A 57349-nucleotide genomic window follows, 5' to 3' on the forward strand; every position below is an offset into this window, starting at 1 on the left:
TGGGCCTTCCTGACAAGGATTATTATTTCAACGAAGCAGAGCGCTTTGTGAAAATCCGCGAAGCATATGTAGCTTATATTGAAAAGATGCTTACATTCGCGGGCGTTGAAGGCGCAGCAGAAAAAGCACAAGCGGTAATGGCGCTTGAAACAAAACTTGCTGAAAAGCAGTGGGAACGTGCTGATCGCCGTAACCGTGATAAAACATTTAACCCAATCAATTATGCTGATCTGGCAACAGAATATCCGGGCATTGATTGGGATGCGATGTTCAAAGCAGCAGGCTATGCTGATTTTGCTGATCTGAACGTATCACAGCCATCTGCTGTGAAGGATGCGATTGAGTTGATCAACACCCTTCCGATTGAAGACTGGAAAGCATACATGACTTTCCACCTGATCTCAGATCACTCTGCGGTTCTTCCTGAAGAGATTGATCAGGCTGCGTTTGATTTCTACGGTAAAACACTTCGCGGTCAGCCACAGCAGCGTGCGCGCTGGGAACGTGCTGTTGGCCGTGTTGGCGCCCTGAATGCGCTGGGTGAAGCGATTGCACAGGTTTATGTGAAACGTCACTTCCCTGAAAGTTCAAAAGCGCAGATGTCTGAGCTAGTGGAAAACCTCCGCACAGCACTTGGTCAGCGTATTGATGGCCTTGAGTGGATGGGCGATGACACGAAGGTAGAAGCGCGCAAGAAGCTTGCGTCTTTCAACCCGAAAATTGGCTACCCGAACAAGTGGAAAGATTTGTCTTCCATGGAAATCAAAGCGGGCGATCTGTTCGGTAACGCGAAATCTATCCGTCTTTATAACTATGAAGATACAAAATCTCGTCTTCATAAGAAGACAGACAAAGACGAATGGTTCATGACACCGCAAACAGTGAATGCTTATTATAACCCTGCGTATAATGAGATTGTATTCCCTGCGGCGATCCTTCAGGCACCATTCTTTGATCCTGCGGCTGATCCAGCTGTGAACTACGGTGGTATTGGTGCTGTAATCGGCCACGAAATGGGCCACGGTTTTGATGATCAGGGTTCCAAGTCTGACAGCGAAGGCGTTCAGCGTAACTGGTGGACTGATGAAGACCGCACAAACTTCGAAGCGCGTACAAAAGCTCTTGCAGCTCAGTATGACAAATTCGAAGCGGTTCCTGGTAACTTCGTAGACGGTAACTTCACACTTGGTGAAAACATCGGTGACCTTGGTGGCCTTGCAATGGCGTACCACGCATACAAGCTTTCTCTTGGCGGTAAAGAAGCGCCAGTGATTGATGGCCTTACTGGCGACCAGCGTTTCTTCCTCGCATGGGCACAGGTTTGGAAGCGTAAGTACCGTGAAGCAGAACTGATTAACCGCCTAAAATCTGATCCACACTCACCATCTGAGTTCCGTGTGAACGGTATCGTTCGTAACATGCCAGAATGGTATGAAGCGTTTGGTGTGAAAGAAGGCGATGCGCTTTATCTTGCACCGGCAGAGCGTGTAGCGATCTGGTAATCAGGCCGTTTTATAAAAGTTCTGGAAAGGGTCGCTTATGCGGCCCTTTTTTATTTATGGCTCCGCTTTATGTATGTGCACTTCAAACCCTTCTTCTGCGGTGGGTGGTGCATAATGCTTGGTGATACGGTGGAACTGTTCTTCTGTTGCAGCAAAAACATGCTCGCCTGCTGCATTTCGCGCTTTTAGCCGTTTCAGACACAGATCATCCGGTGCTTCAAGAACATGAAGGGTATGGGCTGCACCAGAATTTTTGGTGATTGAACGCATCCAGTTGCGGTTCCCAACTGTATTAGCAGGGAAATCCAGTACCACTGAAACACCAGCTTTAAGAAGCGCAGTGATGTGTGGCCCCATTATTTTCCTGAGGTTGCCAGAGCGGTGTACATAATCCGCGACTGTAGCCATTTCGGCGCCGTACAGGGTGCTGAGCCAGTCATCCTCTGAAATAAGAACAGTTTTCTCAGCCGCAGCAAGTTTTGCAGCAAGGGTGGATTTCCCAGAAGCGATTTTACCGCACAGCATGTGCAGCGTTGGGTGTGTAGGTGTCATGATAAAAACCTTGGTTTCCGCGTGTGCGGCATATTTCACATAAATTATAAAGGCTTAACCCGGCCCGATCGATCAGACCGGGATGGTAATTCGCTTTTGCTGCCAAAGGGCATTTATGTGTTTAAAGGTATTTTTCATCATGAGATATGATGTGGCACTATCTAGGCTTGATTTCAAGACTTTGATTTATCCTGTGGAAGGCTTTTCCTGAACGCTTAAAATAACAGCTACTATCAGCATGCCTGACGCAATGATATCTATCCAATACACCTTCGTGAGTGATGAATTTAAAGGTTCCAATAGATGATACAGCAGGATGAAACTCAGCATGCTGAGCAACCCCACAACGCTTGCTGTAGGGCGATGCTTTGTTTGAAAGGCTGATAGCATTATAAACCCACCAATTATGCCAAATAAAACGGCCCGGTGCTGTAATAAGAGAAGCATGTCTTTGGATTGCTCCGGAATCTGGTAAAGCGCAGATAGCTGTTCTTGCCCCAGAACGCCCATAAGCGGTGCGAAGTTAATCAGCCCAACGATTAGGTATAATCCGGTGATAAGATGCTGTTTCATGCCTGTTTCTCCTGCGATGATTTATTTTGCGGGCCGGAGGTAATGAGAGCAATGGCATGGAAGGTAATAAAACTGGCTATAACCCCAGCAACCAGTCCTTGAAGATATGAACCTTGCTGCTGTGTGCCATGGCACTTGGGTAGGCTAGGTGGTAGCCCTCGCGGCTCATCACAGCTTCACCGAATGGGGTGATCAGGCGTCCTGCCTTTAGGTCCGCCTCCACATACAGCATGGGCATGATAGCAACGCCGAGCCCGCTCATCACTGCTTCGATCATCATGGTAAAATTCTCAAATTTTGGGCCGGTTTTTTGTTGGGCGGAATTCATACCTTGGGCCGCAAACCATTCTCCCCAGGCGGCGGGCCGCGTTGTCATCTGCAAATGACTGTAGTTGAAGATATCGTCTGTGCCGTAATGGGCTGGTGCGATCACGGGCACTAAATGCTCATCCAGTATCTTGTGGCTGATATAATCAGGCCAATCACCGCTGCCGTAAATAATTGCGGTATCCACCTGCGCACTATCAAAATCCTCGAACGTGAGACCAGAGATTATATTGAGCTGTACACTGGTGTGTTTCTCCGTGAAACCACCAAGCCGGGGGATAAGCCAGCGGCTGCCGAAGGTGGGCAGAAGGCCGAGTTTTAAAATATTTGCATCCGCCCCGTAGCTGATAAGCCGGCTTACAGAGCGCTCCAGCGTTTCAAGGGTTGGGGAAAGTGTGCGCAAGAATTCTTCCGCCGCGGGGGTAGGGATTAACCGTTTTCGTTCCCGTGCGAACAGGGGCTTGCCGGTGAAATCTTCCAGATTGCCAATTTGCCTGCTTACGGCACTTTGGGTGAGGTTGAGTTCCTCTGCCGCTTTGGTCACCAACCCATGCTTCATTACACTTTCGAAACATTCTAAAGAGATAAGGGAGGGTAAGTGGCGGCGCATAACTGCTCTTTCATTACATTTTGTAATGAATTTATCAGAATTAATCACTTCAATACAGGGTTTTTATGGTGTTTTATGATCTTTCATCATTAATTCAGCCTACGGGGAAGTAGCCATGTCATCGAAGCCGCAGTTTAACTGGGAAGATCCATTCCTGCTTGAGGAACAGCTTACAGAAGAAGAGCGGCTGATCCGCGATAGCGCGCGGGATTATTGCCAAGATAAGCTGCAAACCCGCATTCTTGAAGCCAATCGCCATGAAGTGTTTGACCGCGATATCATGACAGAGCTTGGTGAAATGGGCCTGCTTGGTGCAACCATTCCTGAAGAATATGGCGGGGCAGGTGTGAACCATGTGGCTTACGGCCTGATCGCGCGTGAGGTTGAGCGTGTGGACAGTGGTTACCGCTCCGCGATGAGTGTGCAGTCGTCCCTTGTGATGTACCCAATTTATTCATACGGCACTGAAGAGCAGCGCAAGAAATATCTGCCAAAGCTGGCGTCTGGTGAATTCGTGGGTTGTTTTGGTCTTACTGAGCCTGATCACGGTTCTGATCCGGGGGGCATGAAAACGCGCGCGGAAAAAGTGGATGGCGGGTACCGCCTGACGGGCGCAAAGATGTGGATCACCAACAGCCCAATCGCTGATGTAGCAGTGGTGTGGGGCAAGCTTGACGGTAAAATCCGCGGTTTCATTCTTGAGCGTGGTATGGAAGGTTTCTCAACCCCGAAAATCGAAGGCAAAATGAGCCTCCGCGCTTCTATCACGGGTGAGATTGTGATGGATAATGTGTTTGTGCCGGAAGAAAACCTTCTGCCGAATGCGTCTGGCCTCTCTGGTCCGTTTGGTTGCTTGAACAAAGCACGCTACGGCATTGCGTGGGGTGCGCTTGGCGCGGCGGAATACTGCTGGCATGCTGGTCGCCAGTATACGCTGGACCGTTCGCAGTTCGGTCGTCCGCTCGCGCAAACCCAGCTGGTGCAGCGTAAGCTCGCGGATATGATGACAGAAATCACCCTTGGCCTTCAGGCCTGCCACCGTGTGGGCCGCCTTCTGGATGAAGGTAAAACAGCGCCTGAGAATATCTCCCTTATTAAGCGTAACAGCTGCGGCAAGGCGCTGGATATCGCCCGTATGGCGCGGGATATGCACGGTGGTAACGGTATTTCCGATGAATTCCATGTTATCCGCCATATGGTGAACCTGGAGACAGTGAATACCTATGAAGGCACCTATGATATCCACACCCTTATCCTTGGTCGTGCGCAAACTGGCCTGCAGGCCTTCATGTAATGGCAGGACCGCTTGAAGGGATTAAGGTTCTTGATCTGAGCCGGGTGCTTGCGGGGCCTTGGGCCGCGCAAACGCTGGCTGATTTAGGCGCAGATGTGGTGAAGGTGGAACGCCCCGGCGCGGGAGATGATACCCGCCAATGGGGCCCGCCATATTTCAAAGACGGTAACCGCGAAATCTCTGCCTATTTCATGACAGCGAACCGGGGCAAGCGCTCAGTCACCGCTGATATGCGCACGCCAGAAGGGCAGGAGTTTATCAAAAAGCTCGCAGCCCGCGCGGATATCGTTGTGGAAAATTTCAAGGTTGGTGGGCTTGAAAAATACGGGCTGGATTACACGAGCCTGAAGGCTATTAATCCGGGCCTTATTTACTGCTCTATCACCGGCTTTGGGCAAACCGGGCCTTATGCCAAACGTGCGGGGTATGATCTTATCATTCAAGCCATGGGCGGGTTGATGAGCATTACGGGTGAACCTGATGATGTGCCGGGCGGCGGGCCACAGCGCGCGGGCGTTGCGGTGTCTGATCTGTTCACGGGGCTTTATAGCACCATCGGTATTCTCGGCGCACTTCATCACCGTAACGTATCGGGCGAAGGCCAGCATATTGATGTTGCACTCTTGGATACACAGGTTGCGATGCTGGCGAACCAAGCTTCAAGCTATCTGGTTTCAGGCACCCCGCCAGAACGCCAAGGCAACAGCCATCCTTCTATTGTGCCGTACCAGTCGTTCGCAACGAAAGATGGCCATATGATTTTGGCAGCCGGGAACGATAGCCAGTTTAAGCATTTCTGCGAAGCTGCTGGTATGCCGGACTTAGCGAGTGATGAACGCTACAGCACGAACCCAAACCGTGTGGCACACCGGGCGGAACTGGTGCCGATTGTTGCCAGCATTATGAAAGGTAAAACCACTGAGGAATGGATCACCGTTCTTGAAGGTGTGGGCGTGCCGTGCGGTGCTATTAATAAACTGGATGCGGTGTTTGCAAACGAGCAGGTGAAAGCCCGAGGTGTGGAACTGCTGCTTGAAGATAAAATGCCTTCTGTGGCGAACCCCATTAAAATGTCTGGAACACCGCTCGAATTCACCAAAGCCCCACCCCATCTGGGCGCTGATACAGAAGATGTGATGAAAGAATTGGGCTAAGCCTGAGACTAATAAAGAAACGGTAAAAGCTGGCCCCGTGCCGGCTTTTCCTTTAAAAGGCTTTCACATTGTTTTGGGGTTCGCGGTACGCCGCAATTGGGGGATATCAGATGCGTTTTTTCATCGCTTTTTTACTGGTTTGTTTTTGTGGTCTACCGCTTCGGGCGGATGATGGCCTGAAGGCCGCGCTTGATGACCAGCTTCTTAAAAATGAAGCGCAGTACGGCATTGTGGGCCAATCTGTCATGTTGCTGAAGAACGGTGAACCGCTTTACCGCGGTAAGGCAGGCCTCGCGCATCTGGAACTGGATGTGCCGGTGGCAGAAAATCACTTGTTCCCCAGTTATTCGGTGGCAAAGCTTTTCACCAGTGTGCTGGTGATGCAGATGGTGGAAGAAGGCAAGATTGATACGGGCGCATCTATCCGCACTTATCTGCCAACCCTCACGGAGCGCTGGCAGCCTATCACGGTGGCGCATGTGCTGAACCATACATCAGGTATCCCGCGCTATATTGATGATGCCATCACCAGGAATAAATTCCTGCCTTCAAAAGCTGCGGTTTTTGAAGCCTTCGCAGATGCGCCAGAACATTTTAAAATCGGCACCCGGAACGGCTATAACAACACCAATTATCTGGTGCTGGCTGCCATCCTTGAAGCGGTGAGCGGGGAAAGTTTCGAGGCGCTTGTGAACGCGCGTATCATCACCCCGCTTGGGCTAAAGCACACAGGGCACGCCAGCGCAAAAGCGGTGGTTAAAAATATGGTTTCCAGCTATCAGGGCGCAGACGGCACTGTGCGCAAAAACATTGATGTAGACTGGCCCATTTACACCTTTTCGCACTCAGCGCTTTATTCAACACCGGAAGACCTCACCAAATTTATGACAGCCCTTACGCGCGGCAAATTGGTGCCAGTTCCGGTGCTCAAAAACTTCTGGCAGCCTATGGTGCTCGCGGATGGCAGCAACGGCCACTATGCCTTCGGTTTCGAATATGCGGAGCGGGACGGTTATATCCAGGTGGGCCATGATGGCGGTAACCGGGTGAAGCTGCGGCATTATTTCCCCATAAGCGGTGAGGGTGATAGCTACACACTCGCCTACCTCACAAACGGCTATGCACATGGTGTGTGGACCGATATTTTCGCCGATAGCGTGATGGCCCGTGTGAACAAGGGGCAGTTCGCCCGCGCCCATATTACAGAAGCTTTTATGGCCCATATGCTGGAGCATGCTGGCGAAAGCACAGCGGCCCTATATGGGGATATCCTGAAAGCAGTAGGCAGCGCTGCGGCGGCAGAAAGTTTTATCACCAACAGGGCCTACGCTGTGCGCTATGCCGCAGGCCAGAAAGCCGCTATCCCCGCCTTTAAAATGCTTACTGACCATTTCCCAAACTCCGCCAACGCGTGGAGCCACCACGCCGAACAGTGGGAGCATCTGGGCGATACAGCAAAAGCCATTAGTTATTATAAGAAAGCGATCGAGCTGAATCCGGAACATGGGTATGCGAAGAAACGGTTGGAGGTTTTACCATAATTCGTGAATGGTGGCGCTAACAGCTATATAAGTAGTGTTGGCGCAATATAGGCGCTTTTAAAATACAGTTCATGGTTTATAAGTTTGATGAGTGCACAATTTATTTCAGAGGCTCATGCTATGGGTATCAACGATTATTTGATGATTTTAGCCGTTCTTTTAGCACCGGTGGTAGCTGTTCAAGTTGATAAGTTTCTTGAGAGAAGACGTAGGGAAAAAGCGCGTAAATTGGATGTATTCAAGACGTTGATGGCCACTCGTGGCAAAGGCCTCGACCCTCGTCATGTTGAAGCTTTGAACATGATTGATATGGAGTTTCACGCTGAAAATAAAGTTTTGGAGGCTTGGAAAGCTTATTTTGATATCTTGCATCAGGCACCTGAAGTTCCTAAAGCTAACGGTGGTGATGAAAAAGAGTTGGCACAACAGCAATCTCTGTACGATTCAAGAATGTTGGTTTGGACCAATGATCGGGAGAGGCTCTTAGCAGAACTGCTATTTGAAATGAGTTCTACTCTTGGATACAAGTTTGATAAAACTTATATCAAGCGATCAATATATTCTCCTCAAGGGCACATTGATGCGGAGCAAGAGCAGCAGTTGTTGAGGAGGACGCTTACTGACCTAATACTCGGGAAACGTCATTTACCTGTTTTAAGTATCTCTTTGCCAGCGACTGCGGAGGAACAAAAGCGCTCCAACGAAGAGGCTACGGAGCAAAAGTTGATCCGGCAATTGCTGATACAGCATTATAATGGTGAGCTTTCTATTCCGGTAAAAATTGTAGGCGACGATGTTCCTCAACCAGAGCCAGTCCAGTCGACCGTATCTGATCAGTCAGTTAACTCTGAGGAAAGCGAAAACTAATACCCACTCCCATCCTTCTTTGTAAACACCCAGCCGTCTGGGGTGAAGGTGGCTTTCATATCATCTTGGGGGTAGTCGACGGTATCGTCGGCGCTGCGGTCACCAACCTCTAGGATCACAGCGTCAACGTTTGATCGGTTCACCAATTGGTGGGCCTCACCGCCCGCAGGGAAGCCCGCGCACATGCCCGTTTTCATCACTTGCTCACCGCTTTCAGTTACCAACACCACTTCGCCCGCGAGGATATAGATAAATTCATCCTGGCTTGAATGTTTGTGAAGGAGGGCGCTTTCCCCGTCCGGCGCGAGCGTAGTGTGGTTCACACCGAAATTCTTCAGATCAAACACATCCCCCAGCACCCGTTTGGTGCGACCTTCCATACGCGCGGCGAACTGCTGTGGGTACACAGATTTCACTTTGCGCGGCTCGGCATTTGCGGCATCAAAAGCGGATTTTACGGGCGTATCTGACATGAAGCTGTCCTTCCGGTTTCCTGTTGGCGTAAACTGAATTTAGGAAGCTTCTTCCGCGAAATCAATTGGCTGACAAAGATATGATTTTGGCCTTGCTGGGCTGGCTGGTGCGTGCCTATGATCATGGCCTTTCGAGCAGCCGGATAGGATGGGGGATTTTATGATCAGATGCGCGTGCCTTGTGGATATTGTGGGGGATACTGTGCTTTTGGTGCGCGCGCGGGATAATGATGTGTGGTATTTCCCCGGCGGTAAGATTGATCCGGGAGAAACGCCCGCAGAGGCCCTTTCGCGCGAGCTTGAAGAAGAACTGGGTATCGCGCTTTCTGCGAGTGAGTTTGAGCATATCGGCACTGTTTCCGGCCCCAACCATGACCGCACGGCTGAGGCAGAGCTTATCTGCTACCGCGCCCCATATGTGCCGGATGTGAAAGCGCAGGCCGAGATTACGGGCGTGGAGCGCATGCGGGTTTCAGACCGGGCCCGTATGGCCCCGCTTGTGGAACAGCTGCTTGATAGCCTTTCCTGAAGTATTTCATTTCCAAAGGTGTTGCCCGCCGTTATGGTGCAGGCATGTTTAGGAGTGAGTATGTCTGTTAAGGAACGCCTGTTTCATATGGTGCTGTTTGAAGCCATTGCGCTTCTTCTCTTTATCCCGCTGGCGATGCTGGCAACGGGTGAAGGCGCAGGTGCTATGGCGGGGCTGAGCATCGGCCTGTCGCTTATCGCGATGTTGATGAATTTTCTCTACAACTGGGGTTTTGATATTGTGTTCGGGCATGAACGCATTAAACGCACTGTGAAAATCCGTATCCTTCACACGGTGGGGTTTGAAGTGGCGATGATTATCAGTTCCTTCCCGCTTATCATGTATGTGCTTGATAAAGATTTCCTCACCGTTCTGCTGCTTGATATCGGCGGGGTGGCTTTCTTCCTTGTTTATGCGTTTATCTTCAACTGGGTGTATGATGTGGTGCGCCACCGGATGGTGACCCGGGAAGCTACATAAAGCAAACCACCCCCATCTTAATCAGCGAGAAGAAAACGGGGGTGGCAGGCGTGCCGTTCAAGGCTCGCTACCGCGAACTTTAGGGAAAATCAGGGTAAGCCAGGAACGGTTAGGTAGAGAGCGGAAAGGTTCAGGCAGCTGCAGGGGCCAGCTGTTTCTCTACATAGTTTGCATTGCCTTCAAGCAGCCCCATCAAGCCTTTGCTGAACTGCATTTTCATAAGCGGCAGAATAAGCTTGCCAAGAAGGCCCATCTTCGGCGTGAAAATCATGGTCATGGTGACCTGTGTTTGGTTTGCGCCAAGGCTCCGGAATTCAAAGTTCGCGTGCGCATCTTTGATGGGGGCGTTGGTATCATAAATTTCCACAGTCATGGTTTGGTGCTTTTTATAGGTGGTGATGCGTTCCTTCAGGAAGGTTTTACCATCTGTGAAATCACACTGGCGGAGGGCACCCATACCGGTTTCCTGCTTGTTTTCCAGAAGGTATGAGTGCTGTACACCCGGATGGAATTTATGGATGTTTGCATAATCATCCCAGCTGTTCCACACGCTCGCAATCGGGGCATTCACGGTTTTTGTAACGGTAACTGTAGCCATTTTAAAATCTCTTTTCTTCGCGGTTTAGTTCCAGCGCCTCGGGCGGTTACTCCGGACTGCTGCGCGACAATTTCTTGTTGCCCGTTATATCTAGTGCGGATAATAATAATCCGTAAGATGGAATAAGCTGAACATGGTGGTTCAAATTTGAACCGATTAAGAAAAGGCAATAGGCAATGATGCGCGGTGGTACGTTTGATTGGGATGATCTGAAATATTTCCTTGCGGTAGTGCGGGCTGGCACGCTGCGGGGCGGTGCCGAGCGTATTAATGCAAACCACAGTACTGTATCCAGAAGACTTGCCCTTCTTGAAGAAACCATTGGCAGTCGCCTGTTTGACCGCACGAAAGATGGCTTTGTACTCACCCAGCTTGGGGAGGATCTGCTGCCCCATGCAGAACGGGTAGAAGAAGAAATCACCTCAGCGTCCCGCGTGATTGTGGGGCGGGATGCACTGCCAAGCGGGCCCATTTATATCAGCATGCCGCATGCGCTTGCGCTCACGTCCCTTATGGATGATTTCAAGGATTTCTCAGAGAAGTATCCGGATATTGATCTCCATATGCAGTTTACCAATGTGGTGGTTGATCTTACCCGCCGTGAAGCGGATGTGAGCTTCCGTGTAGCCCATGAAGTGCATGAAGATGTGGTGGGCCGGAAGCTGGTGTCTATGTCATCTGCTGCATACTGTAGCCCTGAATATGCTGCAAAAATGGAAGATAACGGCGGTGAAGGGCTTGCCTTCATTGGTTGGGACGAACCGGAAGGGGATACCACTTCTAAATGGATACAGGAAAGCCAGTACCCAAAGGCTACACTAAGGCACCGGGCGGCTGAAATTGTACCTCATATGGGGCTGGCGGCAGCGGGGCTTGGGCTCGCACAAATCGCCTGTCACCTGGGGGACCGCTATTCTGGGCTTGTACGCGCGCCGTTCCAGAAACCGATAGAGCACAGAAGCATTTGGCTTCTGCTTCACCGTGACCTGAGGAAAACAACGCGCGTACGCTTGTTTGTGGATTTCATTGCCGAGCGGACGCGTGCGAAGAAACATGAATTTTGGGTGGGGATGGATTAAGGAGTTTCAGCTTCACTACAGGGTGAAGCTGAAAGGCTTTATGGCTTAATCCCGGTTCATGCGTTTGCGGAATTCCCGTTCTTCCCATTCTGGGCCAAGGAATTTGAAGAAATTGCAAGTAATTGCCCCTTGCAGTGCAATGGCAAACAGCCACGGCACCAATACAAAAATCCACCAGTGGAATACGGGTGTAAGCAAAAGATTGAGAAGGATAAGCCCCGGCATAACCAGCACGAACACCAGAAGGTGTGTGTAAAATCCTTTCAGGTTTTTTACATGCTCAATAGCTTCTGCTTCGCGTGATGCCTTAAGGCTGCTGAAGCTTGGGTGGTTTTCTGTCGTGTTCTCGGGCCGTGTTTCTGTTTTTTCAGACATCGTTCTTTCCTGTGTCATTAAATCGCTGACGTTAGTTTCAAGAACGGCCGCAAGGCATTTAAGTGTTTCTAAGCTCGCGGTTTTGCCGCTTTCAATACGCTGAATTGTGCGCACGCTAACCCCCGCATGAAATGCGAGTTCTTCTTGTGACCAGGCTTTCTCTAAGCGGTATTTCTGTACACTCATACTATGCTCCGTTGTTGATGCCTGATGCATATTGGAAACATGGGGTTATAAACCACGACACGCCCCCGCCATGACGCGACAGGGGTGTGATTTAACTGTATCCGCGCGCTAAAAAATTAGCAAATCAGTCTTTCCGGAAGCTGCCCGGGGTTTGCCCTGTCCAGCGTTTGAAGGCGCGGGAAAAGGAGCTCGGATCAGCAAAACCAACCAGATAGGCGGTTTCGTTCACAGAAGCTTTTTGTCCGTTCAGATAATGGATCGCCATTTTTTCCCGAAGCTCATCAAGAAGCTGTTCAAAATTTATTTCTTCAGCTTTCAGATTCCGGTAGAGCGTTTGGCGGCTGATGTTCATCTGCTCCGCCACCGTATCCATATTATAATTGCCTTTATGCAGAACTGGAATCAGTAAGCTTTCCACCTGAGCGCGGGTGGTTTTGCTGTGCTGTAGTTCATCCAGCAGTTTCTGTGCATGTTCAGACAGTACCCCGAGGATATAAACATTCGGGTAAAGGAGCTGAATATCAAGCCAGCTTTCGTGAATAAGAAGGGCGTTTCTGTCGCTGCCGAACACCACAGGGCCGGGCATAAATTTTTCATATTCCGCGGCGTGTTCCGGTGCGGCGTGGGTAACATGCACTTCAATCACATGAGGTTCATCAGGGAAGGTGCGTTTGGTTTCCGCCACAAAGCGTGACCATGTTTCCTCTGTCATTTCAGGGAAATCATTCGCATTAAAACGGGTGTCTACCATCCATGTTTTGCTCCCCTCTCGTACAATCTGGAAACGGTTATCTTTTTCTGGCACATCCAGTTCGGCAACCAGATAGCCGAACCTGTTCAGGAGGCTTAAGCCCTCTGCCATGGTGTGCGCTGAATAGCACATCATGCCCACCACAGAGATTTCATTGAAGTTTTCATTCGCCCCTAATTTAAGCGGCAGTGCGGGATCACCGGTTAGCTCCTTTGCGGCACGGGTAAGGGTGATATAGCCTTCAAGCGGAATTCGGTTGTCAGGGTTTTCAAGCTGGGAAGCACTGGCATCAGCGCGGGTAAGAAGGTCTTCCCGGTTCGCGCCGTGGGCGCAGGCAAATTCAAGGTGAGCAGAAAAATATCCTGCGGAGACTGTCGCTATATTCATGAGCGTTTCCTCATTGTTTTTTTCTTAGTTTAAAGGCCGCGTTACGAGATGCCAACAGTTTGATTGCTGCGGTCATGGGAATGCTGGATGGGGACCCTTACATAAAGGAAATAACGATAAAATATAATGCGAGGAAAATCCCATGACAGATATGACGGCACCCGGTTTGGCGCCGGGCAGCAAGAACACGCGCAAGCGAGCGGCGAAACGTTCCCTCGATATGGCAGCAAAATACTGGTGGCTCGTGACGGTAGTTGGCCAGTGGTTTTTTACGGCGTATATCGCGGTATTTTTTGGTAGCCGCTTTTTCGCGGGCGGTGTAGCTGCGTTTGAAAATACGCATCTTCCTTCAGGCTATGTGGAAGGTGATACCGTTGGTAATTTAGCGGTGGCAACCCATGTGCTCTTGGCGGCGATTATTATTGGCGGTGGGCCACTTCAGCTATGGCCGAAAGTCCGAGCCAAATTCCCAACCTTTCACCGGTGGAATGGTCGGTTTTATATGCTGGCTTCTATGCTCGTGAGCGCAGCAGGGCTTTATATGACCTGGTTTCGGGAAGGTGGTATTGGGGATACCATCCAGCATATTGGTACCAGTAGTGCAGGTGTGTTGATTTTCGTCTTTGCGTGGAAAGCATATTTTACGGCCCGTAATCGGGATTTTAAAGCGCACCGAAAGTGGGCCTTAAGGCTCTTCATGATGGTAAGTGCCGTATGGTTTGTGCGGCTTATGCTCTTTGGCTGGATATTCGCTACTGGTGGTATCGGGATTGATTTTAAAACCTTCTCCGGCCCGTTCCTGTATTTCACCTCATACGGTCAGTGGTTGTTGCCTCTACTACTGCTTGAGGCCTATTTTTGGGCACAGGAACGGGCGCAGGAAACAGGAAAGTTCGTAGTTTCGGGCACACTGTTTCTTGCAACAAGTGCTATGGCATTCGGTGTGTTCGCAGTAACTGCCGCGAACTGGATTCCGAAAATAATGCAATAGCCCGATGGGGTTTGAGGGGTGCTTTACCCCTCAAACTTCACTCCGTCCATCGGGCGGGTATTTACTGAAAGTTCAAAGATATCAGGGCGGCTATAATGCCCATTTGTATCAAGGGTTTGTGCTTGTTCCTTAAGAAGGCTGGTATCCACTTCTGCAATCACAATACCGCTTTCATCAAAGAGCGGGTCTGCCAGATAGCTGCCATCAGCCGCGACGATTGAACTGCCGCCGTTATGGATGAAATCACTGTTTTCACCTGGCATGGCTTCCAGCATTGCAAGCGCTTCAGCGTTTGTGTTTCCAAGTGATTTATAGCCTTCAATCACATCGCTTCGTGTCATGATTGAACCTGCAGCTGCAACCGTGCAGCGCCCTTCAAATGCATAGTGGCGACTGGCCACTTGGTGCATATCTTTTACAATCGGCCACTGAGCGATATGGAAGGTTTCGTGTTTTGCATGCATTGCAGCGCGCGCGAGCGGCATCCAGTGTTCCCAGCAAATCAGGCTGCCTAGCGTGCCCCACGGGGTTTCCACCGTTTCCATTGTGCTGCCATCACCGCGGCCCCATACCAGACGTTCTGTATAAGTTGGTACCAGCTTCTTGTGGGGTGCTGGTTCTGCCGCACCCGGTGTGAAGGTGAAGGTAGTGTTATAAAGCGTGTTACCGTCCCGTTCGTGGGTACCGATTACGATATAGCTGCCTGTTTCATTACAAACATCCTGAATAGCTTTCAGGTGTTTGTCGCCGCGCACTACAGAGTTTTCATATAGGGTGCGGAATAGGGCTTTGGCGCCAGCATGATCCCAGATCGCAGCTTCCGGCGAAAAATCCAGCCATACCGGGTAGCCTGGTAACCAGCATTCCGCAAAACTGATGATGTTTGCACCTTGACTGGCAGCTTCCCTAATATGCTTTACAGCTTTTTCAGTACTGGCTTCAAGGTTCAGGAAAACTGGCGCTTCCTGAACAACGGCTAATTTTGCTTTATGCATGTGTTTCCCTCAAACTAGGCTGCTTTTTCAACCATGCTTGCTGCACCAATGGCTTCGAGACAATAGGCCATATATTCTTGAAGAGTTTCATGGCGCTTGGTCTTGTTGCCTCCTGCGAGCAGGAAGTTATAATTTTTCAATTGAACTTCTGCATGGTCAAGGTTCCCGTTAAATGTTTCCGGATTGTGCGCAGAAAACAACATGGTTTTTTCATCAAAAATTAGTGATGTGTTTCTTACCCGTTCAAGAAGCAGCGTAGCCTCGTTTTTATCAATATCTCCCTGAGCAGCTTTTGCCATTAGGTAATTCCAATCATCGATATCATCTGGCTGAGGTATCTGGCTGTAGGTATATTCAATGCCTTTCAACATGGATGATTTGAAGGCTTTCGTGATTTTGTCATCTTGAAGGAAATTATAAACAGCTTCAGCATCAAGAGTTTTCAATAGCCGTGGCAGTACAGGCAGAAGGATACTGGCAAGTGGCCGTTTGAGCTCCTCAGCTAAGGTTGTAAGCTCAGTTATGATGTGACTGAATTTAAAGTCTGCATCAATATGGAACAAATATAATGCTCTGTGCATGCGGCTTTTAGCCGGTGAAGGCCTATTATTTAATGTAGTAGGAATCTGTGTTTGGCTCAATTCGATGAACTGTTGAACCAGAGTGGAATATTGCCTGGTGTAGCTGTAATCGCTTTGGATACGATGATGCGCATTCTCTCTTACCTGTTCAATTAACTCTGGGTTTTCGAGATAGTTAAGGATTTTGCTCTCGAAATCGGTTTCATCAAAGAACTCGATTTCTTTGCCTTCTTCGAAGAATAATTCAGGTTGCTGCGGTTCAACAGAATGTTGGGTACGAATTTGGAAAAGTACAGCGCCTGAATTAATGCTCTCAATGGCGCGGTAATTATAAGGGCCGTGTTGTACTACGGCATTCAGGCTGATCTTCGCGCGCTGCATAAGTTCCAGATATTCGCTTCGAGGGATACCGTATTTGTGTACGAAATTATACTTGTGCCCATACTTTTCTTGTAGCGCGTTAAATAGTTCACAAGTGATCCGTCTAAAGGGGCCGGTACTTGTTGTTTCGCTCTCGCTGAATGTTAACAATACATCGATATCTCGTTCTTTTTTCGGATCCTTAACGAAATTGTGAAAAGAGCCCCAATTTAAGCCAAACGGTATATCCATAAAGGTTTTTTCAGGGTGAGCATCAGACATTAGCTCCTTAAAAGCTGGTGACATTGTATTAATAACATCATAAGACTTAGTCAGGTTATCCAGAGCAAGGCATCTCATTTGGTGAGTATACGTATTCACCGTTGGAAACGGGGCCAGTTCTGTATGCCGGGGGGGGACACTTGCACCGCATATCTTAGGATCCTAAAAGAAATCAGGTTTATATCCTTCAGGTAGTCTGGAGATAATTTCAGGCATGCCTTCGCGGAGGTTATTGTAATTTATTCTATCAATACGATCACACATGTGATTTACGCTTGAAATCGACACAATATCGGCAACTAATAGTAGCTCTATGGTGTGAAAATTAGGATAAACATCGTTGTTTATCTCGCCTACTAGAATTCTAGGGCGCCTAATTGACATTTTTTGAGCATACTTAACCCTAAACTCATTTCGTTTAAGTAGAAAGTTTATATTTGAGGGTTGAGATTTGATGACATTTTCAAATGCCTGCTCGATATTTTGGAGTAGTATCAGGTACTGTTCGTCATTCTCGTTTAAAGTGTTTAGTTTGTTGTATGCATCCTGAAGATTCATAATTCACCCCCAAATTCAATGTTTACGCCACCTGAGCGAGTTCTGTTTCGATTCTGGGGGGAATAAGCAACTAGCATGCCATTAAGGGTTGAATACAACTAAGGTTAATAAAGACACGAAATCTTTACCTGACGTTAGGGGACAGCATGCAGTAAAAGCCTTATGGAGGGTGGAGTAGTTTTTAGTTATGGGTAGAGACATGAAATTTGTGAAAAATATTTTCATCGCACTTTCGCTGGTACTTAGCGGTGCGGCTGCGGCATCAGCAGAAGAAGATGCGATTTATACAGGCCTTCTAAGCAGTGAAGCGGTGAGCGGCTATGATACGGTTGCTTATTTTACTGAAGGTAAAGCCGTTAAAGGCTCTGATGAGTTTTCAACAAAGTATATGGGCGCTGAATGGTTGTTTTCTTCAAAGAAGAATCTTGAACTATTTAAGAAAGACCCTGCGAAATATGCACCGCAATATGGCGGTTACTGCGCATGGGCTGTAGGCCACGGTTACACAGCATCTGGTGATCCTGAAGCATGGAAGATCGTGGATAACAAGCTTTATTTGAACTACAACAAGCATGTTCAGGAGCGCTGGTCGGAAGATATTCCAACATACATCAAGGATGGGGATAAAAATTACCCTGGCTTGGTGGACTTGAAGTCGGCGAAATAATGCAAACAAGCCTGTCTCATTTGAGGCAGGCTTTTTTACTTAAGGACTAATGAAATGAAAGCAATCCTGGCGGCAGCATCCATCGTGGTGTCCTCCCTTATCGCAAGCCCGGTGGTGGCACAAGAAAAGACGGAAATCGTTACAAAAGGCGTTAATCACCTTGGTTTAGCTGTACGTGACTTGAAGAAGACAGTAGCCTTTTTCACAGAAACACTTGGCTGGAAAGAAGCGGGTGGGCGCCCAGATTACCCGGCAATTTTTGTGACAGACGGCAGTTTGTTCCTAACCCTTTGGCAGGTGGAAGATCCAGCAACAGCAACACCGTTTGATCGCCGCAAGAACGTGGGGCTACATCATTTGGCCATTACTGTGAATACGCTTGAAGATCTGGATGATCTTCATGCCAAATTCCAGAAAGTGGATGGTGTGGAAATTGAGTTCGCACCTGAATTTTTGGGTAACGGACCAACCACGCATATGATGATCCGCGAGCCATCAGGTGTTCGCCTTGAGTTCATCGTGCCGGGCGGAAAACGCCGCGGGCAATAATTCATTGGAAAATCTGAGCAATAAAACAATATTTTATAGCACAGGTTTCAACATATTCTTGCAATGCAGGGCTTTCCTTTTCTGGCGAATATGCCCTAATGTAGGATAGAATTATGTAAGGGCTGTGGTTTCACAGCCCTTTTAAATGATCGGGGAGTATTTGTATGCGTTTAATGTCTTTGGTTTCAGCTCTTGTTATTGGGGTTAGCGCCACCTTCGGTGTGTCTGCTCAGACAAAATCTCCAACCCCGCTTATTTCTTATGACATTCAGTATCATCCAACTATCGCCAAGAACGGCATGGTGGTTTCCCAGGAATATCACGCAAGTGAAGCTGGCCTTGAAATCTTACGGGCTGGCGGTAATGCGGTGGATGCCGCGGTGGCAACGGGTTTTGCCCTTGCGGTTACTCACCCACAAGCTGGTAACATTGGTGGCGGTGGTTTCATGATGGTTTATCTAGCGGAAGAAGATAAGACCATCGCTATTGATTACCGTGAAATGGCACCAGCGGCCGCGCACCGGGATTTGTTCCTTGATGCGAACGGTGATGTTGATAATGCGCTCGCGCGTTTTAGCCTTAAGTCATCTGGTGTGCCAGGTACTGTAATGGGCCTCACGCAAGCGCTAGAGAAATACGGAACTTTGCCGCTTAAGCAAGTTATGCAGCCTGCTATTCGCCTTGCCCGTGATGGTTTTGAAATGACATGGGCTCTGCAGGACAGTTTGACCCGCTATAAGCCGCGCCTTGAGCGTGACCCGATTAGCCTCAAGCTTTTCTATAAGGCAGACGGCAGTCCATATGTGGCGGGTGAGGTTTTCAAACAGCCTGAGCTTGCAAATGCCCTTGAAGAGATCGCGAGCAAAGGCGCTGACGGTTTTTATAAAGGCTGGGTAGCGGATGCCATTGTTGAAAAAATGAAAACAAGCGGTGGTTTGATTACCCATAAAGACCTTGAAAACTATGTTGCCAAAGAGCGTGAACCAATCGTTGGTACATACCGCGGGTTCAAGGTGGTAACAATGCCGCCGCCATCATCTGGTGGTATCCATGTTGTGCAGATGCTGAATGTGCTTGAAGGCTATGATATGGCAGCAGAAGGCCATAACAGCGCGGGCTATATTCACCGTCTTACGGAAACAATGAAATATGCGTATGCAGACCGTTCCAAGTGGCTGGGTGACCCTGATTATTTCAACGTGCCGCGTGCTGCGCTAACAGATAAAAACTATGCCGCTGAAATCCGCGGCAAAATCAAGCTGGACCGTGCCACGCCATCAACAGAAATCGCACCAGCACCAAAGCTGCCACGTGAAAGCCATGATACCACCCATTTCTCTGTGATGGATAAGGCGGGTAATATGGTGGCAAACACTTACACGCTGAACTTCACATACGGTAACAGTAAATCTGTGGATAAAGCTGGTTTCCTTCTTAACAACGAGATGGATGATTTCTCTGCAAAACCGGGTGTGCCAAATGCCTTTGGTCTTCTGGGCGGTGAAGCAAATGCTATTGAGCCGGGTAAGCGTCCGCTCTCAAGCATGACACCAACCTTCCTGTTTAAGGATGGCAAGCCACTGATGGCAACAGGTAGCCCAGGTGGTTCGCGCATTATCACTACAGTATTGCAAACAATCCTGAATGTGATGGATTTTGGTATGAATGCGCAGGCGGCAACCAGCGTGCCGCGTTTCCACCACCAGTGGTTCCCTGATAAGATTTACACCGAGGCTGGCTTTAGCCTGGATACACGCCGTATCCTTGCGAAGATGGGTCATGATGTAAGCCTTGATCCGGTTAAAGGCCGTGTTGGTGTGCTGGGGGCTGAACAATCAGTAATGATGACACCGGACGGCTATATCACAGGTGCCGCAGATCCGCGCAGACCGGGCTCTCATGCTGCTGGTTTCTAAACACAGCGAAAGCTAGACAAACACTAAGGTCGCTTGCATGATGCAGGCGGCTTTTTTGATGGGGAAAGAAATGGAAGCGCTGACAGAGTTTGAACGGGCCGTTCTTGAAGGTTTGATTGGGGCTTGCCCAGAGCAGGCGAAAGTTTTAGAGGGTCAGCTTTCTACTGTTGAGGTGGTTGATCGCTCTCGAGAGCCGTTTTCTATTGTCATTTCCTTAGTGGTTGCCGAGGATGCACCGAAGCTGGAAAAAGACGTTATAGTCTTTCCCATTCAGTTTTTTTCGGTAGAAAATATGAAAGATGATGTACGCGTTGAGGTTCATACAAGAGATGGTTATCTAAGCTATATCCGCATTTTCTCTTTTGGTGAAGAAGTGGTTTTTCCACTTATAAAAGGTAAAGAGAGTTAAGGTGAGGCCAACTTGAGCGTTGGCCTCTTGTAGGTTAGCTATTTGCCTTAACCCATTCTCTCAAAGCGTCCATTGCTTTAATATCATGCCGCACACCGTTGTGGGTTGCGCCTTCAGTGAGATAGAAGGTACCGTCTGTGTTGTTACGTACCACTGGGCCGTAAACCATTGAATTAAAGGTGGTGTCGTGGCTGCCTACTGTTACGAACAGGGGTTTATCAATTGCCTGCAAGCCGTCCCTATAGTGGGCTGGTGACATGCTGGCTGCTGCATTGAAGCTGTATGTGTGCAAAGGTGCCTCTTTAGGCAAGTTAAAGAACATCACAGGCTTATGGTTCCATACATCAAAACCAAAGGTGTTTAAGAAAGCCAGCGCAATAAGGCGCGGAATATGCACTTTCATAAAGCCGCCGCTTTGTTTTTCAACACTGTTTGGCTGTTCCATGGTGGGTGCATCTTGCCCGAGAAGGGGAGCGAACAGGATATAGCCGTCTACCTCTGGTGCATCATCTATCATGGCGTAACGGAGAAGGATGCCACCACCCATTGAATGGCCCGCGACCATTACTTTACTGTCTGGATGTAGGGTTCGTACATGCTTAACAATATCAGCCATATCATCCCGGTACTGATCTGTGTAGCTTAGGTCACCTGGTTTGCCGCCAGACATGCCGTGCCCTCTCAGGTCAATTGAATAGACCGTTGCATTCGTGGCGTTTCGGATGTTGCCAGCAAATTGGTTGCTTTGAAAACCATCTGCCAAAACGCCGTGGAGTTGAATGATAACCGTATCTGTGTTCCCACCAGTGTATTTTCGCCCGAAAATTTTAACGCCGTCTCTTGCTGTGAACGGGTGAGGTTCATAGGTGAATTTTTGTTCGAAACCCAAATCTGCAATTGTCTGTGCACTCATTGGCTTTCTTGGGCCTGCATCCGAGAAATCTGGGTTATCCATATGTACCATGGCAGCGGCTGTTCCGAATAAAATCGGCGTAACGATTGCTAAGGTGATAAAGGCGCGTTTGATAAAGTTCTTTGTATTGTCCTGCATTGTGTCGCTCGCTGTGTGTTGTTGCTTATGTTTCATTATTCGCGAGCGGCGCGGGGTTTATCACACGAGGCAAATAAAAAAGGCTGCGAAATTCGCAGCCTTTCTTGTTTCTTTAAATCAGCGCTGATTATTCAGCTGGTGCGCCTTGGCTAATGCGCTTACCGCGGCCTTTAATGCGGCTCTTCAGGTTACTGAAGAAGCTGCCAAGGTCTTCGCCAATTGCATAAAGTGCAGGCACCATAAACAATGTTACGAAGAAGGCGATAAGTACACCAGAAGCAAGGGATACAACGATTGGCTTCAGGAATGCTGCCTGAATTGATTTTTCAAGCATCATTGGAACAAGGCCAACAAACGTTGTTACCGATGTTAGAAGGATAGGGCGGAAACGCGCCACACCTGCTTCTACCACTGCTTCATAAGCATTCAAGCCACGCTCACGCAGACGGTTACAATAATCCATAAGTACAAGGTTATCGTTCACCACTACGCCAGCTGCTGCGGCGATACCGAAGTAGCTGAAGATTGCCATAGTAAGATCAGCTGTGAAGTGACCGAATACCGCACCGGCAAACGCATACGGGATTGCCACAAGGATTGCGATTGGCTGCCAGTAGCTCTTGAAGGCAACAGCAATCAGCATGTACATCGCGAAAATCGCCATCAGGTAAAGTTTGATAACCTGAGAAACGAAACGTGCTTCACCTTCAGCCTGACCAATAGAGCCACGGATAAGACCTGGGTATTTTTCTTCCCACTGTGGGAAGAAGTTCTTTTCCAGGTCTTCCATGATTTCGCCGCGCTTGTTTTCTTTCATGTCAGCAGAAACACGTGCTGCACGGTTGAAGTTCCAGCGCTGAATGCTCTTGATGCCAGGTGCAAACTCTACCTGAACAACAGATAGAAGCGGTACTTCACGGCCATCATTTGTACGGATACGCAGATGCTCAAGGCTTTCCACACTGCGGCGGTCGCTCTTAGGCAGACGAACCATTACTTTTACGTCCTGACCAGCACGCGGCAGGCGTTGTACTTCTTCACCGAAGTATGCCTGACGAACCTGACGAGAAACGTCAGCAAGGTTAAGGCCTAGTTTCTCTGCACCAGGGCGCAATGTTAGGCGAATTTCCTCAGAAGCAGCTGCAAGGTTGTTACGTACATCATAAAGAATGTCGTACGTACGCATCTTGTCTTCAAGGTCAGCTACCGCTTCACGAAGGATATCAAGGTCAGGGTGACGAACAGAAAGTTCGAAGCCCGGGTCGTTGTTTCCATCTTTATATTCAACGGTTACTGATTTGGCATCTGGGACTTCACCAAGTAGTTCGCGAAGACGAATAGCGGCATCTTTTGTAGTAAGGGTACGCACCTCTGGCGGCGCAAGCTTCACAATCGCAAGAATATTTTCTGCGCGTGAGCGAGTGTACCAGTTTTCAATAAGAGTACCTTTTTTACCTTCTTCCGCTTCTACTTCTTCTACAAGTGTGCGCTCAGCATCCTGAAGCTGCGTTAATACTTCGAGAGCACGGCTGTATGGAGAACCTTCAGGCATGTTCACATTCACTCTGATTTCATCTTCTTCGAAATCAGGGTTGAAGCTTTTCTTCACAAAACCAGCATTGAAGAGAGTCATAGCAGTCATAAAGATAGCAATGAAGATAGCAGTAGTTAGATAACGGTTGTTAACTGACCACTGGCCCATGCCGCGATAGTGGTTTTCAGCAAAGCTGATAATACCGCCAGCAATTTTCTTCTGGAACTTGCCAAAGGCACCAACCTTCTCACGTGGTTTCAGGTGTGAAAGGTGAGCAGGTAGAATAAGAAGAGATTCTACAAGCGAGAAGAATAGAGCAGTGATAACCACCCATGTAATATGGCGTGTAAATTCACTTGTTGAACCATCAATCATAATCCACGGAACGAACGCGATAATTGTGGTTAGAACCGCGAATACCACCGGCTTGGCAACAAGCTGTGTACCAAATACTGCTGCGGTAATACCGCCACCAGTTTTCTGGCTTTCTGTGTGAATACTTTCACCCACTACAATGGCATCATCCACTACAATCCCCAGCACAAGCAGGAAGGCGAATGTTGAAAGCATATTGATGGATACATCAAGTGCAGGCAGGAATACGAAGGCACCAGCATATGCTGTTGCAATACCAGCTGCTACCCAGAAAGCCACCTTCGGGCGTAGTGACAATAATAGTACAATCAATACCAGAATAAGGCCAGAACCAGCGGCATTAGTGATTGTTGTCATACGGCCATTGTAGGCTTCGGCTTCATCAGTCCAAAGCGTAAGAGAAGCACCTGCTGGTAAAGATTCTTGACGCTTTTCAATCCATTCATTTACAGACTGGGAAGCTTTTACAATATCCATAACCTCTGTGGTCATCACTTGCAGTAGTACTGCGGGCTTGCCGTTAAGAGTTGCAAGGATATCGAAATCTTCAAAACCATCTACTACAGTTGCTACATCTTTCACGCGGATTGTACCGCCATCAGGCTGTTGACGAACAATGATTTCGCCGAACTCTTTTTGCGTATCCGCGCGGTTACGAATTGCAATTGTATAAGCACCGGCATCTGTCCGAACATTACCACCAGAAAGGTTGATAGAGCTGTTGCGGATAGCAGTAGCTACATTTGCAAAAGAAAGATTATAGCGGCGCAGATTTTCCTCGGAAACTTCAATTGAAACTTCTTCACGGCGAACACCAAACAATTCTACCAGATTTACCCCTGGTAACTGAGCAGCTTCACGGCGCAGCTTTTCCGCCAAACGTTTCAAATCACGTTCAGGTAGTTGTCCGGAAAGGGCCACACGGATAAATTCATCTCTGTTTACCCACTGTTGAACCTGTGGTGGTTCAATATCACGCGGGAAACTAGAAATGGAATCTACACGGATTTTCACATCGTTCATGAACTGTGTGAAATCAACACTTTGCTCTGCAAGGATATATACCGCACCGAACCCTTCAGATGAAGAAGAGCGAACCCATTCAACATTATCAAGGTCACGCACAGATTCTTCAATCCGGGCTACGATTTGGTCTTCCACTTCAGTTGGGCCAGCGCCAGGCCATGCCACCTGAATTTGAAGGCCAGGGAAACGTACCTGTGGGAACATTTCCTTTTCCATGGACGTAAAGCCGAAAATACCAGCCAAGATGATACCAACCATCAATAGGTTAGCAGCAACGGTATTACGCGCCCACCATTCAATTAAACCATTCATGTTGGCCTCCCCTTATTCTGAGGTAGTGTTTTGGGCGTCAGCAGTCTTTGTAATGGCTTCTACTGTCATGCCCTCAACCGCAGATAATACAGGTGATGTCACCACTTGGTCACCTGGCTGCACGCCTGATGAAACATAAAGGTGATCACGTGTTGTCGCCATAATGTCTACTGTACGGATTTGTAGTTTGCTATCGCTGATTACGTAAACCTTGTCTTCGCTTCTAAGAGCCAGACGAGGCAGTACCATTGCGTTGCGCGGTGCAACACCTTGGATTTCAGCGTTTACAAACATACCCACTGCTAGCGGTACATTATGATCTGCTGCGGCACCGTACGGATCGTTCACTTCAGCGATTGCGTACACAAGGCGTGTCTGCTGATCGATGGAAGCATTGATGCGTACGATCTTACCTTCCCACTGGAAAGTTTTTGTGCCCATGGATGCTGAGAATGTTACGTTCGGCGCCGGAATTTCACCAGCGATAAAGCCGATTGGCAGGTTTAGTTCAGCAAGTTGGGCATCTGTAAGCGGTAGTCTTACTTCAACAGTATCTGTTGCGAATACCCGACCAAGCTGTGTGCCCTGCGATACAAACTGACCAAGACCAATGCTGCGCTCTGCGACACGGCCTTTAAATGGCACTGAAATTGTTGTGCGAGCTAAGTTGAGTTTAGCTGTTTCAAGGTCAGCTTCTGCCGCACGCATATTCGCCTGAGCTTCAGCAACCTGTGGTGCGTTTAGGGCTAGGGGGGTTGGTGTTCCGTCTTTAACCCAGTCTTGCCACTGCTTCTTTTTGATGCGGGCATCAGCAAGTTGGCGCTCCAGCTGCACTTTAGCTTGTGCTACACGAGCTTCCTGGCTGATTACGGCAAGTTTATAATCTGAGTCATCGATCTGGATGAGTGTTGTATTTGGCTCGAAGGCGCCGCCTTCCGCGAATACATCAGAAACTTTAACGATGCGTCCATTCACCTGCGGCACAAGGTTGATTTGTGTCTTGGGCGTTACTTCGCCTTGCGTGGTAACGGAAAGTGTTACATTTTCCGCACGAACTTGCTCAACATACAGGGAAACCGTACGTGGCGCTTCTGGCGTAGTTTCTGGAGCTTCTTTCGATGCTGCAAGCACATTTAAACCAATGGCGGCAGCCACAACGACCGAAATAGGCGCTGCAATCTTTGCAATCTTCCTCACTGCTATCCTCGCATATGTTAGTGTGGCTTTGTGCCACTTCTTATTTATCTTTTTCGTTATATAACAGTCGGCCTCAAGAGTCGACCTTTAAATTATTTAGGAAACTTAACCTAAAATTACGAGTTATATTTTATAAGCTCTTGAAAAGTATGTGGAATAGTATTTCAATGGTGAACATGTGCATGAACGTCCATGTTTGGTGAGCATGTTATGTGTAGTAAGGATCGATGAGATGTTGGGCGTATGTCTTTATGTTTACACGATTCTTTCATTTGGGGTTTAGCTAGTGTCGCAGGGTTCAGATACGCAAAATCAAGGTGAGGAAGCTGTTAAAAGAAACAGCAGGCCCGAGATGGCGATGCTCCTTGATGCTATTACAGAATGTGTTTTTGTAAGTAACAGAGAGACAATGTTATTTATGAACGGTGCAGCGAAGGCATTGTTCACTGATACAGATGCAGAAAATATCAGCGATTTATCATATTTTATGGGATGGGTTTTCCCTGAAGATCGCGTTCTTCTTCAACAAAAACTCGAAAATTGCCTTGAAGGTAAATCTGACGGCGGCACGTTTGAATTCCGTTTCCTTGTGAACTCAACTGAAATGCGCTGGTTCCGTGGAACCGTGAAGCCTGTCGTTTGGGAAGGCCATGAAGCTGTTGTTGCATCGCTTTATGACGTGACAGACCAGAAGGAAGTGGCGCATGCTCATGACCGTTCTGAGCAGTTATTCCAGAATATTTTCCGTATTACCCCTGAGGTTATGTTGCTCTCAAGCCTCACAGATGGCCGCATTTTTGATGTAAACCCGGCTTTCCTGAATGTGTTTGGTTACCGCAGAGATGATGTTATTGGACGCACATCCGAGGCGCTCGGTATTTGGGCGGACTCGACCTTCCTTAACAGGTTTGTGGAAGAACTGAAGATGACAGTTTCCATGACAAACGTGCCAGCAACGGTGCGTACGCGCGGCAATATGATCAGGCATTTTCAGTTGAATGCGCAGAAAATTGATCATGCTGGCGAACAGCTTCTTTTACTTATTGGCCGCGATGTAACGGATGAACTTATTCAGGCGCAGGAACTGCAGCGAAGTAAGGATTCGGCGGAGCTTGCGAACCGTGCAAAGTCAGAATTCCTCGCAAATATGAGCCACGAGCTTAGAACGCCACTGAATGCAATTCTTGGATTTGCTGAAATTCTTAGAGACCAGATTATTGGGCCGATAGGGAATGATCGTTACTGTGAATATGCGCAGGATATACATGAAAGTGGTACGCATCTTCTTTCCATCATTAACGATATCCTTGATCTGTCGAAGGTGGAAGCAGGGCGGCTTGAAGCGTATCTACACTGGATTGATCCAACCAATAGCCTTGATATGTGTATGACACTCGTGCAGCAGCGCGCGTTTGAAAATGATATTACGCTTGAGAAGGATATGGACGAGACAGTTGAGCTTGAGGCTGATCAACGCCTTATCAAGCAGATTGGTTTGAACCTTCTTTCAAATGCTGTGAAGTTTACCGAGCCGGGCGGACATGTGAAAATGTGCCTGTCTCGTACAGGGAATGCGGGGCTGTGCCTCAGTATCTCTGACACGGGTATTGGTATGACACCAGATGAAATTAAAATCGCGAAGCGTCCGTTCGGGCAAGTGGATACCAGCCTGAGCAAGCGTCATGAAGGCTCTGGCCTTGGCTTGCCCCTGGTGACTGCATTTACTGAAAAACTGAATGCTACGATGACAATCGATAGCCAGCCAGGTATCGGCACACGGGTAAATATCCTGTTCCCGCCTGAGAAGGTGCGAGAGAAAGTTAAAGATAGCTATGAAGATGAAAGCCTAGATCAAATCTAGGCTTTCGGTTGTTTGATTAAGCTTTTTCACGGGCAACAGCACGCCAGCCGATATCTCGGCGGCAGAAGCCATCATCCCATTTAAGTGTATCCACAGCAGTGTAAGCTTTGGCTTGAGCTTCAGTAACAGTTTCACCAAGGGCGGTTACGTTTAGAACACGTCCGCCAACGGCAAGTACATGGCCGTCTTCCTGCTTTGTGCCCGCGTGGAAGATTTTTGCGCCCGTTGCTTCTGCGGCTGTAAGGCCTCTGATTTCTGTACCTTTTTTGTAAGAACCCGGATAGCCGTTCGCGGCCATCACAACAGTAAGGGCAACTTTATCGTTCCAGCTTGCAGTGTGCTCCGCCAGCGTGCCGTTAGCTGTCGCTTCAAGAAGTGGAATGATATCACTATCAAGGCGTGACATCAGTACTTGGCATTCAGGGTCACCAAAGCGGCAGTTATATTCTATAAGTTTAGGGCCGGTATCAGTGATCATAAGCCCCGCGAAGAACACACCAGTATAAGGGTGGCCCATATCAGCCATGGCTTCTGTGGTCGGCAGGATAATTTCCTTCATCACCCGTTCGCACATATCATCTGTCATTACTGGCGCCGGGGAGTAAGCGCCCATGCCGCCTGTGTTGGGGCCCGTATCGCCTTCACCAACGGCTTTATGATCTTGTGCAGTGGCAAGCGCGAGCGTGTTCGCGCCGTCACACAGTGCGAAGAAGCTGGCTTCTTCGCCTGTCATGAATTCTTCCACTACAACTTCAGCACCCGCATCGCCGAATGCACCGTCGAAAATATAATCAACAGCATCCAGTGCTTCATCGAGCGTCTGCGCGATAATCACACCCTTACCAGCGGCCAGGCCGTCAGCCTTAATAACAATCGGTGCACCCTGTTTGCGGATATAATCTTTCGCAAACTCCGGATCTTCAAAGCGGCCGTAAGCGGCTGTTGGGATACCATATTTGGCGCACATATCTTTGGTGAAGCCTTTTGACCCCTCCAGTTGTGCGGCACCCTTGGTTGGGCCAAAGGCAAGAATGTCTGCGGCTTTCAGATCATTCACGAGGCCGGCAACCAGTGGTGCTTCCGGGCCAACAACAACCAGATCAACTTCATGATCACGGCAGAATTCAATCACTGCACTATGATCTGCTGCATCAAGTGTGACACAGTTTGCAACATCAGCGATGCCGCCGTTACCCGGTGCGCAGTAGAGAGTTTTCAGGAGTGGACTTTGTGCGATCTTCCATGCCAATGCATGTTCACGGCCCCCAGAGCCGATCAGCAAAATATTCATAATTTTTTGCCCTATCGTGTGGTGTAAGCTTGTAGGCTGGCTCCTTGTATCATAGGTTCACTGTGAAACAAGCACATTGATAGATTCTTTTTAATCGAGCGAACTTCTTTTATGGCCTCTAATGAAGCAACCACCAATGCCCATGAATTTACGGTTAGTGAGCTATCTGGCGCGTTAAAGCGCACAGTAGAAGATCGTTTCGGATATGTAAGGGTTCGAGCCGAACTATCAGGCGTGAAGCGCGCGGCATCTGGCCATATCTACTTTGCGCTAAAGGATGATAGCGCGGTGATGGACGGTGTTATGTGGCGCGGTAGTGCGACGAAACTTTCCTTCGTGCCCGAGGATGGGCTTGAGGTGGTAGCATCGGGCAAGCTAACCACTTATCCGGCACGCTCAAAATATCAGATGGTTGTGGACCGGATGGAACCAGCGGGTGCTGGTGCCTTAATGGCGCTTCTTGAAGAACGCAAAAAGAAACTGGCGGCAGAAGGACTGTTTAATCCTGACCGGAAGAAACCAATCCCGTTTTTACCGAGAGTGATTGGCGTGGTTACATCGCCAACAGGAGCTGTGATCAGAGATATTCTTCACCGTCTGAATGATAGGTTCCCCCGGCACGTAATGGTTTGGCCTGTGTTGGTGCAGGGTGAAGGGGCTGCTGATCAAGTGGCAAAAGCCATCGAAGGTTTTAATGCCATTGACGGTTCAGGCAATTTACCAAGGCCTGATCTTCTGATTGTAGCCCGTGGCGGCGGATCAATTGAAGATTTGTGGGGGTTCAATGAAGAAGCTGTAGTGCGTGCAGCAGCAGCTAGCGATATTCCGCTTATTTCAGCTGTTGGTCACGAAACGGATACCACGCTTATTGATTATGCTTCTGACTTGAGAGCTCCAACGCCCACAGGTGCAGCAGAGATGGCGGTGCCGGTTCGTGAGGAGTTGAACTACACGGTAGCTGATCTGGGGCGCAGGCTATCAGGCCTGAAAGTAAGCATGATTGCTGACCGTGCGGAGCGCGTGAAAGGCCTTGCGCGCGGTCTTCCAAGCCCTCGCGATTTGTTGGGGCTGGCGTCTCAGCGGTTTGATGAACTTTCTGATCGCCTGCCGCGCGGCCTGCAGAATGTAACTCAGAAAAAAGATATCCAGCTAAGCAGGCTAGCTGGTGGTTTGGGCGCCGGGCGTTTGGTCCAGATGAAGAACTTTAAAGGTACTCAACTGGAAGCTACTGCGAAGCGGCTCGAACCTGCTTATGAACGCAAGCTGGCTGATTTGTCACAGCGTTTAAACAGTGCAGGCCGAATGCTTGAAAGCCTTTCTTATGAACGTGTTCTGGATCGTGGTTTTGCCCTTGTTGAGGATGCTTCTGGTAAGCCGGTTGCTTCCTCAGGTGAACTCCATGCTGAACAACAGGTAAGTGTTCGCTTTAAAGACGGCACGCGCGGCATGAAAGTGTTGGATGGTGAACCTGTTGAAACAGTTGAAGCGCCAAAACCGGCTCCAAAGCCAAAAGCGAAGCCGAAAGCCAAACCACAAAATACCAATCAAGGTAGTTTGTTCTAGAGTGTCAAAATTCCGCCCATATTGTCTGGTGAAAATGCGCCCATGAAATATTTAAAACACATTCTTCTACTTCTGGCATTTTATAGCTCAGTTGCTGAGGCGACCGAGCTTAAGGGAGATATTGCCCAAGGCGGTCTTGTTTGGGGGCAGCTCAAGCACGGTGCAGAACTGCGGCTAGACGGTAAACCTGTTTATGTGGGTAAAGAAGGATATTTCGTTTTCGGCTTCAGCCGAGATGCGGCGGATACGGCAACGCTGGTTATTCTTCACAGAGATGGCAGGCGCGAAGAGCGCACGTTGAATGTAGCGCAGCGTAAGTTCAATATTGAACGGATTGAGGGCTTGCCGCCTAAAACTGTAACACCACCAGAAAGCTGGACCGAACGGCGTAAGGTGGAAACTGGTCGTGTGCGCAAAGCCCGTGCCGCTCGTGCTGTAACACGCCTTGATTGGCTGAATGGTTTTATTAAACCAGCTGAAGGCCGTTTTTCCGGTTTCTATGGCAGCCAGCGTATATTGAACGGTAAACCGCGCAGCCCGCATTATGGGCTTGATATCGCTGGCCCTGTGGGTACACCGATTGTAGCACCAGCGGGCGGTATCGTTACACTTGCAGCACCTGATTTTCTCCTCGAAGGGGGAATAGTGATTATTGACCACGGCTACGGTGTTTCTTCCACACTTTTCCATATGAACAGTGTTGATGTGCAGGAAGGGCAGCGTATCGAACAGGGAGAGCTGATTGGAACTATCGGTTCCAAAGGCCGTTCAAGCGGGCCACATGTAGATTGGCGAATTAATTGGGGTAATGTGCGGCTTGATCCGCTATTAACTCTTGAAGAATAAAAGCGACAGGGATTTTCTGTGAAAAATATCTTTATCGGTTCAGCACTGGTTGTAGCTGCGAGTGCAGGTGCTTTTGCTCAGGATAGTGAAAGCGTTTGGTCCTTGGATGGGTATGTAGCATTAGCGACGGATTACCGGGATCGTGGCCTGACACTTTCTGATCGCGATCCATCCTATTATGGTTCCCTTTCACTATCCCATGAGAAGGGATGGTTCTTTGGTGTTGATGCAGCTCGTATTGATGACCAGCGTGGCGGCGATGTACGCACAGAATTTTTCGCGGGTTACCAGATTGATGCAGGTGATTTCATTTATACTCTTTCAGCGGAAGTTGATGCGATCCACGGTAATGGCAGCCAATATTACCCGGAGTTCAAGGCCTCTATTGCACGAGATTTCGGGCTTGCTTACATCAGTTCCGGTTTTTCAGTAGCACCTGACGGACGCTGGAACACACCAGATGTAGATAGTTACTATAGCTATGTGGACCTTGAAGTGCCGGTACCAACCATGCCTGAACTCACGCTGATTACCCATGTGGGGTATGATATTCGCGATGGCCGTTCTGATTTGTGGGATTGGTCAGCAGGGCTTTCAATCTTTGTGAATGATTTTGAGCTCACGCTTACGTTTGAAGATAACAGTCTTGATAACCGCTTAAGCAATGGCCAGTTTATCGTAGGTACCAAGTTCTACTTCTAAGTTTATGAAGCCAGCTCGGTGCTGTCACAAACGTCAGATGCGCCTTTAAAATCACAGTCATCACAGTGGCTTGTGCGTAGTCCGCCAGAACGTTCTGACGGGAAGGTAATCAGTACACTGGTGCCGATATTTTTATAGGTGTTGATCTTCAGTGTGCCGCCGTGAAGTTCTACCAAATCTTTCACCAGGGGCAAGCCCAAGCCTGTCCCTTCGTGGCTTCTGGTGGAAGTAGTTCCTGCTTGTCCAAATGGAGTTAAAGCGATTTTCAGTTCTTCAGGTGTCATGCCTGAGCCTGTGTCTGATACTTCAATCTGAATACAGCCATCATCCAGTATAAGGCCGAGCATTTTTACGCTGCCATAAGCGGGGGTAAATTTTACACCGTTACTTAAGAGATTAAGCAGAATCTGTTTTAGCAGGCGCCTGTCAGCCTTCAGGTAAGGTACCTCATGATCAACAACCACAGAGATGGTTATTTGCTGCGTTAGAGCTTTTGGCTCTAGTACTGCTTTCACATCTTGAAACAGGGAGCATAGATCAATTTTTTCTTCAAGTAGCTGAAGCTTGCCGCTTTCAATTTTTGAAAGGTCCAGAATATCGTTGATGATATCAAGAAGGTGCGTACCACTATTATGAATATGGCCCACATATTCTTCATATTGGCGGGCGCCCAGTTTCCCAAAAACCTGATGAGACATCATCTCAGAGAAGCCCAAAATAGCGTTGAGCGGTGTTCTTAGCTCGTGGCTCATGTTAGCCAAAAATTCAGACTTTGCCTGATTGGCCGTACGGGCTTCTTCAATGCTCTGAGTTAACTGCCGAGTATGTTTGCGCTGTTGGAAAAAGATGATAATTACACCAATAGATCCAAGGAAGATTGCAACCCATGTTGCCCTCAGGTAAGCGGTTTCAGCAGCTTCCAGTTTAGATTCTGTTTCCTGTTTTGCGATAATAACCTGCAAGTTGGACTGCAGTTCAGCAAGGCTGTCACGGAAGGTGGCTGTTTGATTGCTGAGCTGTTCCTCACGAGCTTCATCAAGTAGTTTAAAGGCCTCGTTTGTTTGGCCACGAGATGCTGCAATAAAAGCGTGCGTCAGTTTCTTGGTCGTTTCAAAATAAGCTAGGCCGGCTTCCGGATTGTTGGTGTAAAAGCTCTCTTCAAGAGCAAGCCTTTCCTCAGCTTTTGCCGGGTTTCCTAGGCGTGCGTAATTTAGAGCGGTAAGGCCATTTATATTGGCAATATGCTGTGGTGTAGCGCCTTTATCGGTAAGTGTGAGACTTTTTTCGCCATATGTGTTGGAAGCTTCATAGTTCCCTTGTGTGTACTCAAGCAGGGCTAACCCAAAATAGAGATAAAATTCATTCGAATAGTTTTGAGTTTGGTCCATTATAGCCTTTAGCGTTTGATACGCGAGTGCAGCCTCTTCGAAATTCCGTTCGTTTGTTAGCGAAAGTGCTAGATTGTAAACAATAGTTTCTCGATCAATAGCCAGATTTGACCGCTGTGCTGTTTGAAGGGCTTGACCATAATATTTTATAATACCGTTTATATCGTCAGCGGCACCGTAACTGAAAGCTATGGTATTTAAAGCTATCATGCGTAGTTTGTCGCTTGATGGCGTTTGATCGAGAGTTGGTTCAAACTGTACGAGCCGTGCAATACCTTCGAGATAATTCCCGGTTTCTGGCCCTAAATTCGCTTCAACAGCATCAACGAAAAATACAAGCTCTTCAGTACCGCGAACTTGAGCAAGTTTACGTGTTTGGGCAAAAATATCCCGTGCATTGGTGTAATCCCCTTCAAGCGAAAGCGCATTTGCGTTTGCGACTTCAGAATATACTCTAAGTTCCACATCCGGGAGGCTGAAAGAGAGCGGCAGGGCTAGTTTTGAATATTTATACTGGCGTTCAATATCGCTCATATCTATGGCGGTATAGAGGATGTCTTTATAAAGCGCTGCAAGTTCTTGGTCGGTTTGAACTCCAGATAACTGGCCTTCCAGTTCCCGCATGTGAAGGAAGGCGTCATTTTGTTCGGCATCTTGAAAAGATGTTAAAAAAGCTTTGGTTTTTTCAAGTGATTCTGAAGTGGGGGTATTATTTTGGGCATGAATAGCGGTGTTCAAACAGAAAGTAACTGTCTGAAATGTAAATAAAAAAACAAACAACCTATATATATGGCGCCAGTTCAGCATGAATTCACCAACTCTACACTATGCGACCCCATCTAATTTTTATCTGTAAAAAGGAAATTGAAAGTTAACAAGAGCCAGTTTTAGTAAAAACAGTTCTACTTGATTTATAAATAGAAAATCACTTGTTTCTATTTCGCCATTTCTCAAGCGCTGGCGTAACACGGTCCATAATGGAAGGAATCAGGTTAGGGCAGGATGCTACGATATGAGCGTGAAGTGGTTTCTTGCGGTTGAAGAGCAATCTGTCTTGATCACCAGTTGTAAGGAGCCCGCCAGCTTCTTCCAAAATCAAGTCTGCAGCAGCTACATCCCAATCATTCTTGGGTCTAAGGGTTACACAGCAATCAAACTGCCCATCTGCGATCTGGCATATTCTTAGGGCGATGCTGTTGGCTTGTTCTGTATGCATGCCTTCAGGCCAAGGCACTGGCCAGAAAGGACTTGTATGCTTGAACGCTTCCGGATCGCCCATCATGCGGGCTTCATCAAGGGTGGCGTTACAGCTTACGGCAATTGGCTTGCCGTTCAGGGTTGCCCCTTTGCCGCGCTGAGCAAAATAAAAGGCGTTTTTAACAGGTGCGTAAAAGGCGGCGATAACTGGTTTCTGGTCTTGCACAAGGGCAACTGAAATACCCCAGTTTTCTCCGCCAGCCAGGAAATCGCGCGTGCCATCAATTGGGTCCACGATCCAGAGCCTGCCACACCGAAGCCGTTCAGGCTGATCTTCAGTTTCTTCAGAAAGCCATCCGTACCCCGGACGGTTCTGCATAAGTGTGGTGCGGAGAAATTCATCAACCGCCATATCAGCTTCTGAAACTGGGTTGTCGGGGGATTTATCCCACTGGTGGATATCACCACGTACAAAATAGGAAAGCGCAATACGGCCAGCTTCTTCTGTCACATGCTGCACCAGATTTGCTTCCTCGGTTAGATCCCAAGGGCAACTATCTTCATCAAATGGTGCAGCGTTTGACACTCTGAAAACTTTCTTGCTGGCTTATGTTCCCGCTACCATCATGCCGTCAATACGAACGGTTGGGGCGTTGGCACCGTATTTAAACTCAAGGTCTGATGCTGGCACAAGAGCCATGAACATATCCTTAAGATTGCCAGCAATTGTAAATTCGCTCACGCTTTCGGTGATCTCGCCGTTTTTGATCATGAAACCTGACGCGCCGCGGCTATAGTCACCTGTTACGCCGTTTACACCCATGCCGATAAGCTCGGTGATATAAATACCGTCAGCGATATCAGCCATCAGTTCATCAGGGGAAAGGGTGCCAGCTTCCATATAAAGGTTAGTGGTGCCAATGCCGGGGGCGGAAGATGTACCGCGTGATGCGTGGCCCGTTACTTCCATTTCAAGTTGGCGTGCGGTGGCGCTGTTCAGTGTCCATGTTTTCAGCATGCCACCCTCTACAAGGTTGGCTTTCTGAACTCTTACACCTTCACCATCAAACAGTTTGCTTGAAAGCCCTCGTTTCATCAGCGGGTTATCCACAATGGTAACGCCGTCTGCGAACACGGCTTCACCAAGCCGGTCTTTCAGAAAGCTGGTGCCGCGCGCAACAGCGCCGCCTGAAATAGCACCTGCAAAATGCCCGAGCAGCGAGTTCGCCACCCGTGGGCTGAAAATCAGTGGTTTCTGCCCACTTTCTGCTTTGGATGGGTTCAGGCGTTTAACGGCAAGTTCACCCGCTTTTGTACCAATAGCAGCAGCACTTTCCAGATCAGAAAAATGGCGGGTGGATGTGAAATCATAATCCCGTTCCATGCCGGTGCCTTCGCCAGCAACCGCTGAAACGCTGGATGAAAAACTGGAACCTTTATAGTGGCCTGCAAAACCGTGGCTGGTCACGAGATCAATCGCCCAACTGCTGGCTGATGCCCCAGCGCCTGGTGATGTGGTTACCCCTTCAACAGCGCGGGTTGCTTCCTCGGCTTCACGGGCAATTTCCGCCAGTTGTTCGGCGGATACTTCTGTATCATCATAGAGATCAAGTTCAGCAAACGGGCCTGTGTGAAGTTTATCTTCGGGTGCAAGGCCGCAATATTGGTCTTCCGGCACAGCGCGTGCCATAGCAAGCGTGCGCTCTACCACTTCTTTCAGGTTATCAGCGCTGCGGTTGCTGGTGGAAACCATCGCCTGCTGTTTGCCGATCATCACACGGAGACCAATATCTTCGCCTTCAGAGCCTTCAACATCTTCCATCTGGCCTTCACGCCAGGAAACACCTTTTGAGCGTGCATCAACGGCAACCGCATCGGCTGCATCCGCACCGCCTTTAAGCGCTGCTTTTACCAGATCATCAAGCAAGTTGAGGGTGCTGTCAGAAGACTTAGACATCCAAAAATCCCCATGTGAGAAATTACCAAATACAGAAGCCACAATAAGCCACAGAAGAGGGTAGTTTACAAGATACCCTTTGGTGAATTGTTTTAATTCGCTGGGATTGGGAATAGCGAAATGGATTAATACTTTGCAATCGATGATATAAACTGCATGCTACTTCTTATTCATACCCAACTATAAGAACTTTATGCCCATACGCCTGAAATCCATAATGTTGAATGATTTGGAAGCGTTCCACGCGCAGCTGAATGATCCGCTTGTAGCGCGGAACAGCAGTACAATCCCGCATCCGGTAACACTGGATTTTGCCAAGGAAAGGCTTATCAGCCGCGGCAGGGATGAGCGGCTTTTGTTTAATATGTTTCAGCGCGGCATTTATGATGGTGACGTGCTTGTGGGCAGCGGTGTTTTGTTCATCAATCCAAAAGATGAATGGGAAATTGGGTATTTCATAGGGGCTGATCACCGAGGAAAAGGCTATGCAACAGAGGCCGCGAAGGCTCTTCTGAAATTAGCACAGCAACTGGAACCCAGACGAGCAATTACAGCAAGGTTTGGGAAAGATAACCCGGCATCCGGGCGTGTTCTTCAAAAAATCGGTTTTGTATTCGATAGCGAAGAGATGGTGAATTCTATCTCACGGGGTGCATCCTATCTAAGTGTGAAGGTGCGGTATCCAAAGGAGGTAGAGCCTGATGGTATTATGCTTACCAGTTTTGAAACACTTGCAGATATCGAATGGGTATACAGCCTTAATGAAGATCCAGAAGCTTTACTTATGGCGGGTATTGCTGGCGAGGTGATTGATAAAGCCAGCTTTGTGAAAGCAATGCAGGATGATTTGGCTGATCCTCAAAGCAATACTTATATGTTTCTCATCAGAAAGAATGGTGAGCGCGCGGGATATATTGATCTCTCTCCCGCACAGGGCGGAAAGGTGGCGCTAGGCTACTGGATTGACCGGAAATTCTGGGGGCAGGGTATTGCAGGGCGCGCGGTGGCAATGCTGTTGCAGGCGCAGCCTGATGTGATGCGGCGTCAGCCACTTTTCGCGAGGGTGCTGGACGGTAATGAGGCGTCTATTCGTATTCTTGAAAAACTGGGGTTTGAGACGATTGGCCGGAACAGTTATTATTCCGGCCCCCACAAAGGTAATGTTCAGCAAACAATTTTCAGGCGCTGAGTATTATTCCTGTTCAAGCGTGAAACCGATACTCTCCGCCGCTTCCGTGTTGGTGAACGGTTTGTATGGTGTTTGTTTGGCACCCATGCCGTTTACCAAATTGTTTGGGAATATCTGAATGCCGCTGTTGAAGGCTTCCACGTTCCCGTTAAAAATGCTGATAGCCGCTGAGATATTATCCTGCAGCTCGGAAATTTCTTTCATCAACCCTTTGGTAACACCAGCCATTTCCAGATTCGGGTAGGCTTCCATAGCAATATTAAAACTGCCAAGCATGCTTTGGGTGCGGGCTTCAATTTGTGCCAGTTGGCTTGTGTCTACATCGCTGGTGTTCGCAAGAGAAAGCGTGCTTCTAAGCGCAGTGATTTCTTCAAGTAACTTTGCTTCATGTTCCTGATATTGGCCCGCAACACGTTCAAGTTCAGGCAGCGTTTTGTTTTTCTGCCGTTCGTATGTGATGACATCTGACCATGCGCGTACTACCATGTTTTTCCGGCGGATAATGCCGTTGTTGATGATGATAAAGCTGATTATCAAAACGGCTGGAATTAGTAGCCAGATAAAGAGTGTTGGATCCATGTTTATGCCTTCCTTGTGGGTAAGTTAGCTAAAATTATCATCTGAATATTTCATCAGTTTTTCTATGAATGCGAGAGCGGCAGTTAGCCTTGGCTGGCTGGCTTTGCCTTCAATCTCGGCTGCAAATTCTTTGGGTTGTTTCAGGCTGAATTCCCTGTTTATCCGGATGGTGTCGCTATTACCGAAGGAAAAGCACAGATCACCACTGTCGTTGAATTCTAGCACTATTTCACTAAGCGCATCGCCGGCTGCTTCAATTGCCTGAAGCACTGCGGGTTTCAGGAACTTCACGACTTCCATTTCGCTGTCAAAATTCACGGAAAACTTTTTGTTGAAGCTGATCGAGCTGGTTTTATAGCCAGTCTGGAACAATTTCAGATATTTTTCGGCGATATCTATATTGCGGGCGTATCTGAACGGTACGATGAAACCATAACGGTGATGATGATCATATACGGTTTTGGTTCTTACATTCCCTTTGCTGTCCGTGGTTGTTACACGGCGGCGGTCTACATAATGGAAATGATAATAATTATAGTTGAAGCTATTTTCTTCGCCTTCATGCTTACCTTCCAGCCACTGTTCAATCAGGCGCTGGTGGTTCCCTTTTCTGAAAGAAGTGAAACGACCCGCCAGCTCCTTGGCTTTGTCCGGTGCATGAACTCTTATTTCTTGCAGGTTATAATCAAAAAGCGTGCTGCGAAAATGGATACGGTCAGATAGTTTATCAAAGCTTGCTCTGCGTTGGTGCCAGAAGCTGCCGTATATGACCAAAACCAAAACTAAACCGCCCAGCGGGACGAAGAGATATTCTTCCGGTACCTGTATGAAATACAGAGCTGCCCCGATGAGTATAAATAAAGCAGCAAAAATGCTGGCGAACATATTCAGGCGCTGGTTATCGTATGCAACTGGCTCTGGGAATTGTTCTAAGCGCTTGATGGCGGTGATTAGCTCATCATCGGAAGATGCTCCTTCCGCCCTTAGTTTTACTTCTATTAATATTGATTCAAGCCGTTTGTTATGTGGCTTTGAAGCGGATGATGCTTCCATATTTCCCCCGATTAGCAATGAATGCCGTAAGGTTTATATAAGAAGCTTCTCTGGCGGTTACAAAGGGCTTTTCTAAGTTTGGTGATAATTAATCGTATTTATCGATTGAAATTTAAAATTTAATAAATTTGCCAAATTAATTGGTTGAGCATATCTTGGTTTTACAGACACAAACCAAGAGGATGAGACCATGTCAGGAAACACTCCAAATATTCTTACCACAGCGAACGGTGCTCCCGTTGCTGATGATAATAACAGTATTTCAGCTGGCTCTCGTGGCCCGCTAACTTTTGATAATTTCCGCCTGATGGAAAAGCTGGCGCACTTTAACCGCGAACGCATTCCTGAGCGTGTAGTGCACGCCCGCGGCAGTGGTGCATACGGCACATTCACACTTACAAAAGATTTAAGCGATTATACCATCGCCAACTTCCTTCAGGGTGAAGGCAAAGAAACGGAGGTGTTCGTTCGTTTCTCCACAGTAGGCGGCGGCCAAGACAGCAGCGATTATGCTCGTGATCCGCGCGGTTTCGCTGTGAAGTTTTATACAGAAGAAGGTAACTTTGATCTTGTTGGTAACAACACGCCTGTATTCTTTTTGCGTGATCCATCAAAGTTCCCTGATTTTGTGCACAGCCAGAAGAAAAACCCGCGTACAAACACGCCAGATGCATCTGCGGTGTTTGAATATTGGGCAAACCACCCGCAGTCTTTGCACCAGTCAACTATTCTGATGTCAGACCGCGGTATTCCAGCAAGCTATCGCCACATGAACGGCTATGGTTCTCATACTCTTAGCTTCTGGAATGATCAGGGCGAGCGTGTATGGGTGAAATTCCACCTGAAAACGGACCAAGGTATTAAAACACTACGTGGTAGTGAAACAGCTGGCCTGCCTGCATACGGCGCGCAGGAAGATTTGGTGAACTCGATTGATGCAGGTGATTTCCCGAGCTGGACTGTGAAAATCCAGATCATGACAGAGACTGAAGCGAGAACATACCGCTACAACCCGTTTGATCTGACGAAAGTATGGCCGCATTCAGATTTCCCGCTTATTGAGATCGGGAAAATGGAATTGAACCGCAACGTGGATAACTATTTCGCGGAAACAGAGCAATCAGCCTTCACACCGTCAAACCTTGTGCCGGGTGTGGGCGCATCGCCTGATAAGATGTTGCAGGCACGTTTGCTGGCATATCCTGATGCCCAGCGTTACCGGGTTGGTGTGAATCACCAGCAGTTGCCTGTGAATGCACCGAAGTGCCCAGTGCACCACTATCAGCGTGATGGTGCGATGGCAGGTATGGTGAAATGTCCTGTGACAGGCCATGCGGCAAACCAAGGTAGCGGTGCCAACTTCTTCCCGAATGATCGGGCTGCAGAAGGTGCACCAGTGCCGAAGCCATCAGTGATGGAGCCGCCAATGCCACTTGAAGAAGATGCATGGGTTGGTTACCACGAAAGCCGCGATGAAGATAACTTTACGCAGGCTGGAGAACTGTTCCGTATCATGACGGAAGATCAGAAGAACCAGCTCGCTGAAAATATCGCAGGTGGCCTAAGCCAGGCATCTGAAAGTGCACAAGTGCGGATGCTGGAACAGTATGCAGCAGCGGATGTAGATTATGCTGCACGCGTTAAAAAAGCGATTGAGGCCCTCAAGGCCTAAATCAACGAGAAATCCTCGGGAGGGGTGCGGAGCTGTCTGGAATTTGCCGCACCCTTAAAGAACCGCCAACCCTGTTGTTTCCTCAAGGGTTGGCGGTGTTCTTATGCCTTGAGTTTGTTTAGTGAACCCAGGCGTTTTTAATCACTTCACCAAGTGCTTTGAAGGTTTCAGCCCGAGGGTTGGTTTTCCGCCAAATGAGGCCAATGGTGCGCGTAGGGTTAATATCTTTAAATTCCACAATATCCACACCTACATTATCCGTAAGGCCGGCATCCACTGCCATCTGGGGCAGTAAGGTTGTGCCGTGGCCAGCCGCTACCATTTGCAGAATTGTCGGCAAGCTGGTGCCTGAAAGTTCCCGGCGGGCCTGATTACCAACAAGCTGGCAGGCATCAAGCGCGTGGTCGCGCAGGCAGTGGCCTTCCTCAAGCAGTAGTAAGTTGCTGTTATCGAGCTGGGCAGTGGTGATTTCCTTGCCCGGAGCTGTGTCTTCGGGGAAAGCGGCGACAAAACCATCATAAAAGAGCGGCATTTCGGCAGCGTCACCACATGCGAACGGCAGCGCGTAAAGAACAAGATCCAACTCGCCAGAGCGCATCAGGTCACAGAGATCAGCAGATTTATCTTCCCTGAGGTGCAATTCAAGGTCCGGTAGTTCTTTTTGCAGGGCAGGCATTACCTTCGGCAGCAGATACGGTGCGATCGTGGGGATAATACCGAGGCGGACAATACCCTTCAGTGGATCTTTGGCGGATGCTGCCATGTCAGTGAGGTCATCCACATCGTTCAGGATTTTGAGGGCACGATCCACTACCTCCTCACCAAGAGCTGTAAACATCACGCTTCTTTTGGTGCGTTCCACCAGTTGTGCGCCCAGCAGGTTTTCAAGTTCCTGCAGGCCAGCGGACAAGGTTGACTGGGTCACATGGCTGCTTTCCGCGGCACGACCAAAATGGTTGGTTTTATGAAGGGCTACCAGATAGCGCAGCTGCTTTAAGGTGGGAGGAAAGCTCATTTACCTGTCCGATCAAAAAATATCTATATAATTTATTCAGTCGATTATGTTTCGAAAGCTTCTGAAACGCAAGCTATTCAACGGGTTCGTTATTATATCGTTAAAAACGATTACAGAATATATTTTAATCGGTTGGATTGTTTTATCTTCTGCATGCATATTCATTTCAACAGGCAACGACAGCGAGACAGCGACAGGCCTGAAACAGATTTGATTATATTAGAGGATACCAAGACCATGCTTACTATCGGTGATAAAATTCCAGCGTTCGACCTTAAAGCAGTTGTTGATGCAAACATGCCTGCGGATGATTTTCCGCGTATTACAAATGAAAGCAATCCTGGTAAGTGGACAGTGCTTTTCTTCTGGCCAAAAGATTTCACATTCGTATGCCCAACTGAAATCATCGCTTTCAACGAGCTGAACGAAGAATTTGCTGATCGTGATGCGGTTCTACTCGGTGCAAGCACAGACACAGATTTTGTACACCTTGCATGGCGCCAGAGCCGTGATGACCTTGGTGAGGTTTCTTTCCCGTGGCTTGCAGACGTGAAGAAAGAGCTTTCTGACGGCCTTGGTATTCTGGACAAAGAAGAAGGTGTTGCACTGCGCGCTACATTCATCGCTGATCCAGACGGCATCATCCGTTATGCCGCTGTGAACGACCTTTCCGTAGGCCGTAACCCAGCTGAGGTTCTCCGCGTTCTTGATGCGCTGCAAACAGATGAACTTTGCCCATGTAACTGGAACCCAGGTGAAGAAACGCTCTAAGGCTTAATAACCCCCTAAGTTTCCCTGACGCAGGCTGCTCTACCCCCTCTGCAGCCTGCCTATGGCCCCGGCTTTTCCTCGCGTAATTTTCTTTTTAGCCGGGGCCATTCCTCCCCTTTTTCAATGCACCAGTTTTTGAGGCCGAGCCTCAGAGGATAGAGACATGTTAGATACAATTAAAAGCCAACTCCCAGCTTATGCAAAAGACTTGAAACTGAACCTTTCTTCGCTGATGCGTGAAGAAACACTATCAGTAGAACGCCGTTATGGTTCGCTGTTCGCAGCTGCTCTTGCTTCAGGCAATGAAACACTTATTAAAGCGTTTGCAGATGAAGCAGCCCAGCACTTGGACGCAGAAGAATTAGAAAATGTAAAAGCGGCCAATGCCATTATGGGCATGACCAACATTTACTATCGTTTCCTTCATATGGCGAAGGATGGTGAATATCAGCGTATGGCTGCAAACCTTCGTATGCAGATTATCGGTAAGCCACCTGCGGATAAAGTGAACTTCGAACTGTTCTCGCTTGTTGTTTCTGCTGTGAACGGCTGCGAATTCTGTGTGGCTGCACATGATGCAGAACTGAAGAAAGCTGGCCTGAACCGCGAAGAAATTCAGGCAAGTATCCGTATTGCAGCAACTGTGCATGCGGTGGCAGGTGTGCTGACAGGCGAGGAAACCCTCGCTGCTTAACCAGCAATAGATTGTGAGGCGTATGGATGACCCAGCAGAAAAATGCAGGTGTCGCCTGATTATTGTCATAATTCAGATGTTATAAGAAAGTGGGCTAGGTTTCTGGCCCGCTTTTTCTGTTTGGGGTTTCGTAAAATTTTGTCTGATTGATTTCTTTTATAGTTGTGAAATACAGCTAATAAGGGAAGTTTGCTTTAGACAAAAAAGTGGCCGGGAAATACCCGGCCCGAGTCACGACAGCGAGGATAGAGTAACCACGAGGCGTGGTTACAATATGGAGAGACGCAGCAAGGCCGCGCCCTCTCGCAAGAACTAAAAGACCAAATCTTGAGCGCGAGGTCAATGCCTTAGTCATAAGAATCGTGCAAATCCTTGAATTTCTGCGAAATTTTTGTGTTTTTGTGATCAGAAGGCACCGCTTTTTCCATCGAAAGATTAGTAAATACTGCTCAAATCATCTCTGCGACAAACTGTGCAGAAACTGCGAGGAGTTGTTTTGAGGGATGATTCGCCATTTAAAAGGCGAATCGGGTGATGGTGCGTTTAACCGCCTTTGTTGATGAAATCATCAGCCACTTTACAGGCCGCAGGGCCCATAAGTACTACAAAGAGTGTGGGCATGATGAAAACGATAAGTGGTACCGTAAGTGTGGCTGGCAAACGTGCCGCTTTTTCTTCTGCTTTCATCAGGCGTTCGTTCCTGAATTCCGCTGATAAGACGCGCAGTGAGGTAGCGAGCGGTGTTCCGTACCGTTCTGACTGGATAAGTGTTGTCACCACACCTCTAAGTGCAGGCACATCTACCCGTTCAGACAAGTTTACCAGCGCCTGTTTCCGTTCCGGCAGGAAACCCAGTTCAATAGCTGTTAGGGAAAATTCATCCGCAAGCTCAGGGTAAGCTCGCCCCAGTTCCTTTGCTACACGGTTTAAGGCGCTATCCAATGTTAAGCCAGCCTCCGCACATACAACGAGCAGATCAAGCGCATCAGGAAGCGCGAGACGAATGGCTTCTGTGCGTTTCTGTTTGGAATTGGTGATGTATATATCTGGCAACTTCAGCCCAAAGAACACCATCGCGATGGAGAAAACAGGGTAGAGGTTTTTATGCTCAGGCAGGCTACCCATGCCGTAAAATAGGATAATACCTATCAAGCCCATCAGAAGCGGTAAGGTAAGGCGCGCTACCTGATAAACCACCACAGCGTCGTTTGAGCGGTATCCAGCCTGCATAAGGGCTGCGGAAATTTTGCGAGTTTGTTCCGCTTGCAGAAGTTTGAATTTATCTGCAATCAAGCGCATTAAATTCATGCTTTCCACTTTTTTTACAGGTGAGCGTCGTTTGCTGCTTGTTACCAGGCCTGCTTTCAAAGCTTCCCGTTTATCTTGCAGGTTTTTTACCCGCCCTTTCATAGGGTCACGTACAATAGTGGTTTGGTAGAAGGCATACATTACAAGGAAGGCAACAAGTGCTGCGGCCATTGCGAGCAAGTCAATAATCGGAATTCCGAGTGTGTTCTCTATATCCTGCATGTTACACCTTGAAACTAATCATTCGAGACATGATGAACATGCCTATGCTCATCCATATCAGGGCAGCGATACCAGCGATTTTCGCTTTTGCGTGGGTGAAAAGCACGATGCCGTAATCATAGTTCAGCAGCATGATCACTCCGAGCATAATGAAAGGCAGCAGGCCAACAATCCATGCACTGGCTTTTGCTTCTGAAGACAAGGCTTTGATTTTTAATTTCATTGCCTGACGCTGCCTCAGGATATTAGCCAAATTTTCCAGCGTTTCACCAAGGTTACCACCTGTCTCCCGCTGTACGACGAGAGAGATAACAAAGAACTTAAAATCTGGCGTATCCAGCCTGTCTGCGGTTTCCCACAGTGCTTCTTCAAGCTGTTTACCAAGCCGCATGCTATCGGTGATTTTCTGGAATTCGGGACCTGTTGGTGCTGGAAGTTCCGTTGCCACGTTTGCAATACATTCGTTCACTGGCAGGCCGGATTTAAGACCACGCACCATAAGGTCCATCGCTTCGGGAAACTGCTTGGTGAATTTCCCGATACGGCCGTTGATCCGCATACTGAGAAACCAGTGAGGCAAGCCAATGCCAGCGATAATGCTCATGAGCAGCGAGAAAACCGGCGTGCTACCTGCCAGCAGTAGAGTGACTAGGGTAGCAACAGCCAAACCGCCAGATGTCATTGCATATCGGGAAAGGTTGGGTTCGAGGCCCGCCTTACTGAGCCGAATTTTAATCTGGTCTCTGCGCGGTAAAAGCTCGGCCAGCGTTGCTGCAAAACCAGTTTCCTTTTGGTTCAGGCGAATAGAGCGTGCCTGCTCGCCTTTCAGGGTTTTGCGGTCGTTAAAGCGCTCTTGAAAGCGGTCCAGCTTTTTCTGAGTTTCTTTTTTGCCTTTGTTCATAGACCCAAAGAGCGTGATAACAGCAATCAGTATGATCAGGCCGATCATGCCGCCAGCAAGAAGAAGGATATCGAGATTTCCGTTTTGCATGGCTCTGTCCTTATCCGTTCATTGCGTCCATCAAAGCACGGTCCAGACCGAAATATTCTGCTTTGGTAAGGAAGTGAGGACGAACGCCTGTGGAATTCCAGTTGCCAACTAGACGGCCGCTTTCATCTTCGCCGGTGAATTCATATTTGAACAAATCCTGAGTGGTGATGACATCACCTTCCATGCCAACAACTTCGGTTACATGAGTGGTGCGGCGGCCACCATCCCGCATCCGCTGAACTTGTACGATCATATCCAAACTTGAACTGATCTGCTCGCGAATGGCTTTTGCAGGCAGGTGGAGGCCCGCCATGTTTACCATGTTTTCGAGGCGGGTCAGCGCTTCCCGTGGGCGGTTTGCGTGAATGGTGCCCATGGAGCCATCGTGACCAGTGTTCATGGCCTGAAGCATATCAATCGCTTCACCGCCTCGAATCTCACCAAGGATGATACGGTCTGGCCGCATCCGTAGTGCGTTTTTAACCAGATCTCGCATTGTAATTTCGCCTTGCCCTTCAAGGTTTGGAGGGCGGGTCTCTAGGCGTACCACATGTGGCTGCTGTAGCTGTAGCTCAGCCGCATCCTCAATGGTAACAACCCGTTCACCTTTATCCACCATACGGGAAAGTGCATTGAGCATCGTTGTTTTACCGGAACCAGTACCGCCTGAGATCAAGATATTGAGACGACAAGCGCCAGCGATTTTAAGCAGTTTGGCAAGGGGGGCAGAAATACTGGCGAAATCCAGCATTTTATCCAGTGTGATCTTGTCCTTTGTGAATTTCCGGATGGAAATGGAAGCACCGTCAATGGCAAGCGGTGGAGCGATCACATTCACCCGGCTGCCATCTTCAAGACGTGCATCACAGATTGGGGATGTTTCATCAACGCGCCTGCCAACAGCTGTTACAATACGCTGCGCCACGTTCATCAAGTGCTGATTATCACGGAATGTTACGTCAGTAAGCGTAAGGCGGCCTTTTTGCTCCACATACACTTGCCGCGGGCCGTTCACCATAATATCGGAAATGGTTTCATCAGCGAGCAGTGGCTCCAGTGGGCCAAGGCCAAGCATATCATCAAGAAGAAGGGTAACCAGATCTCGCTGTTCTTTAAGGTTCAGGTTAATCTTTTCCTGAACGAGCAGTTCGCCCACTACTTCACCAACCTGTTCAGCAAGTTCCGGGCGCGGCAATTCAGCTGCCGCAGCTGGATCAATATGTTCCATCAGAAGCGGTTGGATATGCTCTTTTGCTTTAATCAGCGCTGCGGTGCCATCATCCTGCTTGTCGTTTGCGGCGTCCAAATCCATTGGAATATCGCCGATACGGCCAATCGCTGTTTCTGCTTCTGAAAGCAGATATAAAGCTAGTTCAGTATGTTGGCGTTCACTGAGAACAGCATTTTCCATCTGCGCACAGCGACCAATAAGCTGATCGATTTTCTTTTCCACATCTCCTTTAGTGGACATCCGGAGTTCATCTGCCGTGAAACTTTCGATAAGCATGGAACGGGCACATGTGGTAACGGCATCAATGTTTTCAGCACCGGTGCCTTCTGGTTCTGGGGTAGGCGGCATTGCTTCTGGTTGAAGTGGTTCAAGTGGAAATTCATCCGTAACACCCGGCGTACCAGGCATAGCTGCACGGCCAAAGCCGCCGCTTTTTTTAAGCCCCTGTCGTTTTTTGCCGAATGCCTGAGATTTCATACCTGAATGCCTGTACTTAGAACATGTGTTTAGCTAGCTTTGCGCTGCAAAAGCTTGTTAACCCATGATGGTTTTTGCCCATCTGCATTTTCGCTGTCTGAGGTAAACAGGCTGTTAACAGCCTTCATACCTGCGGTAACTTTTCCTGATTTTGTGTGATCAGCGATAACTGTGCCTTGTTGCACAGCAAGAAGCATTGCTTTCGCATCAAACGGTACGCGTGCGTTGATTTCTGTTTCGATGCTATTGGCGAAATCTTTCTCTTCCACTTCAGCAGGAACTGCACCCAGCTTATTCAGAACCACGTGAACTGATGCCGCTGGCGCACAGGTTTTTAAATAAGCCTTCAGGCGGATGCAGTCCCGCGCTGAAGAAAGGGAAAGATCGGTAACAAGAACAATGTCCGTGGCTGTGTTCAGCACTTCCGGTTGCTCAGGTACCATGTGACGCGGCATATCCACCACAACATTTCGGTATGTATTTGCCATTGTATCAACAAGGTGTTCAAGCGCCCCTTCTGCAGGGCGTGGTACTACGCCAATCGCCGCTTCCGTGCAGAGAATGGAAAGCTTTTCGCTTGGCTTCACCACTGCGCGGTCAAGGAACAGGCCATCAACTCGGTTTGGGTTATCAAGTGCATCTAATAGGCCCCGGCCGGGTTCCAGATCAAACTGGATTGCAGATGAACTGAAATGAAAATCAAGATCCAGAAGGGCTGTGCTTTCACCGCCGTTCGCACTCAGCCAAGCGGTGTTTGCAGCAAGTGTGCTTGTGCCCATGCCGCCACGGACCCCAATGAAGAAAATAGTTTTCCCTTCACTGGCTGGGCCTTCTTCTTCTACTTCCTCAACAGCATTCATGGCTTCTTCAGCTGAATGCATGGCTGCTTTGATAACATCAACTGCAAGAGGTTTTACCAGATAATCATGAACACCAGCGTGTAGCAGGTCTCGGTAGAGACCTACATCGTTGAGAGCACCAATAGTGAGAACAACGGTACCTTCTTCACATACTTCTGCGAGCGCTTGAACGTCTGCCCGAGGATCTTCACTGTCAGATAAATCAACAATTAGAAATTCAGGGCACGGCATGGCTCCAAGCGCTCGCACAGCTCCCGCGATACCACCTGAAAAGACCATATTTTCTGACCAGCCACGGCTTGGTGCAGCAGCCTTTAAAAGGTCAATGGTTGCTTCATCGCAGCAGTAGGCTGCGAAAGTTTCTCGTTCGGTTTTCTTTGAAGGACCTGTCATCATATCCTCCTAGTTGCTGCCACTTGAATTGGTATTTGTCGGCGCAATCTCGTTTAATCCTTCCACTGAGAAGGTTACCCTGGGGCCTGTGCTTGCTGGTTGTGATAAGCCGTTAACCGCCGAAACTGCAGCTTGCGCATTTGCTCTGCCGTTTTGTCCTGCCACCAGATCGCGTGGGTTCGCTACCATCAAATTTAGAGTAGCGGTTGTTGCACAGCCGTGGAATGGCGCCGCGTTGTTTGGGTCAATAGAGGCATTGTCTGCTGGCCAAACCCCGCAGTTAGGCACAGTAACCTGATAGCGTTCTACATACAGCATAACGCCTTGTTCAGACGGTGCCTTTCCGAGAGGTGCAACCCCGCCAAACGTGAGTCCACGTTCTTTCAGAAATTCCTGAATAGCTTCCAAGCGTTTCGGGGTGGCGGATGGTGCGTCCAGCATAATGATGTCGCCGTAGCCTGCATTTACGCTGGTTAGGAATGCATGCATGGATACAGCGGATTGAGCAGATAGTGTGTCAGTACCATCAGCCTCAGGGCGAATTTCAAATGGCAGGCGAACCAGTTCCACGCTGGAACGATTAACTGCATCTGTATGACGGGTTGTACTGCTTGTTTGACATGCGCTCAACGCTATGATGCCGAGCGCTAAAAGAGCGGTTTTAGGGGCGGATTGTATCATGTGCCTAATCATCATACTGTCCTTCCATTAATCTAACTGGAAACCAGCACGTTGCTTCAGGGAAGCACCTGTGCGGTTATCTTGGTTTGCGATAGTATTTTGAGTACTGCCTTCCCAGCTTTTACCGTTCAGGATGCGGTTCACATCATTTGGTGCGATAAAGTTATCTGTAGGCAGGTTGATGTGTCTGTTTGACACTGGTTTCACCAGATACGGTGTCACCACAATAAGCAGTTCTGTTTCTTCACGGCGGAAACGATCAGAACGGAAGAGAGCACCAATGATCGGGATATCACCAAGGCCGGGGTATTTATCCTTATCCTGAGAAACACTGTTTTCAATAAGCCCCGCGATTGCGAAGGATTGGCCACTTCCCAGTTCAATAGTGGTTTCTGCACGCCGTGTGCTGATAGACGGCACGCTGATACCGTTGATACGGATCGCACCAGCATCGGAAAGATCACTTACTTCCGGGCGAACCTGCATGGAAATACGGCCCGAGTTTAGAACAGTTGGTGTGAAATCCAGCTTTACTCCAAATTCACGATATTCAATGCCAATACCGTCACGGCTAGGGATTGGAATTGGGAATTCACCGCCCGCAAGGAAATTCGCTGCCTGACCTGTTAGCGCTGTTAGGTTTGGCTCTGCCAGAACGGTAAGGAAACCTTCGCGGTCAAGTGCATCAATAGCATAGTTCAGGTCAAGATTGCCCGGAGTGATGGCACCCACAAGTGATCCTGTATCTGCGCCAGGTACAAATACCTTTGAAGGAATGCCTGTAACAGGATCAGGCACCAGATCAAAAACATTACGGCCGGTTGCGATACCAATACCTGCGCTGCTACCGGATAGGAAGCCTTCCCAACTTACACCCAGCTGTTTAAGGACGGTGCGGGAAACTTCAGCAATGCGAACACGAAGGTTCACCTGAGTTGGCTGAAGTACATTGATGTTATTCATTACCTGATCAGTACCTAAAACAGACTTTGCAAGCTGTTCAGCAAGCGCTGCCTGATCAGGTGCGCCAACGTTACCCTGAAGCACAATAAGTTCACCAAGTGTAGTGGCGCTAATTGGTGAGCCGGGCATCATGCGTTCGAACGCTTTATTAAGTGCTGAAAGATTGCGTGTTACGGCAATGCCAGAACTGAAGATGGTGTTATCCTGTTCGTCAAGCGCATAGAAGGTGGTTTCGCCCTGCGCTTTCCCGAAGATATAAACAACCCGTGCTGATTTAACCTGCACATCTGCAATTTCAGGGTTCGCGATAAATACTTCAGATGCAGGGCGATCAAGACGTACAAGGGTGCCTTTGTTGATTTCAATGCTCATGCCGCCTGCGTGCGGTGTTACAAGTTCTGCGCCTGATACTTTGTTAAGGGTTGCAGGGTTTGAAGCTTCTGCAGCTAGCGGAGTGCACAAAATGCTGCTCGCAAGTGCTATATACTTAATGGATTTTATCATTTGTCATCTCCATCAGATGGAAGATTGTCTGGCTGCGTGTCACCAGTACCATTTGAAGGGACAACAACTGTTGCAACGCTGCCTCTTGCTACACGGATTGAATTCTTTTTACCGTTGATACGAGGTAGGTATTTACTAACATCGTTGCCGTGGCTTTGGCTTGTTGTCACCATGATTGGTGGTGTGTTTGGATCTGCCAGAAGGCCATCATTACCGCGCTCCAGCGATCTGAGAGCAAGTGAAAGCTTTCCAACATTTGCGACAATCGCAAGCTTTTCAGCCATGCTTTGGGTAACTTCAAGAGTAGCTGTTTTGGCTACTTTTACCTTGTCGTTCTGTTGGTTTTTCTGATCTGTCGCGAGCACACGTACATTTTGGAAAATGGTCTCTGCAACCTGATATTTCTCACGGCGGGTTACTTCAACGGCGTGAGTAAGGATCACATCAACACGGTCGCCCGGAACGATGAAGCCAGCCACGCCTGATGTTGCTGTAACAGGTACTGTGAAAGCACGCATTCCTGGGGTTAATGTCGCAGCAAGAACACCACTTGCACCTTTTTTTACCAATGCTGATTTGGTGATTGGATCACCTTCATTCATAGGTGTGCGTACGATGGTGCCAACCAGATCTTTTATCTTTGCATTTGGTTTGCTGTAGTAGGCTTTGTTCACACCGCTCTTGGGCCAAGCCTGCCAAACGAGGTTTTCCGCAGTAATCGTTGAACCTACATGGAGATCTGTTTTCGCCACAAGGATTTGGGCGGCGGGTGTTTTTGCTGTCAAAACCTGCGCTTGTTGTGCTTGTTGCTGTGCATTTGAAAGGTATGAGCGGGTCATAAACCAGACCAGTACCATGCCTGCAAATGCAACAAGAATGAGGAGTAGTTTTTTGATGCTCATGTTTGCCTCCCGGTGGTACAGAAACCTGTACTTCTACCGAATTTCCCCAACTCTTCCGGGCCTTATGCCATCAGAAAAGCATGCAATCCTTTGGCTTTATGTCACCAAAGAGGAAAAGCGTTGAAAACAAACCCAGAGACCACCAGCGGCGATTGCAACGCCGTAAGGTACTTTAGCTTGATCAAGTGTTGTTTCTTTACTGAGTTGGGCATGAACCAAAGTTCCTGTGGCTACAAAGCCGCCCAATAAAGTTACATAGAGTACGAAATGAAGGCTTAGGGCAGGGCCCGCGAAGAGTGCGGTAGCTGCCATCAGTTTCACATCGCCTCCCCCCATAAGCCTGAGCGCAAAAAGGCCAGCACCAATGAGGAACACAACGAGAGCACTTAAGAGAGGCCAAACAACAGCCCCTAAAAATGCGGCACCTGATATCACTTCAGCAAAGGCAAAAACAGTAAACAAACCACAAATGGCAACCGATAAAGCATTCGGTATTCGCCTAGACTGCAAATCAGATACCGCCGCCGCGATAAGCAAGCCTGAAAAAGCTACCGCGATAAAAATATCTATGCCTGAGATGATCTGCATGGTTCTGTTTTTGCCTGTTATCTGGGTACTATTTTACAAATTTCCCAAAAATAAAGCCGCCGGAAAACTGCCATCCCCCGGCGGCTTTTGATAGGTTAATTGATGTGTGTTCTACTGCTTAAGGTGTAGTAGAGCCGCCAGAGCCACCAGAGCTGCCTGTGTCTGTTGCGTCAACATTTCCATCAAGTGTTGTGGAAGCTTCACCAAAGATTGTCTGTAGTGAACCGCCTAGCGCGCCAAGTGCTGTGATGAGGCCAATAGCAACAAGTGCTGCGATAAGACCATATTCAATTGCAGTAGCGCCTTCTTCATTACGGCGTAGTTTAGAAAGAAACTTAGTCATTTTTATTCTCCAGCTGCCAAGTTCGGATGAGTTTTTTATACGGCTTGAGTCTTAAATAAAAAGTTAACGTCAATCCTAAAAAGATATTTAAAAACAATAACTTAAATGAAATTTAATATCTAATTATCTTCAAATTTTATCTAAATTTTAAAGCTGTTGAAAATGCGTGATAATTCGCCGTGATTAAAATTTTAATCACTGAATTGGGAGCTGTTGAGAGGAGGAGAAAAAAGTAAAAAACTGTTTTTTTTGTTGCTGTGACTGTTGAAAATTAACAGCTAGCGGGATGATTTGACGTAAATATTAAAGAATCTTACCCACAAAACTTCAGGTTTAGCGGCAAAAGGAATCGGTTTTTGCCGCTTTTGGGGCGGAATAAAGGAGAAGATTCGGTTCGAAAAGAATCACTTTCCTAAGGAATATATAGGGACTTTATGTGAGCTATCGTTCTGGATTTAGAAATAGGTCGGCTTCGGCTGTTGAAGCGAAGGCTATTGGCTTAGCACCAAAGAGCCGCGAACCCAGATATTGCCGAAAATCGATCAGGCTTTGTTCCATATCAACCAGTTTTCCGCCTGTGGTTTTCTTTGAATGCATGCCTCGCTGCACGCGTTCGCAAATCCATTTGTCTTCTTCCAGAAAAGCAGCTGTGAAATCGGCTGATATTTTATCATCGTTTCCAGGTTCGTTACTAATTCCTCCGGACATGATCTGGCACTTTTCCGCTGCCTTGGGCAAAACAGCAATCCACTGCAAGCTGCCGTAAGTTAGAATGCCAATAAAATTGGGCGGCAAAAATATCAGGAGATAATGGCTATATGCCTCAGGTACTTTACCGGTGAGCCACTTTTCAAGGGTGCTTCTTGTGTCTGCCATTTTACCACCGGTTAAGGTCCACTCGGAACTACCCGCCACATAGTATGAAGTTTTGCTGGGTGTTATGGTTTCCAGTGTTTCTTCATGAACCTTGAAAAGGTGATAGCTTTCTATGGCGTTTTCCACGGCCAGCTTCCAGTTCACCTGCCATTCTTCACCACCAGATTTAACGCCGTGGATAAAACTATGGGGTTCAAATAAGTGAAGATAATCATTGATACCTTCTACGCGAGCAGCAAAAGGAGATGGTTTTTCAGCTAAATTGACGAACAAAAGCCCATGCCAGCTTTCAAGATGAAAGGCGGGCAAACAGTGTTCTGATTTTTCGGGTTTATGGTTCCGCGTAAAAGGTGCCCCTTTGAATTTGCCTGTCTGGTCATAAACCCAGGCGTGGTATGGGCAGGTAATGTGCTTTTCAACCGTGCCGTATCCTTCATCAAGAAGTGGTGTGCCGCGGTGACGACAGATATTGGAAAGCGCACGGATTTCACCGTCGGCACCGTGGATTAGTGCAATTGCTTCACCTGCAACAGTGAGTGCGAAATAATCACCAGGATTGGGGAGAAGCTGTTCAGCACATACAAAAACCCAGTCATTCCCGAAGATATGATCCATCTCCAGATCGTAGATTTTCTTGTCGTGATAAACCTCAAAGGGCAGAGATGCAGCCTCGGAAAGGGAATGGGAAGCCGAGGCTGCATAGGCTTGAGGGAGGTTGAGCATGGTATCATTCCTGATATTTTGTCTGAATTGGGCTATAGACAGAATATGGGAATGAATTGTTTATTGTCAACATTGACAATTTATAGAAGCAGCTCCTTCAACTGGTGATTTCCTGCAAAGCGCCAAGGCGCGGCCGGAAATAAGACACTTTCCGGATTGTACGAGATGGCAAAAAATCAAACATGATGGGTTCGTAGGAATAGAAAATTTCCGTCGCGATGATGGTTTCATTATCTCGCATAGTAAATGCATCTGGTAAATTTGCCGGATCACCTTCTGCACCAAACATGCTGCTTTCTGCTAAGCCGCCACCCCCAATGCGTTGCCAGAAAATGCTTGCAGGAACGGTGCTTGTTTGGCTGACGGAGCTAACAATTGCCACAACATCAGTGGGGTCGTTGTAGGGAGCGATAATTTGAGGTACGGCGGAAAAAATATCCTGCATTGTTGCTTCCGAAATTTCTTCATCCCGCGTTACCAGGTCTGCTATTGCAACGACCGTATGTTGGGCTTTCAGATTCAACAGCAGGTAATGGCCAGCTTCAACGATGCCAATGAAAAGCGTTAAATAAAGCGGTACGGAAAGCGCCAGTTCTGTTAATACACTTCCTTCCTCATCGCTTTTTAAGCGCTTTAGAAAGTTTCTAATATGGCTCATTGCGCACCGCCACTGTTGCTGAAACGGAAACGTTCCGATAGGCCCAATCAGCAAAGCCCGTAAGGCTGCTGATATCATAGTTTACGCGGTAAAGAACAATGTCCCCACCGCCGCCAAGGCCGGATATAGCCATATCGGCGTCCCACTGGCCATTGCCGTTTACATCAGTGTAATCTTCACCTTCATCATAACTGCCGCTGGCATTGTCATCGATAAAAGGTTCTGGTTCGCCGATATCTGCAAAATTTTCATAGACCAGTGTTTCGATATTCACTGTATCCATATTTACCTGGCCAAATGTTTGCTCGCGGATGATATCGCGCACCTGTTGTTCGCGGGTGGTGCCTTCTTCATTAGAACCGGTAATACCGAACCGAGATGCTTGCAGAACGGCATTTTCAATCGCTGCCGCTACGAAGAAATAATGGGCAATTTCCAGCACGCCAATCATGGTGGTAAGCAGCACCGGAAGGCCAATCGCGGTTTCCACAACAATGGCACCTTCTTCATCTTGCTGAAGGCGTTTTTTAAAGGACCATATGTGAGACAAGAACGACATAGTTACCTTTATTTTGAAAGCCTGAGATTTGAAAGCTGGCGACCAATTTTATCAAACACATCCTGAAGTTCGTCATTATTGGGTGCGTGAAAATAAAAGCCGGGGTTAGTTGCGCACGCTTCAAACGCGGAGCGTGTGGAAGAATCTGGGGTGCTTCCAAAAGTGATCCCGTAAATTAAAATGTCATCGTCTTTGATGTTTGTGCAGATTTCATCAAACCGATCATCCACATCATCGCGGGCATCATAGATGGAGCTGTGGCCCATATCCTGAATAGTGCCGTATGCAGTGTAATCAGACCCACCAAGTTGGCTGATACGAGAGATAAACTCATTTTTACCATCGGTTAGGATGACGATCACTTTGTCCATGAAAGCGGCATCATGGGCAAGCGGCAGGTTACTTGGCGTGTCACCGCCCCACAGGCCTTGCCAGCGAGGGCTGATAACACGCCAACCCCAAGCGAGACCTGTGGGTGTAGCGGTCCCGCCAAAGCTCCAGGGTTCCATTTCCTCAATTGCATCCAACACTTTGGTTTTGCTGGCAACGAGGGGTAATATTTCTTGGCCGCAGCCGCGGTTAGGACCCTTGGCCAATGAACGGCTATTTGCTTCGTAAATTGATACGACACCGTTATGAATCCAGTTATTGGGCCTGTAGTATGAGTTGTAAGCGGGTTCATCTGGCCAGAACCAGGGCTCAAATGGTTCTATGCTGGGTGGAGTATCTGTAAGATCTTCACCGTCGTCCCGCGCAAACAGGCAGCCCGACCATTCAGTTGTTCTGTATTCGCCATTATCAATTTTCTGAAGGCCAGCTTCTGAAAGCCAGCTTTCATGCCCGTCACCAACATTCACATGAGCTACATAAGGTACGACCCCAACCCAAAGATTGTTGTTGGTATCATTTTCGCCGTACACGGCTTCCACCAGAAGTTCGGCTGCTTCTTTCGCTGCATCAATCTTGCCGTTATTGCGCATTGAGCCTGTATTATCCATTACAATAACAAGTTCCATGCCGCGGGTTTCGCGGGTGATTTCGGTATCGGCCGAAACGGTCACTTCATTCACACCGAAGATACGGCTGAAATATGTATCCACCGATGCTGTAGCTGTTAGTGTAATAAGCTTGTTATCATTGCTGAAGTTGATAACCATTTCGCTGGATTTGACCACGTCACCGATGGCAGCAATATTTGCATCGAAAAATTC

At 48.3% G+C, this 57349-nt stretch carries 54 protein-coding genes (2 of these 54 running past the window's edge); 21 read left to right on the top strand and 33 right to left on the bottom strand.

The window, feature by feature from the left end; genetic code table 11:
• Positions 1-1502, top strand: partial view of a M13 family metallopeptidase gene (locus tag KFE96_RS05635; protein WP_255835008.1) — the 3' portion only. Its footprint begins 589 nt before the window's first position; 1502 of the gene's 2091 nt are visible here — the last part of the coding sequence; its start codon lies beyond the left edge, outside the window; its stop codon occupies positions 1500-1502.
• A gap of 54 nt (positions 1503-1556) precedes the next feature.
• Here KFE96_RS05635 and KFE96_RS05640 read toward each other — a convergent pair whose 3' ends face one another.
• From KFE96_RS05640 to KFE96_RS05650, 3 genes are all read right to left on the bottom strand, one after another.
• Complete coding sequence (locus tag KFE96_RS05640; RefSeq protein ID WP_255835009.1) at positions 1557-2054, bottom strand: ATP-binding protein; 498 nt, start codon at positions 2052-2054, stop codon at positions 1557-1559.
• Between the two features lie 186 nt (positions 2055-2240).
• Positions 2241-2627 carry a hypothetical protein gene (locus KFE96_RS05645; RefSeq protein ID WP_255835010.1) on the bottom strand — a complete coding sequence of 129 codons (387 nt, stop codon included), beginning with the start codon at positions 2625-2627 and terminating at the stop codon, positions 2241-2243.
• Positions 2628-2703: 76 nt separating this feature from the next.
• The gene (locus tag KFE96_RS05650) at positions 2704-3564 is read right to left on the bottom strand and encodes a LysR substrate-binding domain-containing protein (protein WP_255835011.1); all 861 of its coding nucleotides are present in this window, start codon (positions 3562-3564) and stop codon (positions 2704-2706) included.
• 115 nt (positions 3565-3679) lie between these two features.
• On the opposite strand from KFE96_RS05650, the gene KFE96_RS05655 reads away from it, so the two are divergent.
• The 4 genes from KFE96_RS05655 to KFE96_RS05670 all read left to right on the top strand — a co-directional run bounded on the left by KFE96_RS05655 (position 3680) and on the right by KFE96_RS05670 (position 8420).
• Positions 3680-4858: an acyl-CoA dehydrogenase gene (locus tag KFE96_RS05655; RefSeq protein ID WP_255835012.1), complete on the top strand. Its 1179-nt coding sequence runs from the start codon at positions 3680-3682 to the stop codon at positions 4856-4858.
• Entirely contained in the window at positions 4858-6012 is a 1155-nt protein-coding gene (locus KFE96_RS05660; RefSeq protein WP_255835013.1) for a CaiB/BaiF CoA-transferase family protein, read from the top strand. The genes KFE96_RS05655 and KFE96_RS05660 overlap by 1 nt, the downstream gene beginning before the upstream one ends.
• A 110-nt stretch (positions 6013-6122) precedes the next feature.
• Positions 6123-7553 carry a serine hydrolase gene (locus KFE96_RS05665; protein ID WP_255835014.1) on the top strand — a complete coding sequence of 477 codons (1431 nt, stop codon included), beginning with the start codon at positions 6123-6125 and terminating at the stop codon, positions 7551-7553.
• A 120-nt stretch (positions 7554-7673) separates the two neighbouring features.
• Complete coding sequence (locus tag KFE96_RS05670; protein WP_255835016.1) at positions 7674-8420, top strand: DUF6680 family protein; 747 nt, start codon at positions 7674-7676, stop codon at positions 8418-8420.
• Here the strand turns inward: KFE96_RS05670 and KFE96_RS05675 are convergent.
• Entirely contained in the window at positions 8417-8893 is a 477-nt protein-coding gene (locus KFE96_RS05675) for a cupin domain-containing protein (RefSeq protein ID WP_255835017.1), read from the bottom strand. The genes KFE96_RS05670 and KFE96_RS05675 overlap by 4 nt on opposite strands.
• Positions 8894-9053: 160 nt before the next feature.
• Between KFE96_RS05675 and KFE96_RS05680 the strand changes: the two genes are divergently transcribed.
• Together KFE96_RS05680 and KFE96_RS05685 are read left to right on the top strand one after the other, a co-directional pair.
• Positions 9054-9422, top strand: coding sequence for an NUDIX domain-containing protein (locus tag KFE96_RS05680; protein WP_255835018.1), 369 nt, complete (start codon positions 9054-9056; stop codon positions 9420-9422).
• 60 nt (positions 9423-9482) lie between these two features.
• Complete coding sequence (locus tag KFE96_RS05685; protein WP_255835019.1) at positions 9483-9902, top strand: PACE efflux transporter; 420 nt, start codon at positions 9483-9485, stop codon at positions 9900-9902.
• Between the two features lie 130 nt (positions 9903-10032).
• Here the strand turns inward: KFE96_RS05685 and KFE96_RS05690 are convergent, their stop codons facing one another.
• On the bottom strand, positions 10033-10500 hold the full coding sequence (locus KFE96_RS05690; protein ID WP_255835021.1) for an SRPBCC family protein: 468 nt from the start codon (positions 10498-10500) through the stop codon (positions 10033-10035).
• Between the two features lie 176 nt (positions 10501-10676).
• On the opposite strand from KFE96_RS05690, the gene KFE96_RS05695 reads away from it, so the two are divergent.
• A complete protein-coding gene (locus tag KFE96_RS05695; protein WP_255835023.1) occupies positions 10677-11579 on the top strand; it encodes a LysR family transcriptional regulator in 903 nt (300 codons plus the stop codon).
• 45 nt (positions 11580-11624) lie between these two features.
• Here KFE96_RS05695 and KFE96_RS05700 read toward each other — a convergent pair whose 3' ends face one another.
• The gene (locus tag KFE96_RS05700; RefSeq protein WP_247015440.1) at positions 11625-12140 is read right to left on the bottom strand and encodes a helix-turn-helix domain-containing protein; all 516 of its coding nucleotides are present in this window, start codon (positions 12138-12140) and stop codon (positions 11625-11627) included.
• Positions 12141-12264: 124 nt separating this feature from the next.
• Positions 12265-13278 carry an AraC family transcriptional regulator gene (locus tag KFE96_RS05705; protein WP_255835024.1) on the bottom strand — a complete coding sequence of 338 codons (1014 nt, stop codon included), beginning with the start codon at positions 13276-13278 and terminating at the stop codon, positions 12265-12267.
• 142 nt (positions 13279-13420) lie between these two features.
• On the opposite strand from KFE96_RS05705, the gene KFE96_RS05710 reads away from it, so the two are divergent.
• Entirely contained in the window at positions 13421-14269 is an 849-nt protein-coding gene (locus KFE96_RS05710) for a DUF2306 domain-containing protein (RefSeq protein ID WP_255835025.1), read from the top strand.
• 23 nt (positions 14270-14292) lie between these two features.
• Here the strand turns inward: KFE96_RS05710 and KFE96_RS05715 are convergent, their stop codons facing one another.
• From KFE96_RS05715 to KFE96_RS05725, 3 genes are all read right to left on the bottom strand, one after another.
• Positions 14293-15264 (bottom strand): carbon-nitrogen hydrolase family protein, encoded by a 972-nt coding sequence (locus KFE96_RS05715; protein WP_255835026.1) that lies wholly within the window; start codon positions 15262-15264, stop codon positions 14293-14295.
• 14 nt (positions 15265-15278) lie between these two features.
• Complete coding sequence (locus KFE96_RS05720; RefSeq protein ID WP_255835027.1) at positions 15279-16487, bottom strand: glycosyltransferase; 1209 nt, start codon at positions 16485-16487, stop codon at positions 15279-15281.
• Between the two features lie 162 nt (positions 16488-16649).
• The gene (locus KFE96_RS05725) at positions 16650-17045 is read right to left on the bottom strand and encodes a hypothetical protein (RefSeq protein ID WP_255835028.1); all 396 of its coding nucleotides are present in this window, start codon (positions 17043-17045) and stop codon (positions 16650-16652) included.
• A 199-nt stretch (positions 17046-17244) separates the two neighbouring features.
• Between KFE96_RS05725 and KFE96_RS05730 the strand changes: the two genes are divergently transcribed.
• From KFE96_RS05730 to KFE96_RS05745, 4 genes are all read left to right on the top strand, one after another.
• Positions 17245-17712 carry a YHS domain-containing (seleno)protein gene (locus tag KFE96_RS05730; RefSeq protein WP_255835029.1) on the top strand — a complete coding sequence of 156 codons (468 nt, stop codon included), beginning with the start codon at positions 17245-17247 and terminating at the stop codon, positions 17710-17712.
• Positions 17713-17766: 54 nt separating this feature from the next.
• Entirely contained in the window at positions 17767-18261 is a 495-nt protein-coding gene (locus KFE96_RS05735; protein ID WP_255835030.1) for a VOC family protein, read from the top strand.
• 164 nt (positions 18262-18425) lie between these two features.
• Entirely contained in the window at positions 18426-20177 is a 1752-nt protein-coding gene (gene ggt / locus KFE96_RS05740) for a gamma-glutamyltransferase (RefSeq protein WP_255835031.1), read from the top strand.
• A 70-nt stretch (positions 20178-20247) separates the two neighbouring features.
• Complete coding sequence (locus KFE96_RS05745) at positions 20248-20586, top strand: hypothetical protein (RefSeq protein ID WP_255835032.1); 339 nt, start codon at positions 20248-20250, stop codon at positions 20584-20586.
• Positions 20587-20620: 34 nt separating this feature from the next.
• Here KFE96_RS05745 and KFE96_RS05750 read toward each other — a convergent pair whose 3' ends face one another.
• From KFE96_RS05750 to KFE96_RS05760, 3 genes are all read right to left on the bottom strand, one after another.
• Positions 20621-21637, bottom strand: a complete 1017-nt coding sequence (locus KFE96_RS05750; RefSeq protein ID WP_255835033.1) for an alpha/beta hydrolase — start codon at positions 21635-21637, stop codon at positions 20621-20623.
• A 127-nt stretch (positions 21638-21764) separates the two neighbouring features.
• A complete protein-coding gene (locus tag KFE96_RS05755; RefSeq protein WP_255835034.1) occupies positions 21765-24884 on the bottom strand; it encodes an efflux RND transporter permease subunit in 3120 nt (1039 codons plus the stop codon).
• A gap of 12 nt (positions 24885-24896) precedes the next feature.
• A complete protein-coding gene (locus tag KFE96_RS05760; protein ID WP_255835035.1) occupies positions 24897-26081 on the bottom strand; it encodes an efflux RND transporter periplasmic adaptor subunit in 1185 nt (394 codons plus the stop codon).
• A 286-nt stretch (positions 26082-26367) separates the two neighbouring features.
• Between KFE96_RS05760 and KFE96_RS05765 the strand changes: the two genes are divergently transcribed.
• Positions 26368-27942 (top strand): PAS domain-containing sensor histidine kinase, encoded by a 1575-nt coding sequence (locus KFE96_RS05765; protein ID WP_255835036.1) that lies wholly within the window; start codon positions 26368-26370, stop codon positions 27940-27942.
• Positions 27943-27958: 16 nt separating this feature from the next.
• On the opposite strand, the gene purD is transcribed toward KFE96_RS05765, so the two are convergent.
• Positions 27959-29233 (bottom strand): phosphoribosylamine--glycine ligase, encoded by a 1275-nt coding sequence (gene purD, locus KFE96_RS05770; RefSeq protein ID WP_255835037.1) that lies wholly within the window; start codon positions 29231-29233, stop codon positions 27959-27961.
• A 111-nt stretch (positions 29234-29344) separates the two neighbouring features.
• Between purD and xseA the strand changes: the two genes are divergently transcribed.
• The 3 genes from xseA to KFE96_RS05785 are packed head-to-tail and all read left to right on the top strand — an operon-like array spanning position 29345 to position 32344.
• Complete coding sequence (gene xseA / locus KFE96_RS05775; RefSeq protein ID WP_255835038.1) at positions 29345-30796, top strand: exodeoxyribonuclease VII large subunit; 1452 nt, start codon at positions 29345-29347, stop codon at positions 30794-30796.
• A gap of 42 nt (positions 30797-30838) precedes the next feature.
• Positions 30839-31642: a M23 family metallopeptidase gene (locus tag KFE96_RS05780; protein ID WP_255835039.1), complete on the top strand. Its 804-nt coding sequence runs from the start codon at positions 30839-30841 to the stop codon at positions 31640-31642.
• 18 nt (positions 31643-31660) lie between these two features.
• Positions 31661-32344, top strand: coding sequence for a TorF family putative porin (locus tag KFE96_RS05785; protein WP_255835040.1), 684 nt, complete (start codon positions 31661-31663; stop codon positions 32342-32344).
• A 2-nt stretch (positions 32345-32346) separates the two neighbouring features.
• Here KFE96_RS05785 and KFE96_RS05790 read toward each other — a convergent pair whose 3' ends face one another.
• From KFE96_RS05790 to KFE96_RS05800, 3 genes are all read right to left on the bottom strand, one after another.
• Positions 32347-34356, bottom strand: a complete 2010-nt coding sequence (locus KFE96_RS05790) for a HAMP domain-containing sensor histidine kinase (RefSeq protein WP_255835041.1) — start codon at positions 34354-34356, stop codon at positions 32347-32349.
• A gap of 301 nt (positions 34357-34657) precedes the next feature.
• The gene (locus tag KFE96_RS05795; RefSeq protein ID WP_255835042.1) at positions 34658-35515 is read right to left on the bottom strand and encodes a 3'(2'),5'-bisphosphate nucleotidase CysQ; all 858 of its coding nucleotides are present in this window, start codon (positions 35513-35515) and stop codon (positions 34658-34660) included.
• Between the two features lie 21 nt (positions 35516-35536).
• Entirely contained in the window at positions 35537-36886 is a 1350-nt protein-coding gene (locus KFE96_RS05800) for a TldD/PmbA family protein (RefSeq protein WP_255835043.1), read from the bottom strand.
• Positions 36887-37103: 217 nt separating this feature from the next.
• On the opposite strand from KFE96_RS05800, the gene KFE96_RS05805 reads away from it, so the two are divergent.
• Complete coding sequence (locus tag KFE96_RS05805) at positions 37104-38075, top strand: GNAT family N-acetyltransferase (RefSeq protein WP_255835044.1); 972 nt, start codon at positions 37104-37106, stop codon at positions 38073-38075.
• A gap of 3 nt (positions 38076-38078) precedes the next feature.
• Here the strand turns inward: KFE96_RS05805 and KFE96_RS05810 are convergent, their stop codons facing one another.
• Positions 38079-38654, bottom strand: a complete 576-nt coding sequence (locus KFE96_RS05810; RefSeq protein WP_255835045.1) for a LemA family protein — start codon at positions 38652-38654, stop codon at positions 38079-38081.
• Between the two features lie 24 nt (positions 38655-38678).
• Positions 38679-39707 (bottom strand): hypothetical protein, encoded by a 1029-nt coding sequence (locus KFE96_RS05815; protein ID WP_255835046.1) that lies wholly within the window; start codon positions 39705-39707, stop codon positions 38679-38681.
• A 190-nt stretch (positions 39708-39897) separates the two neighbouring features.
• Between KFE96_RS05815 and KFE96_RS05820 the strand changes: the two genes are divergently transcribed.
• Complete coding sequence (locus KFE96_RS05820; RefSeq protein ID WP_255835047.1) at positions 39898-41379, top strand: catalase; 1482 nt, start codon at positions 39898-39900, stop codon at positions 41377-41379.
• Between the two features lie 118 nt (positions 41380-41497).
• Here KFE96_RS05820 and KFE96_RS05825 read toward each other — a convergent pair whose 3' ends face one another.
• Positions 41498-42394 (bottom strand): hydrogen peroxide-inducible genes activator, encoded by an 897-nt coding sequence (locus tag KFE96_RS05825; protein WP_247015394.1) that lies wholly within the window; start codon positions 42392-42394, stop codon positions 41498-41500.
• Positions 42395-42631: 237 nt separating this feature from the next.
• Between KFE96_RS05825 and KFE96_RS05830 the strand changes: the two genes are divergently transcribed.
• Positions 42632-43165, top strand: coding sequence for a peroxiredoxin (locus tag KFE96_RS05830; RefSeq protein ID WP_247015392.1), 534 nt, complete (start codon positions 42632-42634; stop codon positions 43163-43165).
• A gap of 163 nt (positions 43166-43328) precedes the next feature.
• The gene (locus KFE96_RS05835; RefSeq protein WP_255835049.1) at positions 43329-43859 is read left to right on the top strand and encodes a carboxymuconolactone decarboxylase family protein; all 531 of its coding nucleotides are present in this window, start codon (positions 43329-43331) and stop codon (positions 43857-43859) included.
• Between the two features lie 543 nt (positions 43860-44402).
• Here KFE96_RS05835 and KFE96_RS05840 read toward each other — a convergent pair.
• The 13 genes from KFE96_RS05840 to KFE96_RS05900 all read right to left on the bottom strand — a co-directional run.
• Positions 44403-45389 (bottom strand): type II secretion system F family protein, encoded by a 987-nt coding sequence (locus KFE96_RS05840; protein ID WP_247015388.1) that lies wholly within the window; start codon positions 45387-45389, stop codon positions 44403-44405.
• A gap of 1 nt (position 45390) precedes the next feature.
• The gene (locus KFE96_RS05845; protein WP_255835050.1) at positions 45391-46380 is read right to left on the bottom strand and encodes a type II secretion system F family protein; all 990 of its coding nucleotides are present in this window, start codon (positions 46378-46380) and stop codon (positions 45391-45393) included.
• A gap of 10 nt (positions 46381-46390) precedes the next feature.
• Entirely contained in the window at positions 46391-48088 is a 1698-nt protein-coding gene (locus KFE96_RS05850; RefSeq protein ID WP_255835051.1) for a CpaF family protein, read from the bottom strand.
• A gap of 29 nt (positions 48089-48117) precedes the next feature.
• Positions 48118-49341, bottom strand: a complete 1224-nt coding sequence (locus tag KFE96_RS05855; RefSeq protein ID WP_255835052.1) for a hypothetical protein — start codon at positions 49339-49341, stop codon at positions 48118-48120.
• Between the two features lie 9 nt (positions 49342-49350).
• A complete protein-coding gene (locus KFE96_RS05860; RefSeq protein ID WP_255835053.1) occupies positions 49351-50037 on the bottom strand; it encodes a CpaD family pilus assembly lipoprotein in 687 nt (228 codons plus the stop codon).
• Between the two features lie 12 nt (positions 50038-50049).
• The gene (locus KFE96_RS05865) at positions 50050-51489 is read right to left on the bottom strand and encodes a type II and III secretion system protein family protein (RefSeq protein WP_255835054.1); all 1440 of its coding nucleotides are present in this window, start codon (positions 51487-51489) and stop codon (positions 50050-50052) included.
• On the bottom strand, positions 51486-52391 hold the full coding sequence (gene cpaB / locus KFE96_RS05870) for a Flp pilus assembly protein CpaB (RefSeq protein WP_255835055.1): 906 nt from the start codon (positions 52389-52391) through the stop codon (positions 51486-51488). The genes KFE96_RS05865 and cpaB overlap by 4 nt, the downstream gene beginning before the upstream one ends.
• A 96-nt stretch (positions 52392-52487) precedes the next feature.
• On the bottom strand, positions 52488-52979 hold the full coding sequence (locus tag KFE96_RS05875; protein ID WP_255835056.1) for a prepilin peptidase: 492 nt from the start codon (positions 52977-52979) through the stop codon (positions 52488-52490).
• A 118-nt stretch (positions 52980-53097) separates the two neighbouring features.
• Positions 53098-53322, bottom strand: a complete 225-nt coding sequence (locus tag KFE96_RS05880) for a Flp family type IVb pilin (RefSeq protein WP_255835057.1) — start codon at positions 53320-53322, stop codon at positions 53098-53100.
• A 441-nt stretch (positions 53323-53763) separates the two neighbouring features.
• Positions 53764-54921 carry an aromatic ring-hydroxylating dioxygenase subunit alpha gene (locus tag KFE96_RS05885; protein ID WP_255835058.1) on the bottom strand — a complete coding sequence of 386 codons (1158 nt, stop codon included), beginning with the start codon at positions 54919-54921 and terminating at the stop codon, positions 53764-53766.
• A 97-nt stretch (positions 54922-55018) separates the two neighbouring features.
• Positions 55019-55579: a TadE/TadG family type IV pilus assembly protein gene (locus KFE96_RS05890; protein WP_255835059.1), complete on the bottom strand. Its 561-nt coding sequence runs from the start codon at positions 55577-55579 to the stop codon at positions 55019-55021.
• Complete coding sequence (locus tag KFE96_RS05895) at positions 55566-56138, bottom strand: TadE/TadG family type IV pilus assembly protein (protein ID WP_255835060.1); 573 nt, start codon at positions 56136-56138, stop codon at positions 55566-55568. The genes KFE96_RS05890 and KFE96_RS05895 overlap by 14 nt, the downstream gene beginning before the upstream one ends.
• Positions 56139-56146: 8 nt before the next feature.
• A protein-coding gene (locus tag KFE96_RS05900; protein ID WP_255835061.1) for a pilus assembly protein TadG-related protein crosses the window boundary here: on the bottom strand, positions 56147-57349 show its 3' portion. 267 nt of this gene lie beyond the right edge of the window; only the last 1203 of its 1470 coding nucleotides appear in the window; its start codon lies beyond the right edge, outside the window; its stop codon occupies positions 56147-56149.

Source organism: Kordiimonas sp. SCSIO 12603 (assembly GCF_024398035.1).
Lineage (GTDB): Bacteria > Pseudomonadota > Alphaproteobacteria > Sphingomonadales > Kordiimonadaceae > Kordiimonas.

What these genes read in the sequence shown, in the direction of transcription:
- KFE96_RS05640 (WP_255835009.1), bottom strand. Translation starts at nt 2,054, where the DNA reads ATGACACCTACACACCCAACGCTGCACATGCTGTGCGGTAAAATCGCT.
- KFE96_RS05645 (WP_255835010.1), bottom strand. Translation starts at nt 2,627, where the DNA reads ATGAAACAGCATCTTATCACCGGATTATACCTAATCGTTGGGCTGATT.
- KFE96_RS05650 (WP_255835011.1), bottom strand. Translation starts at nt 3,564, where the DNA reads ATGCGCCGCCACTTACCCTCCCTTATCTCTTTAGAATGTTTCGAAAGT.
- KFE96_RS05655 (WP_255835012.1), top strand. Translation starts at nt 3,680, where the DNA reads ATGTCATCGAAGCCGCAGTTTAACTGGGAAGATCCATTCCTGCTTGAG.
- KFE96_RS05660 (WP_255835013.1), top strand. Translation starts at nt 4,858, where the DNA reads ATGGCAGGACCGCTTGAAGGGATTAAGGTTCTTGATCTGAGCCGGGTG.
- KFE96_RS05665 (WP_255835014.1), top strand. Translation starts at nt 6,123, where the DNA reads ATGCGTTTTTTCATCGCTTTTTTACTGGTTTGTTTTTGTGGTCTACCG.
- KFE96_RS05670 (WP_255835016.1), top strand. Translation starts at nt 7,674, where the DNA reads ATGGGTATCAACGATTATTTGATGATTTTAGCCGTTCTTTTAGCACCG.
- KFE96_RS05675 (WP_255835017.1), bottom strand. Translation starts at nt 8,893, where the DNA reads ATGTCAGATACGCCCGTAAAATCCGCTTTTGATGCCGCAAATGCCGAG.
- KFE96_RS05680 (WP_255835018.1), top strand. Translation starts at nt 9,054, where the DNA reads ATGATCAGATGCGCGTGCCTTGTGGATATTGTGGGGGATACTGTGCTT.
- KFE96_RS05685 (WP_255835019.1), top strand. Translation starts at nt 9,483, where the DNA reads ATGTCTGTTAAGGAACGCCTGTTTCATATGGTGCTGTTTGAAGCCATT.
- KFE96_RS05690 (WP_255835021.1), bottom strand. Translation starts at nt 10,500, where the DNA reads ATGGCTACAGTTACCGTTACAAAAACCGTGAATGCCCCGATTGCGAGC.
- KFE96_RS05695 (WP_255835023.1), top strand. Translation starts at nt 10,677, where the DNA reads ATGATGCGCGGTGGTACGTTTGATTGGGATGATCTGAAATATTTCCTT.
- KFE96_RS05700 (WP_247015440.1), bottom strand. Translation starts at nt 12,140, where the DNA reads ATGAGTGTACAGAAATACCGCTTAGAGAAAGCCTGGTCACAAGAAGAA.
- KFE96_RS05705 (WP_255835024.1), bottom strand. Translation starts at nt 13,278, where the DNA reads ATGAATATAGCGACAGTCTCCGCAGGATATTTTTCTGCTCACCTTGAA.
- KFE96_RS05710 (WP_255835025.1), top strand. Translation starts at nt 13,421, where the DNA reads ATGACAGATATGACGGCACCCGGTTTGGCGCCGGGCAGCAAGAACACG.
- KFE96_RS05715 (WP_255835026.1), bottom strand. Translation starts at nt 15,264, where the DNA reads ATGCATAAAGCAAAATTAGCCGTTGTTCAGGAAGCGCCAGTTTTCCTG.
- KFE96_RS05720 (WP_255835027.1), bottom strand. Translation starts at nt 16,487, where the DNA reads ATGTCTGATGCTCACCCTGAAAAAACCTTTATGGATATACCGTTTGGC.
- KFE96_RS05725 (WP_255835028.1), bottom strand. Translation starts at nt 17,045, where the DNA reads ATGAATCTTCAGGATGCATACAACAAACTAAACACTTTAAACGAGAAT.
- KFE96_RS05730 (WP_255835029.1), top strand. Translation starts at nt 17,245, where the DNA reads ATGAAATTTGTGAAAAATATTTTCATCGCACTTTCGCTGGTACTTAGC.
- KFE96_RS05735 (WP_255835030.1), top strand. Translation starts at nt 17,767, where the DNA reads ATGAAAGCAATCCTGGCGGCAGCATCCATCGTGGTGTCCTCCCTTATC.
- ggt (WP_255835031.1), top strand. Translation starts at nt 18,426, where the DNA reads ATGCGTTTAATGTCTTTGGTTTCAGCTCTTGTTATTGGGGTTAGCGCC.
- KFE96_RS05745 (WP_255835032.1), top strand. Translation starts at nt 20,248, where the DNA reads ATGGAAGCGCTGACAGAGTTTGAACGGGCCGTTCTTGAAGGTTTGATT.
- KFE96_RS05750 (WP_255835033.1), bottom strand. Translation starts at nt 21,637, where the DNA reads ATGCAGGACAATACAAAGAACTTTATCAAACGCGCCTTTATCACCTTA.
- KFE96_RS05755 (WP_255835034.1), bottom strand. Translation starts at nt 24,884, where the DNA reads ATGAATGGTTTAATTGAATGGTGGGCGCGTAATACCGTTGCTGCTAAC.
- purD (WP_255835037.1), bottom strand. Translation starts at nt 29,233, where the DNA reads ATGAATATTTTGCTGATCGGCTCTGGGGGCCGTGAACATGCATTGGCA.
- xseA (WP_255835038.1), top strand. Translation starts at nt 29,345, where the DNA reads ATGGCCTCTAATGAAGCAACCACCAATGCCCATGAATTTACGGTTAGT.
- KFE96_RS05780 (WP_255835039.1), top strand. Translation starts at nt 30,839, where the DNA reads ATGAAATATTTAAAACACATTCTTCTACTTCTGGCATTTTATAGCTCA.
- KFE96_RS05790 (WP_255835041.1), bottom strand. Translation starts at nt 34,356, where the DNA reads ATGCGGGAACTGGAAGGCCAGTTATCTGGAGTTCAAACCGACCAAGAA.
- KFE96_RS05800 (WP_255835043.1), bottom strand. Translation starts at nt 36,886, where the DNA reads ATGTCTAAGTCTTCTGACAGCACCCTCAACTTGCTTGATGATCTGGTA.
- KFE96_RS05805 (WP_255835044.1), top strand. Translation starts at nt 37,104, where the DNA reads ATGTTGAATGATTTGGAAGCGTTCCACGCGCAGCTGAATGATCCGCTT.
- KFE96_RS05810 (WP_255835045.1), bottom strand. Translation starts at nt 38,654, where the DNA reads ATGGATCCAACACTCTTTATCTGGCTACTAATTCCAGCCGTTTTGATA.
- KFE96_RS05815 (WP_255835046.1), bottom strand. Translation starts at nt 39,707, where the DNA reads ATGGAAGCATCATCCGCTTCAAAGCCACATAACAAACGGCTTGAATCA.
- KFE96_RS05820 (WP_255835047.1), top strand. Translation starts at nt 39,898, where the DNA reads ATGTCAGGAAACACTCCAAATATTCTTACCACAGCGAACGGTGCTCCC.
- KFE96_RS05825 (WP_247015394.1), bottom strand. Translation starts at nt 42,394, where the DNA reads ATGAGCTTTCCTCCCACCTTAAAGCAGCTGCGCTATCTGGTAGCCCTT.
- KFE96_RS05830 (WP_247015392.1), top strand. Translation starts at nt 42,632, where the DNA reads ATGCTTACTATCGGTGATAAAATTCCAGCGTTCGACCTTAAAGCAGTT.
- KFE96_RS05835 (WP_255835049.1), top strand. Translation starts at nt 43,329, where the DNA reads ATGTTAGATACAATTAAAAGCCAACTCCCAGCTTATGCAAAAGACTTG.
- KFE96_RS05840 (WP_247015388.1), bottom strand. Translation starts at nt 45,389, where the DNA reads ATGCAGGATATAGAGAACACACTCGGAATTCCGATTATTGACTTGCTC.
- KFE96_RS05845 (WP_255835050.1), bottom strand. Translation starts at nt 46,380, where the DNA reads ATGCAAAACGGAAATCTCGATATCCTTCTTCTTGCTGGCGGCATGATC.
- KFE96_RS05850 (WP_255835051.1), bottom strand. Translation starts at nt 48,088, where the DNA reads ATGAAATCTCAGGCATTCGGCAAAAAACGACAGGGGCTTAAAAAAAGC.
- KFE96_RS05855 (WP_255835052.1), bottom strand. Translation starts at nt 49,341, where the DNA reads ATGACAGGTCCTTCAAAGAAAACCGAACGAGAAACTTTCGCAGCCTAC.
- KFE96_RS05860 (WP_255835053.1), bottom strand. Translation starts at nt 50,037, where the DNA reads ATGATGATTAGGCACATGATACAATCCGCCCCTAAAACCGCTCTTTTA.
- KFE96_RS05865 (WP_255835054.1), bottom strand. Translation starts at nt 51,489, where the DNA reads ATGATAAAATCCATTAAGTATATAGCACTTGCGAGCAGCATTTTGTGC.
- cpaB (WP_255835055.1), bottom strand. Translation starts at nt 52,391, where the DNA reads ATGAGCATCAAAAAACTACTCCTCATTCTTGTTGCATTTGCAGGCATG.
- KFE96_RS05875 (WP_255835056.1), bottom strand. Translation starts at nt 52,979, where the DNA reads ATGCAGATCATCTCAGGCATAGATATTTTTATCGCGGTAGCTTTTTCA.
- KFE96_RS05880 (WP_255835057.1), bottom strand. Translation starts at nt 53,322, where the DNA reads ATGACTAAGTTTCTTTCTAAACTACGCCGTAATGAAGAAGGCGCTACT.
- KFE96_RS05885 (WP_255835058.1), bottom strand. Translation starts at nt 54,921, where the DNA reads ATGCTCAACCTCCCTCAAGCCTATGCAGCCTCGGCTTCCCATTCCCTT.
- KFE96_RS05890 (WP_255835059.1), bottom strand. Translation starts at nt 55,579, where the DNA reads ATGAGCCATATTAGAAACTTTCTAAAGCGCTTAAAAAGCGATGAGGAA.
- KFE96_RS05895 (WP_255835060.1), bottom strand. Translation starts at nt 56,138, where the DNA reads ATGTCGTTCTTGTCTCACATATGGTCCTTTAAAAAACGCCTTCAGCAA.